This window comes from Streptomyces sp. NPDC046909 (assembly GCF_040644695.1).
Taxonomy (GTDB): Bacteria; Actinomycetota; Actinomycetes; order Streptomycetales; family Streptomycetaceae; genus Streptomyces.
Genome location: NZ_JBEYXC010000005.1, coordinates 55,300 through 111,647 on the forward strand (window position 1 = coordinate 55,300; position 56,348 = coordinate 111,647).

Annotated in this window: 52 protein-coding genes (2 of these 52 only partly in view); 24 read left to right on the plus strand and 28 right to left on the minus strand. The window is 71.1% G+C overall.

Annotated elements, in window-relative coordinates; translation table 11 throughout:
- The 3 genes in view from ABZ928_RS17290 to ABZ928_RS17300 are tightly spaced (at most 16 nt apart) and all read right to left on the minus strand, a layout consistent with a single transcriptional unit that may run on beyond the window.
- On the minus strand, positions 1-597 hold the 5' portion of the coding sequence (locus ABZ928_RS17290; protein ID WP_361519039.1) for a carbohydrate ABC transporter permease. It extends 258 nt beyond the left edge of the window; the window shows 597 of its 855 coding nt (coding positions 1-597); the start codon lies at positions 595-597; the stop codon falls past the left edge of the window.
- A gap of 16 nt (positions 598-613) precedes the next feature.
- Complete coding sequence (locus ABZ928_RS17295; protein WP_361519040.1) at positions 614-1,561, minus strand: sugar ABC transporter permease; 948 nt, start codon at positions 1,559-1,561, stop codon at positions 614-616.
- Complete coding sequence (locus ABZ928_RS17300; RefSeq protein WP_361519042.1) at positions 1,558-2,967, minus strand: extracellular solute-binding protein; 1,410 nt, start codon at positions 2,965-2,967, stop codon at positions 1,558-1,560. The genes ABZ928_RS17295 and ABZ928_RS17300 overlap by 4 nt, the downstream gene beginning before the upstream one ends.
- Positions 2,968-3,163: 196 nt before the next feature.
- On the opposite strand from ABZ928_RS17300, the gene ABZ928_RS17305 reads away from it, so the two are divergent.
- From ABZ928_RS17305 to ABZ928_RS17320, 4 genes are all read left to right on the plus strand, one after another.
- Positions 3,164-4,720, plus strand: coding sequence for a glycoside hydrolase family 32 protein (locus tag ABZ928_RS17305; protein ID WP_361519044.1), 1,557 nt, complete (start codon positions 3,164-3,166; stop codon positions 4,718-4,720).
- A 65-nt stretch (positions 4,721-4,785) separates the two neighbouring features.
- Complete coding sequence (locus tag ABZ928_RS17310; protein WP_361519046.1) at positions 4,786-5,346, plus strand: HEAT repeat domain-containing protein; 561 nt, start codon at positions 4,786-4,788, stop codon at positions 5,344-5,346.
- 1 nt (position 5,347) lies between these two features.
- Positions 5,348-5,932, plus strand: a complete 585-nt coding sequence (locus tag ABZ928_RS17315; protein ID WP_361519048.1) for a hypothetical protein — start codon at positions 5,348-5,350, stop codon at positions 5,930-5,932.
- 64 nt (positions 5,933-5,996) lie between these two features.
- Entirely contained in the window at positions 5,997-6,968 is a 972-nt protein-coding gene (locus ABZ928_RS17320) for a TauD/TfdA family dioxygenase (RefSeq protein ID WP_361519050.1), read from the plus strand.
- Positions 6,969-6,970: 2 nt separating this feature from the next.
- Here the strand turns inward: ABZ928_RS17320 and ABZ928_RS17325 are convergent, their stop codons facing one another.
- The 3 genes from ABZ928_RS17325 to ABZ928_RS17335 all read right to left on the minus strand — a co-directional run bounded on the left by ABZ928_RS17325 (position 6,971) and on the right by ABZ928_RS17335 (position 10,613).
- A complete protein-coding gene (locus ABZ928_RS17325) occupies positions 6,971-7,999 on the minus strand; it encodes an LLM class flavin-dependent oxidoreductase (protein WP_361519052.1) in 1,029 nt (342 codons plus the stop codon).
- A gap of 137 nt (positions 8,000-8,136) precedes the next feature.
- Positions 8,137-9,636 (minus strand): metallophosphoesterase, encoded by a 1,500-nt coding sequence (locus ABZ928_RS17330; RefSeq protein WP_361519054.1) that lies wholly within the window; start codon positions 9,634-9,636, stop codon positions 8,137-8,139.
- Between the two features lie 83 nt (positions 9,637-9,719).
- A complete protein-coding gene (locus ABZ928_RS17335; protein WP_361519056.1) occupies positions 9,720-10,613 on the minus strand; it encodes an MHYT domain-containing protein in 894 nt (297 codons plus the stop codon).
- A 240-nt stretch (positions 10,614-10,853) separates the two neighbouring features.
- On the opposite strand from ABZ928_RS17335, the gene ABZ928_RS17340 reads away from it, so the two are divergent.
- Complete coding sequence (locus ABZ928_RS17340) at positions 10,854-11,381, plus strand: FABP family protein (RefSeq protein ID WP_361519057.1); 528 nt, start codon at positions 10,854-10,856, stop codon at positions 11,379-11,381.
- Positions 11,382-11,411: 30 nt separating this feature from the next.
- Here ABZ928_RS17340 and ABZ928_RS17345 read toward each other — a convergent pair whose 3' ends face one another.
- Complete coding sequence (locus ABZ928_RS17345; protein ID WP_361519059.1) at positions 11,412-12,191, minus strand: SDR family oxidoreductase; 780 nt, start codon at positions 12,189-12,191, stop codon at positions 11,412-11,414.
- Positions 12,192-12,265: 74 nt separating this feature from the next.
- On the opposite strand from ABZ928_RS17345, the gene ABZ928_RS17350 reads away from it, so the two are divergent.
- On the plus strand, positions 12,266-14,233 hold the full coding sequence (locus ABZ928_RS17350; RefSeq protein WP_361519061.1) for a prolyl oligopeptidase family serine peptidase: 1,968 nt from the start codon (positions 12,266-12,268) through the stop codon (positions 14,231-14,233).
- Here the strand turns inward: ABZ928_RS17350 and ABZ928_RS17355 are convergent.
- The 3 genes from ABZ928_RS17355 to ABZ928_RS17365 all read right to left on the minus strand — a co-directional run bounded on the left by ABZ928_RS17355 (position 14,226) and on the right by ABZ928_RS17365 (position 17,109).
- Positions 14,226-15,425, minus strand: a complete 1,200-nt coding sequence (locus tag ABZ928_RS17355) for a glycoside hydrolase family 64 protein (protein WP_361519063.1) — start codon at positions 15,423-15,425, stop codon at positions 14,226-14,228. The two genes, ABZ928_RS17350 and ABZ928_RS17355, sit on opposite strands and share 8 nt — an antisense overlap.
- 165 nt (positions 15,426-15,590) lie before the next feature.
- Positions 15,591-16,346 carry a dienelactone hydrolase family protein gene (locus tag ABZ928_RS17360; protein ID WP_361519065.1) on the minus strand — a complete coding sequence of 252 codons (756 nt, stop codon included), beginning with the start codon at positions 16,344-16,346 and terminating at the stop codon, positions 15,591-15,593.
- A 142-nt stretch (positions 16,347-16,488) separates the two neighbouring features.
- A complete protein-coding gene (locus tag ABZ928_RS17365) occupies positions 16,489-17,109 on the minus strand; it encodes an L-threonylcarbamoyladenylate synthase (RefSeq protein WP_361519067.1) in 621 nt (206 codons plus the stop codon).
- A gap of 156 nt (positions 17,110-17,265) precedes the next feature.
- Here ABZ928_RS17365 and ABZ928_RS17370 point away from each other — a divergent pair, with 156 nt between their 5' ends.
- From ABZ928_RS17370 to ABZ928_RS17405, 8 genes are all read left to right on the plus strand, one after another.
- Complete coding sequence (locus ABZ928_RS17370; RefSeq protein WP_361519069.1) at positions 17,266-18,744, plus strand: helix-turn-helix domain-containing protein; 1,479 nt, start codon at positions 17,266-17,268, stop codon at positions 18,742-18,744.
- 254 nt (positions 18,745-18,998) lie between these two features.
- Positions 18,999-19,235: a hypothetical protein gene (locus tag ABZ928_RS17375; RefSeq protein ID WP_361519071.1), complete on the plus strand. Its 237-nt coding sequence runs from the start codon at positions 18,999-19,001 to the stop codon at positions 19,233-19,235.
- 296 nt (positions 19,236-19,531) lie between these two features.
- Positions 19,532-20,806: a bifunctional glycosyltransferase family 2/GtrA family protein gene (locus ABZ928_RS17380; RefSeq protein ID WP_361519073.1), complete on the plus strand. Its 1,275-nt coding sequence runs from the start codon at positions 19,532-19,534 to the stop codon at positions 20,804-20,806.
- 26 nt (positions 20,807-20,832) lie between these two features.
- Positions 20,833-23,055, plus strand: coding sequence for a glycosyltransferase family 39 protein (locus ABZ928_RS17385; protein ID WP_361519075.1), 2,223 nt, complete (start codon positions 20,833-20,835; stop codon positions 23,053-23,055).
- 28 nt (positions 23,056-23,083) lie between these two features.
- Positions 23,084-23,833, plus strand: a complete 750-nt coding sequence (locus ABZ928_RS17390) for a response regulator transcription factor (RefSeq protein WP_361519077.1) — start codon at positions 23,084-23,086, stop codon at positions 23,831-23,833.
- Complete coding sequence (locus ABZ928_RS17395) at positions 23,830-25,377, plus strand: HAMP domain-containing sensor histidine kinase (RefSeq protein ID WP_361519078.1); 1,548 nt, start codon at positions 23,830-23,832, stop codon at positions 25,375-25,377. Before ABZ928_RS17390 ends, ABZ928_RS17395 begins: the two co-directional genes overlap by 4 nt.
- A 54-nt stretch (positions 25,378-25,431) precedes the next feature.
- Positions 25,432-25,953 carry a hypothetical protein gene (locus ABZ928_RS17400; RefSeq protein ID WP_361519080.1) on the plus strand — a complete coding sequence of 174 codons (522 nt, stop codon included), beginning with the start codon at positions 25,432-25,434 and terminating at the stop codon, positions 25,951-25,953.
- Between the two features lie 217 nt (positions 25,954-26,170).
- Positions 26,171-27,598: an alkaline phosphatase family protein gene (locus tag ABZ928_RS17405; protein WP_361519082.1), complete on the plus strand. Its 1,428-nt coding sequence runs from the start codon at positions 26,171-26,173 to the stop codon at positions 27,596-27,598.
- A gap of 41 nt (positions 27,599-27,639) precedes the next feature.
- Here ABZ928_RS17405 and ABZ928_RS17410 read toward each other — a convergent pair whose 3' ends face one another.
- Positions 27,640-28,209 carry a hypothetical protein gene (locus tag ABZ928_RS17410; protein WP_361519084.1) on the minus strand — a complete coding sequence of 190 codons (570 nt, stop codon included), beginning with the start codon at positions 28,207-28,209 and terminating at the stop codon, positions 27,640-27,642.
- A gap of 119 nt (positions 28,210-28,328) precedes the next feature.
- Positions 28,329-28,946 (minus strand): lipoprotein, encoded by a 618-nt coding sequence (locus ABZ928_RS17415; protein WP_361519086.1) that lies wholly within the window; start codon positions 28,944-28,946, stop codon positions 28,329-28,331.
- A gap of 173 nt (positions 28,947-29,119) precedes the next feature.
- Here ABZ928_RS17415 and ABZ928_RS17420 point away from each other — a divergent pair, with 173 nt between their 5' ends.
- Positions 29,120-29,830, plus strand: a complete 711-nt coding sequence (locus ABZ928_RS17420; protein ID WP_361519088.1) for a nucleotidyltransferase domain-containing protein — start codon at positions 29,120-29,122, stop codon at positions 29,828-29,830.
- Positions 29,831-30,011: 181 nt separating this feature from the next.
- Positions 30,012-31,529, plus strand: coding sequence for a methionine--tRNA ligase (locus ABZ928_RS17425; RefSeq protein ID WP_361519090.1), 1,518 nt, complete (start codon positions 30,012-30,014; stop codon positions 31,527-31,529).
- On the opposite strand, the gene ABZ928_RS17430 is transcribed toward ABZ928_RS17425, so the two are convergent.
- The 5 genes from ABZ928_RS17430 to ABZ928_RS17450 form a co-directional block, all read right to left on the minus strand.
- A complete protein-coding gene (locus ABZ928_RS17430; protein WP_361519092.1) occupies positions 31,500-32,372 on the minus strand; it encodes a hypothetical protein in 873 nt (290 codons plus the stop codon). The genes ABZ928_RS17425 and ABZ928_RS17430 overlap by 30 nt on opposite strands.
- Positions 32,373-32,603: 231 nt before the next feature.
- Positions 32,604-33,167 (minus strand): hemerythrin domain-containing protein, encoded by a 564-nt coding sequence (locus ABZ928_RS17435; RefSeq protein WP_361519094.1) that lies wholly within the window; start codon positions 33,165-33,167, stop codon positions 32,604-32,606.
- Between the two features lie 130 nt (positions 33,168-33,297).
- The gene (locus tag ABZ928_RS17440) at positions 33,298-34,470 is read right to left on the minus strand and encodes an alanine--tRNA ligase-related protein (RefSeq protein WP_361519096.1); all 1,173 of its coding nucleotides are present in this window, start codon (positions 34,468-34,470) and stop codon (positions 33,298-33,300) included.
- Positions 34,471-34,755: 285 nt separating this feature from the next.
- On the minus strand, positions 34,756-35,439 hold the full coding sequence (locus ABZ928_RS17445; protein ID WP_361519098.1) for a response regulator transcription factor: 684 nt from the start codon (positions 35,437-35,439) through the stop codon (positions 34,756-34,758).
- Positions 35,436-36,716: a histidine kinase gene (locus tag ABZ928_RS17450; protein ID WP_361519100.1), complete on the minus strand. Its 1,281-nt coding sequence runs from the start codon at positions 36,714-36,716 to the stop codon at positions 35,436-35,438. The genes ABZ928_RS17445 and ABZ928_RS17450 overlap by 4 nt, the downstream gene beginning before the upstream one ends.
- 218 nt (positions 36,717-36,934) lie before the next feature.
- On the opposite strand from ABZ928_RS17450, the gene ABZ928_RS17455 reads away from it, so the two are divergent.
- The 5 genes from ABZ928_RS17455 (at position 36,935) to ABZ928_RS17475 (ending at position 42,376) form a co-directional block, all read left to right on the plus strand.
- A complete protein-coding gene (locus ABZ928_RS17455) occupies positions 36,935-37,627 on the plus strand; it encodes an ABC transporter ATP-binding protein (RefSeq protein ID WP_361519102.1) in 693 nt (230 codons plus the stop codon).
- Entirely contained in the window at positions 37,624-39,981 is a 2,358-nt protein-coding gene (locus ABZ928_RS17460) for an FtsX-like permease family protein (protein WP_361519104.1), read from the plus strand. The genes ABZ928_RS17455 and ABZ928_RS17460 overlap by 4 nt, the downstream gene beginning before the upstream one ends.
- Positions 39,982-40,089: 108 nt before the next feature.
- On the plus strand, positions 40,090-40,797 hold the full coding sequence (locus ABZ928_RS17465) for a hypothetical protein (protein ID WP_361519106.1): 708 nt from the start codon (positions 40,090-40,092) through the stop codon (positions 40,795-40,797).
- 65 nt (positions 40,798-40,862) lie between these two features.
- Positions 40,863-41,315, plus strand: coding sequence for an NAD(P)H-dependent oxidoreductase (locus ABZ928_RS17470; protein WP_361519108.1), 453 nt, complete (start codon positions 40,863-40,865; stop codon positions 41,313-41,315).
- Between the two features lie 104 nt (positions 41,316-41,419).
- Positions 41,420-42,376, plus strand: coding sequence for a LysR family transcriptional regulator (locus tag ABZ928_RS17475; RefSeq protein WP_361519110.1), 957 nt, complete (start codon positions 41,420-41,422; stop codon positions 42,374-42,376).
- Here ABZ928_RS17475 and ABZ928_RS17480 read toward each other — a convergent pair.
- From ABZ928_RS17480 to ABZ928_RS17510, 7 genes are read right to left on the minus strand one after another with little or no spacing between them, the layout of a single operon-like run.
- Positions 42,373-42,819, minus strand: coding sequence for a hypothetical protein (locus tag ABZ928_RS17480; RefSeq protein ID WP_361519112.1), 447 nt, complete (start codon positions 42,817-42,819; stop codon positions 42,373-42,375). The genes ABZ928_RS17475 and ABZ928_RS17480 overlap by 4 nt on opposite strands.
- Positions 42,820-42,832: 13 nt before the next feature.
- Entirely contained in the window at positions 42,833-44,029 is a 1,197-nt protein-coding gene (locus ABZ928_RS17485) for a VWA domain-containing protein (RefSeq protein ID WP_361519114.1), read from the minus strand.
- The gene (locus ABZ928_RS17490) at positions 44,026-44,919 is read right to left on the minus strand and encodes a MoxR family ATPase (protein ID WP_361519116.1); all 894 of its coding nucleotides are present in this window, start codon (positions 44,917-44,919) and stop codon (positions 44,026-44,028) included. Before ABZ928_RS17490 ends, ABZ928_RS17485 begins: the two co-directional genes overlap by 4 nt.
- Positions 44,916-45,647, minus strand: coding sequence for an XdhC family protein (locus tag ABZ928_RS17495; protein WP_361519118.1), 732 nt, complete (start codon positions 45,645-45,647; stop codon positions 44,916-44,918). Before ABZ928_RS17495 ends, ABZ928_RS17490 begins: the two co-directional genes overlap by 4 nt.
- Before the next feature lie 11 nt (positions 45,648-45,658).
- Positions 45,659-48,055, minus strand: coding sequence for an aerobic carbon-monoxide dehydrogenase large subunit (locus ABZ928_RS17500; protein ID WP_361519120.1), 2,397 nt, complete (start codon positions 48,053-48,055; stop codon positions 45,659-45,661).
- The gene (locus ABZ928_RS17505; RefSeq protein ID WP_361519122.1) at positions 48,052-48,588 is read right to left on the minus strand and encodes a (2Fe-2S)-binding protein; all 537 of its coding nucleotides are present in this window, start codon (positions 48,586-48,588) and stop codon (positions 48,052-48,054) included. Before ABZ928_RS17505 ends, ABZ928_RS17500 begins: the two co-directional genes overlap by 4 nt.
- Before the next feature lie 6 nt (positions 48,589-48,594).
- The gene (locus ABZ928_RS17510; protein WP_361519124.1) at positions 48,595-49,473 is read right to left on the minus strand and encodes a xanthine dehydrogenase family protein subunit M; all 879 of its coding nucleotides are present in this window, start codon (positions 49,471-49,473) and stop codon (positions 48,595-48,597) included.
- Between the two features lie 143 nt (positions 49,474-49,616).
- Between ABZ928_RS17510 and ABZ928_RS17515 the strand changes: the two genes are divergently transcribed.
- The gene (locus tag ABZ928_RS17515) at positions 49,617-50,270 is read left to right on the plus strand and encodes a class I SAM-dependent methyltransferase (protein ID WP_361519125.1); all 654 of its coding nucleotides are present in this window, start codon (positions 49,617-49,619) and stop codon (positions 50,268-50,270) included.
- Here ABZ928_RS17515 and ABZ928_RS17520 read toward each other — a convergent pair.
- Both ABZ928_RS17520 and ABZ928_RS17525 read right to left on the minus strand, forming a co-directional pair.
- Positions 50,234-51,010 (minus strand): class I SAM-dependent methyltransferase, encoded by a 777-nt coding sequence (locus ABZ928_RS17520; protein WP_361519127.1) that lies wholly within the window; start codon positions 51,008-51,010, stop codon positions 50,234-50,236. The genes ABZ928_RS17515 and ABZ928_RS17520 overlap by 37 nt on opposite strands.
- A 35-nt stretch (positions 51,011-51,045) precedes the next feature.
- Complete coding sequence (locus tag ABZ928_RS17525) at positions 51,046-51,975, minus strand: GNAT family N-acetyltransferase (RefSeq protein ID WP_361519129.1); 930 nt, start codon at positions 51,973-51,975, stop codon at positions 51,046-51,048.
- A gap of 71 nt (positions 51,976-52,046) precedes the next feature.
- On the opposite strand from ABZ928_RS17525, the gene ABZ928_RS17530 reads away from it, so the two are divergent.
- Positions 52,047-52,538: a hypothetical protein gene (locus ABZ928_RS17530; protein WP_361519131.1), complete on the plus strand. Its 492-nt coding sequence runs from the start codon at positions 52,047-52,049 to the stop codon at positions 52,536-52,538.
- Here the strand turns inward: ABZ928_RS17530 and ABZ928_RS17535 are convergent, their stop codons facing one another.
- Entirely contained in the window at positions 52,539-53,390 is an 852-nt protein-coding gene (locus ABZ928_RS17535; RefSeq protein ID WP_361519132.1) for an aminoglycoside phosphotransferase family protein, read from the minus strand.
- A 173-nt stretch (positions 53,391-53,563) separates the two neighbouring features.
- On the opposite strand from ABZ928_RS17535, the gene ABZ928_RS17540 reads away from it, so the two are divergent.
- Entirely contained in the window at positions 53,564-55,255 is a 1,692-nt protein-coding gene (locus tag ABZ928_RS17540; protein WP_361519134.1) for a hypothetical protein, read from the plus strand.
- Here the strand turns inward: ABZ928_RS17540 and ABZ928_RS17545 are convergent.
- On the minus strand, positions 55,244-56,348 hold the 3' portion of the coding sequence (locus tag ABZ928_RS17545; RefSeq protein WP_361519136.1) for a hypothetical protein. It continues 230 nt past the right edge of the window; the window shows 1,105 of its 1,335 coding nt (coding positions 231-1,335); the start codon falls outside the window, past its right edge; it ends in the stop codon at positions 55,244-55,246. The genes ABZ928_RS17540 and ABZ928_RS17545 overlap by 12 nt on opposite strands.

Below are 56,348 nucleotides of genomic sequence, written 5' to 3' on the forward strand. Positions count from 1 at the left end.
CGCGGCCAGCGGCGCGTACACGGACCGGAAGATCCGCCAGGGGCCGCAGCCGTCCAGCATCGCCGCCTCACCGAGGTCCTTGGGCATGCCCAGGAAGTACTGGCGCATCAGGAAGGTGCCGAAGGCGGTCGGGAAGGCCGGGATGATCAGACCGAGCAGGGTGTCGGTCAGCCCCATCGACTTGAGCACCAGGAACACCGGCACGATCGTGACCTGCAAGGGGACCATCATGGTCGCCAGGACCAGTCCGAACAGCGGCTTCTTGAAGCGGAACTCGAGACGGGCGAAGGCGTAGCCGGCGAGGCCCGCGGTGATCATCTGGCCGACCGCGATCAGGGCGGTCACCAGGGTGGAGTTCAGGGCGAGCAGCCACACGTCGATCTGGTCGAAGACCCCGCGGTACGACTCCACGGTCGGACTCGTCGGAATGATCTTCGGTGGCAGATCGAAGGACTCCGCCGGGGTGCGCAGCGAGGTGGAGACGGTCCAGATGACCGGTCCCAGGGTCAGCAGGGCGCACACCGCCAGTGCGGCGATCCGCGCCCAGGGCGCGAGCTGGTGGCGCGCTCGGCTCACGGTCATAGTCGCTTGGCTCATGGAGGACTCACCCGGCTCACTGGTAGTGGACGAAACGCCGGCTGAGCCGGAACTGGAGGGCGGTGACCGCCATGATCAGCACGAACAGCAGCACACCCACCGCGGAGGCCTCACCGAAGCGGAGCTGTTCGAAGGCGCTCTCGTAGATGACCATCACCACGGTCCGGGTGGAGTCACCGGGCCCGCCGTTGGTGAGGACGTACGGCTGCTCGAAGACCTGGAGCGCGTTGATGATCCCGACCACCGACGCGACCAGCAGGGTGGGGGAGAGGAGCGGCAGGGTGATGCTGAGGTGCTTGCGCAGACCGGTCGCCCCGTCGAGGGAGGAGGCCTCGTGGATCTCCTTGGGGATGTTGTTGAGGCCGCCGACGAAGAGGAGGAACGAGAAGCCGAACTGCTGCCAGACGTAGACCAGGACGACCGTCGCCATCGCCGCGTTCTCGGACGTCAGCCAGGGCACCGGAGCGATCCCGACCGTGCCGAGGAGCCAGTTCACGACCCCGAAGTCCTGGTTGAACAGGTACTTCATCACCACCGAGATCGACGCGGCGGACAGCACCAGCGGGAAGAAGAACGCCGAACGGAACACCGAGCGCAGCCACATCGGCATCCGCCCGTTCACGGCGAGCGCCAGGACCAGGGCGATCAGCAGTTGCAGCGCGACCGCGAACACCATGAACACGAGCGTGTTGCGGAAGGAGACCAGTACGGTCGAATCGCCGAACACCTCACGGTAGTTGGCGGTCCCGGCGAAGCTCGGGTCGTCGATGACGTTCCAGTGGAAGAGGCTCAGCACCACCGAGCCGATGATCGGCACGACGGTGAAGACGACGATGCCGACGATCGTGGGCGCGAGGAAGAGGGTGGCGAGGAGCCGGGTGCCGCGGTCGCGGGCGGACCGGCGGGGGACGCTCGCCGGGGCCGTGAACGTCCTTACGGGTGTAGCTATCTGAGTGTTCGTCATACGTCACGCTCCATGGCCTTCTCCAGGTCGCCCTGCATCCGGCGCAGCGCGGGGGCCACCGAACGCCGGGAGGCCAGCGCGGTGCCGGTGTGCTTGAGGAGCACCTGCTCGACCTCGGCCACCTGGGGCGGGGCGGGGATCGGGCCGGTGTCGGGGAACTTGTCGAGGGTGTCGTAGAAGACCTGCCAGTGCTTCGGGCCGATCTCCGCGTAACGGTCGGCGGTGAGCATCGAACGGCGGGCCGGGGTGGTCTGGTTGGTCTCGAACAGCCGCATCAGGGTGTCCCGGCGGGCGGCGTACTTGATGAACTCCCAGGCCTCGTCCTGCCGCTTCGAGGTGCGCAGCAGCGCGTAGCCGGCGGCGCCGAACTGCATGCGCTGGGTGCGCCAGCGCGGGAAGTACTGCACGTCGAAGCTGTCGGCCTCCATGCCGGCCAGATGCAGACCGCCCGCCCAGAAGCCGCCCGCCGGGGTGACGCCGACCCGGCCGGTGGAGAACACGCCGATGAGGTTCTGGCCGTTGCCGCCCTCGGGCCGGGTGCACAGGTCCTCCTGGATGAGGGAGGCGAGATAGTCGTACGCCTCCTCCACCCGCTCATGGGTGGCCTGCGGGGTCGTCCACCGGAACCCGCCGCCGCGTCCCTGCCGGTCGGCGGCGGGGTAGAAGGAGTCCCACAGCCACGTGCCGCCGGGCGCCTTGGACTCGCTGAGCAGATTGGTGCCGTTGGCGAACAGCCACGGGACCACGCCGCCCCACAGCCGGTTGGTCCAGAAGTACGGGGTGAACTGGGCGCCGCTGGACTTCTTCATGTCCCGCAGCAGCGTGGTGAAGTCGTCGCGGGTCCAGTCGGCGGCCGGGAAGTCCGCGCCCGCGCGCTTCAGCACCTGGTGGTTGAGGTACATGTCGGCCGCGTTGAACTCGACCGGCAGCTGGTAGAGGCTCCCCTCGTACATCATCGACTCCACCAGCGAGGGGTGGACGTCGGCGAAGTACTCGCGCAGCTCCCCGGCGTCCCGCTTGACCCAGTCGTCCAGCGGGACCCCGAGGCGCTGCGCGAACAACTGGACGCCCTCGGTGGCGACATACACGAGATCGGGGGCCGTGCCCGCCGCGATCTGCGTGAGGATCTTCGCGAAGAAGTCCGACCAGTCGACGGCCTGCACGGCGTTGATCCGGAGCTTGATGTCCGGGTGGACCTTCTTGAAGCCCTCGGTGAGGGTGCGGACGGCCTCCGGTCCGTAGGCGGGGCCGAGGGTCGCCACGACGAGCGAGCCGTCGTCACGGCCGGGGATGTCGGCTCCGGTGAGCCGGTCCCAGCTGGCGGCCGTACCGGCGAGGGCGGCGGCGCCCGCGCCGTAGGCGCCGTACCGCAGCAGTGTGCGGCGGGAGAGGTGCGAGTCGGTCATCCATCGGGCCTAACTCGTGTTAGTTCAGGGTTGATGCCCCAGATGATGGGAAGCCCGCCACGGCGCTGTCAAGAGTCGTGCACCCCTTGACCTTTAACGAGTTAGGTCGCAGAGTCCTGGACCGATGAGCCGCCCTTTCTGACGTCTCTGATGTCTCTGACGTCTCCGACGTGTTCGGCGAGAGGAACGATGTGTGATGCGTGGGTTGTCCAGAAGAGCACTGTTCGCGGGTTCGACGGCCGGCGCGGCCGCCGTACTGCTGCCGGTGGCCGCGGGACCGGCCGAGGCGAAGCCCAAGTCGGCCGCCGCGTGCGCGAGTTACCGGGCCGCGTACCACTTCACGGTCCCCGACCAGTGGAAGAACGATCCGCAGCGACCGGTCTGGATCGACGGCGAGTACCACTACTACTACCTGTACAACCCGGACTATTTGACGGGCGGCACCGAGGCGGGAACCGCCTGGCGGCTGGCCACCAGCCGGGACCTGGTCTCCTTCACCGACCGGGGGATCGCGGTGCCCAAGGACACCACCGTCAACGGCGACGTCTGGTCGGGTTCGGCGGTGGTCGACACCGGCAACACCGCGGGCTTCGGCGCGGGCGCGGTGATCGTCCTGGTCACGATGTCACCGGGTGGCGGCACCGACCGGCAGGCGCAGTTCCTGTACTACTCGACTGACGGTGGACGGACCTTCAGCCCGTACGGCACCGCCCCGGTGCTGCCCAGCCCCGGCGTGCGCGACTTCCGTGACCCCAAGGTGATCCGCGACGAGGAACGCGGCCGCTGGGTGATGGCGCTGGCGGAGAACAACAAGGTCGGCTTCTATCACTCGGCGAACCTGAAGTCCTGGACCTACGTCGGTGGATTCATCAAGGACGGCATCGGCGTCCTGGAGTGCCCCGACCTGTTCCGGATCACGGCGGACGACGGCACGGCGAAGTGGGTGCTGGGCGTGAGCGCCAACGCCAAGGGGGCGGGGCTGCCCAACACCTACGCCTACTGGACCGGCTCCTTCGACGGGACGACATTCACGGCCGACGCGGGCGCCCCGCAGTGGCTCGACCACGGCTGGGACTGGTACGGCGCCGTCACCTTCGAGAAGCGGGCCGCCGACGGCACGCTCGACGCGAGCACCCGGTACGCGATCGGCTGGCTCAACAACTGGGACTACGCCAACACCGCGCCCACGATCGACACCGACGGCTTCAACGGCACCGACTCGATCGTCCGCGAGGTCACCCTGAAGCGCGCGTCCTCCGGCGGCTACCACCTCGCCTCCCGCCCGGTCGCCGCGCTGGACTCCTACGTCTCGCGGACGGTGAGCCTCGGCGACCTGGAGGTGAGCGGCACCCGCCTCCTGGACTACACGGGGACGGCGTACGAACTCACCTGCGAGATCACCTGGGACCAACTCACCGGCGCGGGCCTCCAGTTGCGCCGCTCACCCGACGGAGGCCGTCACATCGACGCCGGCGTCTACGGCGACTACGCGTTCCTCAACCGCCGCAACACCGTCAACCCCGACGCCTCAGGCCGCTGGCAGGAGAGCCACAGCCCCTTCGACCGGGCCGCCCGCGCCGTGCAGCTGCGGATCCTGGTCGACCGTACGTCCGTCGAGATGTTCGTGGACGACGGCCGGTACGTGCACACGTCGGAGGTCTTCCCCTATCTGATCGACACCGGACTCGCCCTCTTCACGATCGACGGGACGGCGGTCTTCCGGGACGTGGTGATACGGGAGTTCACCGTGTGAGGTGCTGAACCCACCCGCTCCGAAAAGGAGTTGGGCCGCCGCGCGCGGACGCGCACACTCGGCTCGTGACGGTCGAAGACAGCGTTCTCGTCGAAGACAGTGTTCTCATCGACGCGCTGGGCAGCGAGCCGCGCCGCCCGGACGCCTTCCGCGCGCTGCTGCGGCGTGGCCCGGCGGCCCTCCCCGCCATTCGGCGAGGGCTGGTCCATGCGGAGCCCCGGGTGCGCGAGCAGTGCTGCCTCCTGCTGGACGAACTCCTGGTGCCGGAGGCCTCGGACGAGCTGGCCGCACGGCTCGACGACCCCGATGCCAGGGTGCGGGTGGCCGCCCTGCACGCCCTGTCCTGCCTGCGCTGCAAGCCGGACGCGGACAGCTGCCGTCCCGACCGGGGCCGGCTGCTGCCGCGTGCGGTCCGGCTGCTCCACGAGGACGAGGACCCGCAGGTCAGGATGAGGGCGGCGGAACTGCTGGGGCTGTGGGTGCACGAGGACGCGGACGCCGTCGGCGCGTTGGTCCGCGCCCGCGACGAGGACCCCTCCCCGGCCGTGCGCAAGAAGGCCGGCTGGTACGCGCCCGGCGGCCCCATACACCGCCGTACCGCACCCAAGGGTGTCTATCGTCGGTGACATGCGCGTAGTACTGATCGGCGGAACCTCCCACACCGGCAAGTCCACCGTGGCCCGGGCGGTCGCGGACCGGCTCGGCTTCGCGTACCGCCCCACGGACCTGCTGGCCCGGCACCCCGGCCGGCCCTGGCGGACACCGGAGCGCGAGGTGCCGCCGCATGTCGCCGAGCACTACGGAACCCTCGCCGTCGACGAGCTGATCACCTCGGTCCTCGACCACTACGACCGCCTGTGGCCGCGTATCGAGGAGCTGATCACCGAGCACGCGAAGGGCGAGGGGCCGGGGCTGGTGCTGGAGGGCTCCGCCCTCTGGCCCGACCGGGTGGCCGGACTGACCGTCCCGCACACGAAGACGGTCTGGTTCACGGCGGACGACACGGTGCTGGCCGCGCGCATACGGCACTCCGCGCGGGGCGAGGAGCGGTCGCGACTCGTGGAGAAGTTCCTTGCCCGCAGCGTGCGTTACCAGCAGCTGATGGTGGAGTCCGTGGACGCGCACGGCCTGTGCCGCCTCGACACGAGCGGTCGTTCCGTGGCCGAACTGGTGGCGGCGGTCCTGTCCGGGCCCTGTCGCCAGGAGCCGTGATCGCTGACACGATCTTCCTTCAGCGATCTTCCTTCAGCGGCCGCGGACGAGCAACGGAGCACGGATGACGACGAACACGGGCACGGCGCAGGCGGAGCACCTCCCGCGGATCGAGGTGAAGCCGGTCGCCGGGCACATCGGGGCGGAGATCACGGGCGTCGATCTGGCCGGGGACCTCGACGACGCCGTGGTCGCCGCGATCAGGGCGGCGGTGCTGCGCTGGAAGGTGGTCTTCTTCCGGGACCAGCGCCTCGACCACACCGGGCATGTCGCGTTCGCGCGCCGGTTCGGGGAACCGGTCGTGCTGCGCAAGCGCGGCAGCGCCTCACCGCCGGACCACCCCGAGGTCGAGACGACCGCCGACCGGCTGGAGCTGGGCGGGAAGTTCGGCATGGAGCACGACGAGTGGCTCCAGCGGCGCCGGCACACCCTGCTGCGCGGCTGGCACTGCGACCACGGCGCCCGGATCGACCCGCCGGCCGCGACGATCCTGCGCGCCGAGACCGTACCGCCGTACGGCGGCGACACCACCTGGTCCAACCTGGCCGCCGCGTACGCCGGACTCTCCGCCCCCGTACGGGAGTTCGTGGACGGACTGCGGGCCGAGCACCGGCTGGGCGTCGGCTATCAGTCCCGCCCGGGCGACGACTCGTACGTCCGCCACCTGCTGGACCACCAGGTCGCCTCGCTGCACCCGCTGGTCCGCGTCCACCCGGAGACGGGGGAGCGGATCCTCTACGTCAACGGCTACTACGTCGAGCGCGTCGCCGACCTCTCCCGCCCCGAGAGCACGGCGATCCTGGACCTTCTCCTGGAACAGGCGGTCCGCCCCGAATACACGGTCCGCTTCCGCTGGGAACCGGGCAGCGTGGCCTTCTGGGACAACCGCGCCACCATCCACCTGGCCCCCAGCGACAACGCCCACCTCGGCTTCCCGCGGACCATGCACCGGGTGATGCTCACCGGGGACGTCCCGGTCGGCGTGGACGGCAAACCGTCGGAGCCGATCACCGGTACCGCCCCCGGCCGCTGGTGACCTCAGGCGGTAGGCCGCCAGCCGAGTGCGGGGCCGAGCTTCGTCGCCATGTCCGTGAGGATCTGGACGTAGTCGTCGTGCTCGAAGGTGAACGGCAGGGCGAACGCCACCTCGTCGACCTCGCGGAACGCGGCTTGCGCGTGGAGCTGTTCGGCGATCCGGTCCGAGGTGCCGACGATGTCCGGGGCGAACAACAGGCGCGCCGGGCCCTGGGGCGAGGTGGTGCGGGGAGCGCGCTTGGCGGCGAACTCCTCGTACCGGGCGCGCTGTTCGGGCGTGGCGGAGTCGGTGGGGATGACGACCAGGCCCTGGGAGACACGGGCCGTTTCGCCGTCCGGGTGCGCGGCGCGGAAGGCGCGGATGTGGGAGAGCTGGATCTTGGCGAAGTCCGTCGTCTCCTCCGGATGCTCCGCCTTGACGACACTGCTGGTCAGGAAGTTCATACCGTGCTCGCCCGCCCAGCGCGCCGAGCTCAGGCTGCCGCCGCCGTACCAGAGCCGACGCCCCAGACCGGGGGAGTGCGGCTGCACCCGGTCGGAGAACACCTCGAAGCCCTCGACCCCGCTGAAGTCGGTGGCCGGCTTGCCGCGCACGAGGTCGAGGAGCCGCCGCACCCGCTCGTACGAGAAGTCCTCCACCTCGGCGGTGCCCGGGTAGAGGGCCTCCTTGACCTGGTCGTAGTGCATCGGCGGGCCCACGCTCACGCCCGGGTTGATCCGGCCGCCGGACAGGATGTCGACGGTCGCCAGGTCCTCGGCCAGCCGCAGCGGGTTCTCCCAGCCGAGCGGGATCACCGCGGTGCCGAGCTCGATACGGCTCGTGCGCTGCGAGGCCGCCGCCATGACCGCGACCGGGGAGGAGATGCCGTACTGGAGATGCCGGTGGCGCAGCCAGGCGCTGTCGAAGCCGAGCCGCTCACCGAGCTCGATGATCTCCAGCGTCGACTCGTGGCCGCGCCGCGGGTCGGCCTCGTCGAAGAGGCCGATGGTCAGGAAGCCCAGCTTGCGCAGGGGGCGTGGGGTGGGCGGCACGGGCTCCTCCAGAAGTGTTTGACCTATCAAGTAGTACGGCAGTGCCAACCGGGTCGGCCCGTGATGTGTTCCCCACCCCGGTCAAGATCAGGTCAGGTCACGTGAGGTCAGGTCAGGTCAGGTCAGGTCAGGTCAGGTCAGGTCAGCGGGATGGTCACCTCGTCCTCGACCGGCGGGTCGAGCTCCTGGGCGAGGTTGCCCGTGGCCGCGTAGCAGCGCAGCCGGACGGCGTCCGGGGTGACGTCGAGGCGCAGGAAGCACTTGAAGAACGGCGGGCTGTAGGTCGCCGAGCTCGGCGAGAACAGTTGCGTGTAGATCTTGCGCACCGGCAGCCGGAACCGGGAGGTACGGGTCCCTGCGCCCAGCAGGCTCGCGACCAGCCGGGTGCGGAAGGTGACCCGGGCCTGCTCGCCCGGCGTACGGGTCAGCGGGATGCCGAGGCGCTCGGCGATGACCGCCGCCGCCTCGGCCTCGGTCAGGGTGAAGAAGCGGCGCAGCCGCAGCCGGCGGCCGTAGAGCCTGCTGTAGAAGGCCAGGGAGTCGCCGCGCAGGGGATAGCAGCGGAAGTCCCGCTCCGTGACGTTCGCGACGGACACCTGCGGGATGGTGTGCGTGGCGTGCATGAAGGCACCGCCGCCGCCCGCGACCACGTACTGGATCGTGCGGCCTTCCACGTCCACCGGGTAGCGCTGGTAGTTGTGGATGTCGCCGCCTATCGCCGCGACGTAGTGGTGCTCCGGGTCGCGCACGATGTCGTCGACCGTGCCGCCGCCGTCGATACGGCAGGGGTGGTGCTCCCCGTCGACGTACAGGGGCGAGCCGGTGACGAGGATCTTCGGGCGCGGCCCCTGCGACACCTCGCGCAGCCACGCGCCCTGCTCGGCGTCGATCGTGCCCAGCAATCCGGTGTCGATGCCTATGATCCGCACCGGTCCGGCGTCGATCGCCCAGTACGGGCCCGGCTGGGCGGCCTGTTGGACCGGGTCGGACCGCAACTGCCGTGCCGTGTCGAGGTGCTGTCCGTCGCGCGGGTTCGGGCGGTGCCACAGGAGGTGGCGCAGCCAGGCGCGGGTGAGGGGGCGCGGCCGGGGCTCGGGCGGCAGCGGCGGGGTGTCCGCGCAGAAGACCCGCATGAAGGCACCGAGGTCCTCGTACCAGTCGTGGTTGCCCGGTATCGCGTAGATCGGCGCCCGGTAGTCCTGGTACGGGCGGAAGAACTTCGTGCCGTAGTCGTCCGCGCTGCCGACGGGATAGATCACATCGCTGGCGATCACCGAGAAGCGGGTGTCCTGACTGACCTTCAGAAAGCCCGGTACGACGGCGTATTGGGGCGCGTCGCCCTCGCCGGTGTCGCCGATCACCATGAAGGAGAACCGGTCCGGGTCGTCGCGCCGGATCACCTTGCCGGTCGGCGCGTCCGCGTCCGCCGCCGCGCGCTGGGCCACCCAACGGCTGCGGGTACGGCCGGTGGGATCCCCGAACCAGGAGGCGAGGACGCCGTTGCGGGCCGCCCACAGGGTCTTCGGGTTCAGCCACGAGATCTTCTCGACCTCGGCCGGCATCAGCCGTTCGTACTCGCCGCGTTGAGCGGCACCCCAGCCGGCGCCCTCGGCGGTATCGCGTGAAGAGTCAGACACCGGTGCACCGTAACAATGATCTAGCAGGCGCGTTCGAGCAGGGGGAAGGTGAACGAACCCCGGTCAGGCGGGCCGCCGTTGTCCTACCACTCGCCGGTGCGCTGGGACGCCTCGTACGGATGCGGCCGGGCGCGCGGAGGCGCCGCCGGGGAGTCGAAGACCGAGCTGTGCCGCGGGGCGGGCGGCTCCTCGGCGGGGAGTGCCTTGGGGCGCCGGTGCGCGGTGGGGCGGTCCCAGTCGCCGTCGCCCAGGACCAGCAGCGGGTCGAACATCACGACCACACCGGCCAGGACGAGGAAGATGACCGGCCCGATCAGCATCGGCAGCAGCAGCGAGGTGGCCGAGTCGCCGTCCCAGGTGCCGCCGGTCGTGCCGTGCACATGGACACTGACGGCGGCCATCGCCGTGTAGTGCATGCCGGACACGGCCACACCCATCACGAGACTGGCCCCGAGGCTCGTCAGGAACCCGCGGATGGTGACGGCCGCCCACAGGGCCGCGGTGGCCGCGACGATCGCGATCACGATGGACAGTCCGACGGTCAACACGTCATAGTCGATCGCGCCGTTGAGGCGCATGGCGTACATGCCCAGGTAGTGCATGGCGGCGACACCGAGTCCGGTGACGGTGCCCGCCAGCGCCAGATTGCCGGTGCCGGAACCGCGGTAGCCGACGATGAAGACGCCGACGCCGACCACGGCGACCGCCACACCGAGGCTGAGCAGGGTGAGGCCCGCGTCATAACGGACCCGGGTCTCCTCGACCTGAAAGCCGATCATCGCGATGAAGTGCATCGTCCAGATGCCGCAGCCGATCGACGCGGCGCCGAGCGCCAGCCAACCGGGCTTCCACGACTGATCGTTGAGCAGGGACCGGACGATGCAGCGCAGTCCCAGCGCCCCTCCCAGGCAGGCCATGAGATAGGCCGCCACCGGTGTCACCGGGCCATAACGGAACCCGTCAACCGTGCCTTCCATCTAGCCAACTCCCCCCAGAGTCACGGCTGCTGTGAAGGAATTGTCTACGGGGTATGAGTCGCATAAAGCAAGCATTTACCGCCAGTAACCAGTGAACTCTGAATTACCAGCACTTCACTTCGGTCACCGGGCGATCGGTTTCGGCCATGAACGACTCCGGTCACCCCGGTGTCGCCACCCCAGCCGCACGACACCGGCCCCTAGGCTTCTCCCGGCACCCGCACGACCCGAGGAGCACCCATGGAACCCCCGTACCCCGACACCCACGGGCCCGACGAGCAGCCCGCACCGCACGCACTGCTCGCGCCCGTGCTCGGTCTCCTGGGGACGTGGCACGGCCGGGGAGAGGGCGAGTACCCGACACTCGCCGACGACTTCACCTACGCCCAGCACGTGACCTTCAGCCACGACGGGCGGCCCTTCCTGCGGTACGAGGCCCGGGCCTGGCTGCTCGACGGCGACGGGGCCCCGTTGCGCCCGGCGGCCCGGGAGAGCGGCTGGTGGCGTCTGCAACCGGACGGCCGGGTGGAGGCGCTGATCACCCAGCCGACCGGGATCGCCGAGATCGCGGTCGGACACGCGGCGGACGGCACCGTCGACCTCGCCACCCACGACGTGGCCCTGACCCCCACCGCCAAGGACGTCACCGCCACCCGCCGCCGCTACACCCTGACCGACGCCGACACCCTCACCTTCGTCCACGACCTGGCAGCCGTCGGCCAGCCGCTCCAGCACCACCTCTCGGCGACCCTGCGCCGCGAACGCTGAGATCCGGCGAGGCGGCGTCCCATGGTCAGGTCAGTGCACCGAGAGACCGCCGTCGACGAAGATCGACTGCCCGGTGACATAAGCCGAGGCGCCGCTCGCCAGGAACACGGCCGCACCCGCGAAGTCCTCGGCCAGACCGTTGCGCCCGACCATCGTGCGCGCCGCGAGCGCCGCGACCTTCTCGGGGTCGGACGCCAGCCGCTCGTTCAACGGCGTCATCACGAAACCCGGCACCAGGGTGTTGCAGGTGACGCCGTACGGCGACCACGCCTCGGCCTGTGAGCGCGCGAGGGACTCGAGCCCGCCCTTGGACACCCCGTAGGCGCCGCTCTGCACGAACGCCCGGTGCGCCTGCTGCGAGGTGACGTGGATGATCCGCCCGAACCCCCGCTCGGCCATGCCCGGCCCGAACCGCTGCCCCAGCAGGAAGGGCGCCTCCAGGTTCACGGCCATCGTGGTGTCCCAGACCTCCTCGCCCAGCTCGCCCATCGGCGGCCGCAGATTGATCCCGGCGCTGTTGACGAGGATGTCGGGCTCACCGAACACCCCGGCCGCCCGCTCCGCCGCCGTACGCACCCCGTCACGGCTGCTCAGATCACCGCTCATCCAGGCCGCCCGGCAGCCCTCCGCCGTCAACTCCTCGACGGTGGCCACCAGTTCGGCCTCCTTCCGCGCGACGACCACGACACCCGCCCCGGCCCGGGCCAGCGCCCCGGCGATCGCCCGGCCGATACCGGAACTGCCACCGGTCACCACGGCGACCCGGCCGTCGAGAGAGAACATGTCGGAGAGATAGGTCTGGGTGCTCATGCCTCGAACCCTAGACGCAGCGATCTATTCGAACAAACGTTTGCCATCGTGGGCGGAGTGGAAAGCGACCGTACGTGTCCTCTCTCCCCGAACAGCTCGTCCGCACCGACCGCTTCAGCCATGGCGTGCCCCGGCGGTTCACGCTCACCCCCGACGGCTCGACGCTCCTGTTCCTGCGGAGCCGGGCGGGCGACGACCCGGCCGCCTGCCTCTGGGTGCTGGACCTCGACACACGGTCCGAACGGCTGCTCGCCAGCGGCGGAACAACGGGCATCGAGACGTACGCCACCGACCGCACCGCGGGCTTGGCCGCCTTCCCCCTCGCGGGCGCCCTCTGGACGGTCGCTGTCCGCCGGGGCGAGCCCCGGCGCCTGCCCGCCGTCGGCCCGGTCACCGATCCGCGCCCCGATCCGACCGGCCGCCGTATCGCCTACGTCTCCCGGGGCGCGCTGCGGGTCATCGACGCGGAGGGAACAGCTGACCGGGCGATAGCCGAACCTCCGGGCCCCGATGTCGAGTTCGGTGCCGCCGAGCACACCGGCGCCACCTCGCCCGAGGGAGCGCGCGGCCACTGGTGGTCGCCGGACGGCGAGCGGCTGCTGATCGCCCGTACGGACTCCTCGGCCGTACCGCACTGGCCCGACGACCGGCCGCCCGGGCTGCGGCTCGCGGCCGCCGGCGCCGCGAATCCCGACGTGACGCTGTGGATCGCCGATCTCGACGGGGCGTCGACCCGGGTCGAGTGGGACCGCGGCGCCTTCGAGTACGTGGTCGGGGCGGGCTGGGACAGCCACGGTCCCTTCGCCCTCGTGCAGTCCCGCGATCAGCGCACCGTCCGCTTCCTCGCCGTCGATCCGGCCGGCGGCACGACGAGCCTCGTGGACGAGCGGCGCGACGACCACTGGGTGCACCTCGTCCCGGGCCTGCCCGCGCGCACCGACACGGGTGCCCTGCTCTCCCACGCCGATCTGCACGGCACCCGGCACCTCACCACGGACGGCGTCCCCATCACGCCCGCTGGGCTCCAACTGCGGGCCGTGCTGGGCGTGGAGGGCGAGGAGGTGCTGTTCACCGCGTCCGAGGAGCCGACCGAGACGCACCTGTGGAGTTACCGCGTCCGGGAGAAGCCGCGAAGGCTGACCTCCGGTGCCGCGGTGTACTCCGGTGCGCGGCGAGGCGGCACGCTCGTGTGCGTCGCGGACCGCGCCGAGGTGCTGCGGGACGGTGAACCGGCCGTGTCCGTCACGTCGTACGCCGAAACGCCGGTACTGGACGTGCACGCGATCCCGCTCGTGCTCGGCCCGCGCGAACTGCGCGCCCGGCTGTATCTCCCGTCATGGCATCACCGTCCTCAGGGTCGACTGCCCGTGCTGCTCGACCCGTACGGCGGCGCCGGGCATCAGCGGGTCACCGCCGAGCGGGACTGGAAGTCGCTGGTGTCGCAGTGGTTCGCCGAGCACGGGTTCGCGGTCCTGGTCGCCGACGGGCGCGGCACTCCCGGACGCGGCCCCGACTGGGAACGCGAGGTCCACGGCGACCTGTTCGGAGTCGCCCTCGACGATCAGGTGACCGCCCTGCGCGAGGCCGCCCGCCGCCACCCCGAACTCGACCTGGGCCGGGTCGGCATCCGGGGCTGGTCCTACGGGGCCGGGCTCGCCGCGATGGCCGTGCTGCGCCGACCGGATGTCTTCCATGCCGCGGTGGCCGGAGCGGGGGTGGCCGATCAGCGGCTCTTCAACGCCCATTGGCGTGAACGCTTCCTCGGTCACCCCGACGAGTTCCCGCAGCGCTACGAGGACTCCTCGTCGCTGCGGTACGCGCCGGCCCTGAGCCGCCCCCTCCTGCTGATGCACGGCTCGGCGGACGCCCGCGTCCCGGTCGCCAACACCGTACGGCTGTCCGCCGCACTGCACGCGGCCGGGCGCCCGCACGAGGTGTACCTCATGCCGGGCGCCGGCCATCAGCCGTGGGGGACCCCCGTCGCCGTGACGCTGCTGGAGCGTCAAGTGCGGTTCCTGCGGCGCCACTTGGGGGTCAGCTGAACGGGTCGAGCGTCAGATACGCCCGCTGCGGGTTTCCGTCGTGCACCAGGGACTCGTGGTTGCCCACGTCGTCGAAGGCGAACGCGTAGGCCTTGCCGTCGGCCATCTGGGCGTGGATGGCGCGGGCGTAGTGGTTGGTCACCGCGTCCTGGTAGAAGCCGGCCGATGAACTGTCGGGCTGGTTGGGGTTGGTGAGGAGCGTGGAGCGGTTGAAGCCCGCGCAGAGGGTGCGGGAGATCGGGCCGCGCACCGCGTCGTTGGGGGCGTCGAGGAGCTTGTGGCAGCCGAAGACGCTGGAGGCGTCCGGCTTCTGGAAGCTGGTGACGACCGCGCCGGAGGTGTTGGTGAAGTTCATGACGCCCCCGGAGACCCGGCCGTAGTACTTGGTGTTCGGCTGGTCGGTGAACGGGGTCACCGTGAGGGTCGAGGTGGCGTACTTCTGCCAGACGCGGTTGATGTAGTCGTCCAGGACGGAGGCCGGCAGTGCTCCGGTCTCCAGGCCGTAGGCGGGGGAGAGGGCGCGCAGTACCGTGCCGTCCGAGCGGGTCTGGATCAGGCCCGCCCAGCCTCCGGACTGTGCGCGCAGGGAGTTGAGGACCGCGTTGTAGCCGCCGGACTTGAGGTGGCCGGTGCCGGCGGTGCTGCCGTCGGCGCGCTGGACGCCCACCGCGTAGGGGGCGGAGAACATGTCGACCTGGGTGCTGTTGAGCCACAGGCCCGAGTCGTTGAGCGTGTACTCCGACCAGTTGAAGAGGATGTCCCGGTTGGGGTCGCTCGGGTTCTGCACGGCCGGCTGCACCAGGCCGCCGGTGGTCAGCCGGAAGTCGAGCTTACGGCCGTACGAGAAGTAGATGCGGCCGGAGAACTTGGGGATCCGTATCGTCGTGGACTGCCCGGCGGCCGGGCCCGCGATGGCGGCGTCCGGGGCGGGGGTGGGCGGGTTGCCGCCCGCGGGCCACGCATGGAAGGTGCCGTTCGCGTCGGCCCAACCCTGCTGGCCCGTCGCGAGGTCGGTGCCGAGGTTGTAGACGTAGACCGCGTCACCGCGGCCGGAGTTGTTGGTCAGTTGCAGGGGGATCGTGGCGGGCACCGCGCCGCTGGCCGGCTGCGATGTGCCGAGTGTGAACAGGCCGCCGAGCAGCGTGGCTGCCGCGACTGTGGCAAGGAGTTGATGCCTGAGTCGTCCGAGCACTCTCCACCTCCGTATGTGGGGGGATGGGGGGAGGGATTGGTCCGTACCTGCCTTGAGAGCGCTCTCAGCGTTGCGCCGCGACGCGGGCATGTCAATGAACTCGACGGAATTGACGTAAGGGTGGGGAGAGCGGAGAGCCGGCACCCTCCGGTGCCGGCCCCTGACTCAGAACGTGCGCTTGAGCAGGTCCAGCAGCGCCGCCCAGTGCCGCTCGGCGCCCTCGCGGTGGTACGCGGCGGTGTCGGCCTGGGTGAAACCGTGGTGCGCTCCCGGGTAGACCTCGCAGCGGTGCCGTACGCCCGCCGCGGTCAGCGTGTCCTCCAGGAGCTTGATCTGCTCGGGCGGCAGCGAGGGGTCCTCGTCGGCGTGGCCGAAGTACACCTCGGCCGTGATGTGTTCCGCCACCAGGTGCGGGCTGTCCGGGGCGTCGGTCGCCAGCCGGCCGCCGTGGAAGCCGGCCGCGGCCGCGACCCGGTCCGGGTAGGTGCCCGCGGTCAGCAGCGAGAGCCGGGCGCCCATGCAGTAACCGGTCAGCGCGACCGGGCCCTCGGCGACGAGCGGGCTCTCGGCCAGCCACCCCAGATAGGCGCCGGCGTCGCGCATCGCGAGCTCGGGGGTCAGGGACTGCATGACCGGGCCGATCGCCCCCCACAGGTCGGGCCGGGAGTCGGTGTCGATGAACTCGGGCAGGTCGAAGACCGGCGTACGGCCGTGGCGGTAGAAGACGTTGGGGACGAGGACCGTGTAACCGGCCTCCGCGAGCCGGTCGGCCATCGACCTCAGGTGCGGGCGCAGGCCGAAGGCGTCCTGGAAGAGCAGGACGCCGGGGTGGGGCAGGCCGTCCCCGGGGTGGGCGAGGTAGGCGTCGGCCACGCCGTCCTCGGTGGGGATGTCCACGGCTGTGCCCTGTACGGAGGTCATGGGGGTGCCTCTCTGTGCGGTAGACGGCGAGCGGGTCGCCGGCCCGGCGGGGCCGGGACCGCGAATATGCTTTCACGCACCATCCAACCGGGGCGCGACGGCCCCCTCGGAGCCGCCCGAACCGGGCCTGCGTGAACCGGGCCTACTCGAACCGGCTCGTGTCGCCCGCTCCGTGCCGGATGATCTCCGCCTCGCCGTTGGAGAAGTCGATGACCGTCGTCGGCTCGGTGCCGCACTCGCCGGAGTCGACCACCGCGTCCAGCACATGGTCGAGACGGTCCTTGATCTCCCAGCCCTGGGTCATCGGCTCGTCCTCGTCGGGCAGCAGCAGGGTGCTGGACAGCAGCGGCTCGCCGAGCTCGGTGAGGAGGGCGTGGGTGACGACGTGGTCGGGGATGCGCACACCGACCGTCTTCTTCTTCGGGTGCTGGAGCATGCGCGGCACCTCCCTCGTCGCCGGGAGGATGAAGGTATAGCTGCCCGGCGTCGACGCCTTGATCGCCCGGAACACGTCGTTGTCGACCCGTACGAACTGGCCGAGCTGCGCGAAGTCCTGGCAGACGAGGGTGAAGTGGTGCCGGTCGTCCAGGCGGCGGATCGTCCGGATGCGGTCGATGCCGTCACGGCTGCCCAGCCGGCAGCCGAGCGCGTAGCAGGAGTCCGTCGGATACGCGATGAGCGCCCCGTCCCGGACGCTGTCGGCGACCTGGGAGATGGTGCGCGGCTGGGGGTTGTCGGGGTGCACGTCGAAGTACTTCGCCATCCGCCGAGCTTATGCCGTTCCGGGGCGGCGGCAGCGCAGGCCGGGGCCGTTCGGGCACCCGTCCCGCGGCCGCGCGGGGAGACCGCCGGCGACGGGTGGGGTAACGTCCCGGACCACTGTGCCGAGGTCGGGACGAGGGACGAGGAGAAGGGCGCTGTGGCGGGCAGAGAGGACGGGACCCCTCGGGCGAAGGGCACCGACGCGTTGTGGGCGGAGGAGCTGCTCGACCATCTGCGGCCCAACGGGCGGGACGTCCGCCGGATCGTCGCCTGGCTCGCGGACGGAGTGGACGGGAAGGCGGCACTGCGGGACGCCTCCGGCACCCTTCTCGCCGGCGCCCGCTTTCCGGTCGACGAGGACCTGGTCGCCGACATCGTCGCTGGCCGCATAGCCTCCGCCGCCTGGGAGGGCGAGGGCCGGCACCAGCGCCTGGTCAGGGTGGAGCAGCCGTACACGGCCGAGGTGGGCGTGCTGGCCGTGTGCCGCGAGGCGCCCTTCGACCGGCGGACCGCCGACATGGTCACGCACACTGCCCAAGTGATCGAACTCCTGCTCAGGGCACGGGAGACGGCCGCCGCCGGGCGGCGTCTGGAGCGCGCCACGGCGGATCTGCGGCTGGCGATCCTGCAACTGCTGATGGTCGAGGACATCGTCTCGGCGCGCCGGGTCGCGGCCGGCCTGTGGCCCGGACTGCTCGACACGGACTCCGCCTGCGTCTACGTCGTCGAGGGCAGCGCCGGGGAACGCGACCGGCTGGCCGACGCGTGCCTGGACGCCACCCGCGAGCAGGCCCTGGTCGTGCGCTGCCCGGCCGTGGACCAGCACGTGATCGTCGTCGCCCCCGAGGAGACCGCGGCCCGGGAGCTGCGGTCGCTGATCGAAGGCCGCCCCGGCACCTTCATGGGCGGCAGCGCCCGGCAGAGCCTCGCCCGCACGGCCACCGCGTACGGACAGGCCGTCAGCGCCCTCGCCGTCGCCCACTTCCGCCCCGACAACGCGGCCGTCTACGCCGAACGCACCCACCCCGAACGCCTCATGGACCCCGCCCGGCTGCACGACTGGACGACCCGCCTGCTGAGCCCGCTCGATGTGCTGGCCCACCACACCCACGCCGAACTCCTCGCCACGACACGGCTGGGCCTGGAGTTCACCGCCGTCAGCGCCGCCAAGGTCCTGGGCGTCAGCCGCAACACCGTCCGCGCCCGCATGGAACGCGTGGAGGGGCTGCTGGGCACCGACTTCTCCGATCTCACCGTCCGCGCCCTGGTCCACCTGGCCCTGAACACCCAGGTCGGCATGGAACAGGGGCCCGGCGCGCGGCAGACGGCGCCCGTGCAGCTGTGGGAACTGCTCTCCGGTCCCGCGCTGCGCACCTGGGCCCAGGAACTCCTCGGGCGCCTCGACACGGACACCCGCGACCTGCGCCGCACCGTGCGCACCTGGATCGCCGCGGGCGGGAACGCCGAGCGGGCCGCACAGACCCTCGGCGTCCACGCGCAGACCGTCCGCGACCATGTGCGCAGCGCGGAACCCGTTCTGGAGCGGCAACTTCTGGCCGCGAGCAGTGACCTGTACGAGGTCGTTCTGGCCCATCTCGCCACCGGAGAGCTGGAATTGCCCCGGCTCGAAGCTTAGAAAACGCGCCATTCGGACTCACTTGTGCACAGGTGAGTCCTCCGACGTGGGCACCGGGCATCAACACGGTTCACAACCGCGCTGCCATTCACGTAAGTTCAACGAGCCGCAGGGGCACGACCGGAACGGGGGACCGGTCAGTGCCCCTGTTCGCGTGGTCGGCCCCTCAGCCGCTCCTGCGGCGTCGGCTGATTGGCCTGCGCGGAACGGGTACCCGGGCTGCTCCGGAACGACAACCGCTGGAGGAGGCCCGCATGACCAGCAGCACGGAGACCGGCGGAGTGACCGGTACGCCGGACAAGGACTACAACCTCATCTGGTACGTGGAAGCGTGCCTGAACAACGCGCTGCGCCTGGAGACGTACATCCAGGACGCCGAGCGGAGCAAGGAGACCCAGGTCGCGGACCTGTTCCGCAAGGCCCAGGCGGACAGCCGCAAGGGCGCCGAGATCGGCAAGGGACTCCTGCGCGCGCGACTGAACGGCGGCTGACCCCGAGACCCCAGCGCCCGGCCGGACTCACCGGCCGGGCGCTTTGTCGTGCGGGCCCACAGCGATCTCTCGGCCGGTTCCCGGGCCGCTTACCTCGTCCTCCCATTTTTCCTCGCAAGGATCGTCGGTGTTCCCCGCCGCCCGCCGGCGGATGGATCGACAGCGGACTCCCCGTCAGTTCCCAGCTTTCTCCCCGCGTTTCCCCTGCCGCACCGGTCAGAGTCGACCAGTGCGCCGCCAGGACGCGGGTGCGCACGGGAGCCGCCCCCCACCGACCCCCATCGCTCGAGGAACCCATGACGCAGACAATCAGTGGCTTGCGTACGACCGGGAGTTTCCAGGCCCCGACACCGGCCGACGCCACGGACACGGCCGGGACACGGGCGCCGACCGTCGAGATCGTCATCCCGGTCTACAACGAGGAACGGGCGCTGCCCGGCTGCATCCGCACCCTGTACGCCCGGCTGCGGGACGAGCTGCCGTACCCCTGGCGGATCACCGTGGCGGACAACGCCAGCGTCGACGGGACGCTCGCGGCGGCCCGGGAGCTCTGCGAGGAACTGCCCGGCGTGGGCGTGGTCCATCTCGACCGCAAGGGGCGTGGTCTGGCGCTGCGCACCGTGTGGGGTGCCAGTGACGCCGAGATCGTGGTCTACATGGACGTCGACCTGTCCACCGGCCTCGACGGACTGCTCCCGCTGATCGCCCCGCTCGCCAGCGGCCACTCCGACCTCGCCATCGGCAGCCGCCTGGCCTCCGGCGCCCGTACCGTGCGCGGCCCGCGCCGCGAACTGATCTCCCGTTGCTACAACGGCCTGATCCGGCTCACCCACGGCGCCCGCTTCAGCGACGCCCAGTGCGGATTCAAGGCCGCCCGCACCGAGGTGCTGCGCCCGCTGCTGGCGAAGACGGAGGACGACGCCTGGTTCTTCGACACCGAACTGCTGCTGCTCGCCGAGCACAACGGGCTGCGGATCCACGAAGTCCCCGTCGACTGGGTGGAGGACGTCGACACCCGCGTCGACGTCGTCGGCACCGCCACCGACGATCTGCGCGGGCTGTGGCGGATGGCCCGGCTCAAGGCGTCCGGCGCCGCCCGCGTCCCGGTCCCGGCACGTCCGCAACCCGCCGCCGAGCACCCCGACGCCGTCCTCGCCCCCGACACGGCACGTTCCCAACTCGCCTGGCAGATCGGCTGCTTCGTCGCCATCGGCATCGCCTCGACCGCCGGACAGGCCCTGCTGTACTGGCTGTTGCGCGGCTGGTGGCAGCCCGCCCTGGCCAACTTCGTCTCCCTGCTGGTGCTGACGCTCCTCAACACCGAGGCGAATCGCCGCCTCACCTTCCGCTACGCCGCCGACGGCATCGGCGCCGGACGCGCCCACCTGGGCGCGGGCGCCCTGTTCGTCATCGGCTACCTCATCACCTCGGCGGCCGTCCTGCTCTTCCGCGACGCCGTACCGGACGCCTCGGCCGCCGCCGAGACCCTCGTACTGGCCGTCTCCTCGGTCCTGGTGACCGGCATCCGCTTCCTGGTGCTGCGGCTCGCCGTCTTCCGCCGCGCCTCCTGACCCCCACCCCGAGAGCGAATCTCCCCGTGACCCACACCACCGAGGCGCCGTCGGGCACCGTGCCGCGCCTCCCCGTAAACGGCCGCGCCCTGCCAAGCTGGGCGGCCCCCGCCGCGCTCGGCGCGATCCTGCTCCTGTCCGCCCTGCTGTACGGCTGGGCGCTCGGCTCGCTCGGCTGGGGCAACAGCTACTACTCGGCCGCCGTGAAGTCGATGGGCCAGAGCTGGACCAACTTCCTCTTCGGCTCCTTCGACCCGGCCGGCGTCGTCACGGTCGACAAGCCCCCGGCCGCGCTCTGGCCGCAGGTGCTCAGCAGCAAGATCTTCGGCCTGCACGGCTGGGCGCTGATCCTGCCCCAGCTGCTGGAGGGCGTCGCCGGGGTCTTCGTCCTGCACCGCACGGTCCGCCGCTGGGCGGGCGAGGGCACGGCGCTGCTCGCCGCGCTGGTGATGACGCTGACCCCGATCACCGTGGCGATCAACCGGGACAACAACCCCGACACCCTGCTCGTGCTGTTCCTGGTCTCCGCGGCCTACGCCCTGACCCGCGCCTTGCAGTCCTCGGGCCGCCCGTCGACGTGGTGGCTGTGCGCGAGCGGCTTCCTGATCGGCTGCGGCTTCCTCACGAAGATGATGGCGGCCTGGATGGTGCTGCCGGCCCTCACCGCGGCCTGGCTGGTCGGCGCGACCGGCACCTGGCTCACGCGGGTCGTGCGGCTGCTGATCGCCGGTGCCGTGTGTGCCGTCTCCTCGCTGTGGTGGGTGGCGATGGTCGCCTGGTGGCCGGGTGACGACCGCCCGTACATCGGCGGCAGCACCGACGGCGGCGCCTGGGACCTGGTCACGGGCTACAACGGGCTCGGCCGGATCTTCGGCGAGAGCGCGAGCAGCGGCGGCACGGGGAACATCGGCGGTGCCTTCGGCGGTGAGTCCGGTCTGCTGCGGCTGTTCAACGACCAGGTGGCCGGGCAGATCAGCTGGCTGCTGCCGGTGAGCGCGGTCGCGGTGATCGTCGCCGCCGTCGGGGCGGTGCTGCGGCGGCGCGGCCACGGCTCGGCGGGCGAGGCGCTGCCGGGCTCCGGGTGGGCGCTGTGGGGGACCTGGCTGGGGGTGTGCGGGCTGGTGTTCTCCACGCAGGAGGGCACGTTCCACCCGTACTACACGACCCAACTCGCCCCCGCCGTCGCCGCGTTGGCCGCGGGCCTGGTGACGGCCCTGGCACGCGCGCACCGGGCCGGGGCGCGCTGGGCGGTGCCGGTGGGTGCGGGGACCGTGCTGGTGACGGTGGTATGGGCCGTGGTCGTGATCCGGCGGGTGCCGTCCTGGCACGGGTGGCTCGCCTGGGCCGTCGCGGTGCTGGGGCTGGTCGCGGTGGGGCTGCTGGCCGTGGCGACGCTGAAGCCGCGGCTGACGGTGGCCGCCCTCGGCGGCGCGGTGTGCGCGGTGCTGCTCGCGCCCGGCGCGTGGGCCGTGAGCGTGCCGGCCGGATCCGGCTCGGCGATGGGCGGAGTGAACCCCACGGCCGGGCCGACGTCCCTCTCTTTCGGCGGCGGGCGGATGCCGGGCGGGAGCGGGGGCTTCGAGCTTCCGGAGGGCTTCGAGATGCCGGGCGGCAACGGGAACGGCGAGCTGCCGGAAGGCTTCGAGATGCCGCAGGGGAACGGGAGCGGCGAGTTGCCGGAAGGCTTCGAGATGCCGCAAGGCGGTGCCGGCGGTGACCTGCCCGAAGGCTTCGACCTGCCCGAAGGCACCGGCACCGGCACCGACACCGGCACCGGCGGTCTGCGGGGCGGCTTCGGCGGCGCGGGCGGCGGCGCCACCCTCACCTCCGAGCAGCGCAAGATCCTCGACTACGCCACGCGGCACTCCGACGGCGCCCGCATCACCCTCGCCGTCGAAGGCGGCGCCACCGGCGCGGCCACGTACATCCTGGACAGCGACGCCACGGTGATCGGCATGGGCGGCTTCAGCGGCACCGACAACGCTCCGTCCGTCCAGCAGCTGGAGAAGTGGACCAAGAGCCGGGAGCTGCGTTACGTACTCGGCTCGGGCGGCGGCATGGCGGCCCGGATGGGCGGCGAGGACGGCGCGGCCACCCAGCGGTCCGACTGGATCGGCGAGAACTGCACCGAGGTCCCCGCCAAGGAGTACGGGGGCAGCACCGAGAGCGGCGGTTCCGGCACGGGCGGCATGATGGGCGGTATGAGTACGACCTTGTACGACTGCGCCGCCCAGGCCCGGACCCAGTAGCCCCCGGCAGAACGGACCCCACCGCACCATGCCCGACCTGGCCGCCGCGCCCGCTCCGCCCCGCCTCCTGGTGGTCGAGGACGATCCGAGCATCCGCATGCTGCTGGAGTCGGCGCTGCGGCTGTCCGGGTACGAGGTCTTCGGCGCCGCCACCGGCCAGGACGCCCTGCGGGACGTGGCGGACCGGCGCCCGGACCTCGTGCTCCTCGACATCATGCTGCCCGACCTGGACGGCCTGGAGGTCACCCGCAGACTGCGGGCGAGCGGGGTCCGGACACCGGTGCTGTTCCTCACGGCCCGCGGTGAGCTCGCCGACCGCATCGCGGGCCTGAGCGCGGGCGGCGACGACTACGTGACCAAGCCGTTCAGCATCGAGGAGGTGCTGCTGCGCATCCGCGCCATCCTGCGCCGCACCTCCCCGGACCACCTCTCCGGCCCCGACGGCGACGACAGCGGCATCCTGCGCTTCGCCGACCTGCGACTGGACGAGCACGCGCATGAAGTGCACCGCGCCGGCGAGTACATCGCGCTGTCCCCCACCGAGTTCAACCTCCTGACCTACTTCATGGAGAACACCAACCGCGTGCTCAGCCGGACCAAGATCCTCAACCAGGTGTGGGGGTACGACTTCGCGGGCGACGGACGCATCGTGGAGACGTACGTCAAATACCTGCGCCGCAAGATCGACCGCTTCGATCCGCCGCTGCTGCACACCGTGCGCGGCGTCGGCTACTGCCTGCGGCTGCCTCCCGGCCACACGCCGGGAGCCGATCGGTGAGCCGCCGCCGCTGGACGCCGCGTCCGCGTTCACTGCGCGGCCGGCTGGTGTGGGGTGTCACGCTGCTGGCGGCGGCCGTGGTCCTGACCGCCCAGGCCATCGCGGTCGCGGGAATGAACTCCTGGCTGCTGAACCGGGTCGACCAGCAGCTGGCCGGCTTCGCGCTGCCGGACCGGGCCGCCTCCCGCCCCGCCGAGCCGCCCGTGAAACCCGCGCCGGACTCGGTCTCCCTCCCCTCGGACTTCCGGGTCACCTTCTACAGCGCCGCGGGCCACGAGCAGAGCGCTCTCGGCGGCGGAAGCAAGCCGGGCCCGAAGCTCGCGCGGACCACCGACGCCCTGGATCTGACGCCGGGACACGAGTCCACCGTCCCCGCCGAGTCCGGGGACGGCCAGTGGCGCGTGCTGTGGCGGGAGGTCCCGGCGACGGGCACCTCGTACGTGGTCGCCCTGCCCCTCGACACGGTGGAGGGTGCCCTGTCGAAGCAGCTCGCCCTCAACGCCGCCGTCCTCGCCGCGGCCGTGGTCGGTCTGATCGCCGTCGGCCGTACGGTGGTCCGCCTCGGCCTGCTGCCGCTGACCCGTATGGAGCAGACCGCCCAGCGCATCACCGACGGGGACCTCAGCCTGCGGCTGCCGGACACCGACCCGCGCACCGAGACGGGCCGCCTGGGCACCGTGCTCAACGACATGCTCGACCGTCTCCAACAGGCCCTGCGGGAAAGGGAGTTCTCCGAGGCGCGGCTGCGCCGCTTCGTCGCCGACGCCGGGCACGAACTCCGTACGCCCCTCACCACCGTCCAGGGCTTCGCCCAGCTCGCCCTGCGCCACCCGGACCGGCCCGCCGCACAACGCCGGGAGGCCGACGAACAGATCGCCCGCAACGCCGAGCGCATGAACCTCCTTGTCGACGACCTCCTCCTGCTCGCCCAGCTCGACCAGCAGCCCGCCTACCGCCGCGACCCCGTCGACCTCCTGTCCCTCGCGGCGGACGCGGTGAGCGCGGCGGCCGTCCGCGCGCACGGTGAGCACCGTGTGACCCTCAGCCCGCTCGGCGCGCACACCGAGGACGCCGAACTGGACGTCGTGGAGACCGTGGGCGACCCCGACCGTCTGCTCCAGGTCGTCAACAACCTCCTGTCGAACGCCCTCGTCCACACCCCGCCGGGCACCCCGGTGGACGTGCGGGTCGGCGTCGCCCGGGCAGGGGCGGACAGCGGCGGCACCGACCGGCCGGGCCGCACCAGCGCCTCCCCGCCGCTGGCCGAGTCCGTGCCGATCGGCGTGATCGAGGTCGTCGACCAGGGACCCGGACTCGCGCCGGAGGAGGCCGAGCGGGTCTTCGAGCGCTTCTACCGGGTCGACCCCTCCCGTTCCCGCGACCGAGGCGGCAGCGGCCTGGGCCTCGCCATCGCGTCGGCGATCGCCCAGGGGCACGGCGGCCGCGTGGAACTGGACAGTGTGGCGGGCGAGGGCTGTACGTTCCGGCTGGTCCTCCCCTTGGGCGATGCCGCCCGGCCCGGAGCCATAACGCCTCCGGCGTGAATCACGGACCCGCCCGGTGTCTCTCCTCTAGGGGACAACGGGGGGATCGCGCCGATGGTTTGGGGAGACACGGCCGCGCGGCGTCGGCGGCGTGAGCTTCGTGCACGCAGGGCCCGGCTGGAGGCCGCGCGCCGATCGAGGCGGCATGCGGAACGGCGCCGCACCGAGGGGCTGACGTACCAGGAGATCGAACGGCGCCGCAGGGCGCGGTGGCGGCGGATCTACGGATCGGCGGCCGCGCTGCTGGGCGTCTTCGTGGTGCTGACGGGGGCGCTCCAGCTGGCGACCGCCCATGAGAGCGCGGACGACGCTGAGTTCACCGCGGCCGTCGCCCTCGCCGAACTCGCCGCGGGACTCTACGGTATCGCCGCCGGGATCACCGTCGTACGCCGGGCGCGACGGGAGTTGCCGGGCTCCTTCTCCCTGTGGTTCCTGGCGGCCTGGACCGCGATGATCGTCGCGATCCCGGCGTACGGCTACGGCGATCTGATCGGCGGACCGGTCGCCGTGACAGCGCTGTGGCTGGCCGCGGTTGCCGTGATCGTCTGGTTCCTGCGCCGCGAGTCCCGCGACTGAACCTCCAACGCCGGTCCACGACACGGTCAGACGTTCTCCAAGCGACGGCAACGCGCCGCTGTTGCGGGTCATGGCTTGGCCAACCCCTTCCCGCACGTTGTCCGCATGTTCATCAGCCGCCCCTGATGCCCCGTCCCGAGTCGGGCGGAGAGTGATCGGCGGACCGGTTCCGACACCGGGGCCGGCCGTCGGTTCTTTCGCTCAAGAAGGGGCAATCATGGCCGAGTTGACCCGTCGTAGACTCCTGGGCTCGGCCGCGGGCGCACTGGGCGGCGCCGCGGCACTCTCCCTCCTCCCGCCGAGCGTGCAGAAGGCCGTCGCCGCCGAACCGCCGAAGCACGGTTCGCTGCGCGACATCGAGCACGTCGTGATGCTGATGCAGGAGAACCGGTCGTTCGACCACTACTTCGGCACCCTGTCCGGCGTTCGCGGCTTCGCCGACCCGGATGCGCTGCGGCTCGACACCGGCCGTTCCGTCTTCTACCAGCCGGACGCCGAGAACCCCAAGGGCTATCTCCTGCCCTTCCATCTCGACACCCGTACCACGAGCGCACAGGCCATCCCGTCCACCTCGCACGCCTGGTCCGTGCAGCACGAGGCGTGGAACGGCGGCGGGATGGACCGCTGGCTGCCGGCCCACCGCAAGGCCGACGGTGTCAACGGCCCCTACGTCATGGGCTATTACACCCGCGAGGACATCCCCTTCCAGTTCGCGCTCGCCGAGACCTTCACCGTCTGCGACCACTATTTCTGCTCGGTCTTCGGCCCGACCTGGCCGAACCGCCTGATGTGGATGACCGGCACCATCGACCCGGCCGGCACCCGGGGTGGTCCGATCCTCAGCAACGTCGCGCCGACGCCGTACCGCTGGACGACGTACGCGGAACGCCTCCAGGCGGCCGGGATCAGCTGGAAGGTCTACCAGCAGGACGACGACTACGGCTGCAACATGCTGGAGCAGTTCGCCAACTTCAGGAACGCGCAGCCCGGTTCGGACCTGTACGAGCGGGGCGTACGTCCGCAGCCGGAGGGCACCTTCGAGGACGACGCCCGCAACGACCGGCTCCCCGCCGTCTCCTGGATCATGCCGACGAGCTACCAGTCGGAGCACCCGGACTATCTGCCCGCCGCGGGCGCCGACTTCGTGGCGTCGAAGATCGAGGCCATCGCCTCGAACCCGAAGGTGTGGCGCAAGACGGCGTTCATCCTCAACTACGACGAGAACGACGGCCTGTTCGACCACGTGCCTCCGCCGACCCCGCCCGCCGATACCCCCGACGAGTTCGTCCGGGGCCTGCCCATCGGGGGCGGCTTCCGGGTGCCCGCCATCATCATCTCGCCCTGGACCGTGGGCGGTTGGGTGGCCTCGGAGGCCTTCGACCACACCTCCGCGCTGCGGTTCCTGGAGCGATTCACCGGCGTCGAGGAGCCGAACATCAGCGACTGGCGGCGCGGCGCCTTCGGCGACTTCACCTCAGCCTTCCGCTTCCCGTCCGCCCGGCCGCGCCCGCCCCGGCTGCCCGACGACACCGCGGAGCAGCTGGAGAAGGCGAAGGAAGAGGTCGAGACCCTGCCGAAGCCAACACTGCCGGGAGCGGACCAGACGTTCCCGCACCAGGAACGGGGGCGCAGGCCGCACGTCTGAGCGGCCCCGTCCGAGCGGACCCGGAGGCCGGGATCACCCGGTCAGGGCTTGGCGCCCCATGAGTGGGCGACGTCCACCACGACCCGGTCGTCCGCCCGGAGCACCCGGAACGGCAGCCGGGCGCGCACTCCGAGGCCCAGCTGGGTGTCTCCTTCGAAGCTGCCCGCGAAGCGGGTGTCCCGGAAGGTGCGGTATCCGTCGAGGTCGACGCCCGGGAGGGGGCGGTTCACCCGCGCGGGATACGTGGGGGCGCCGGTCTCCGGGTCGTAGGCGGGGGCGGCCACCCGTATCTCGAGGACGGCGCCGCCGCCGACCGGTATGAGCCGGCCCGAGCCGTCCTGGTGGAGCCGGTCGACGTACTGGACGTGATAGCCGAGCTCGCCCTTGGCGGCGCCGGGGACGTCCACGACCAGCCGGTCGTAGCAGGTGTGCCGGCCGGTCCTGACGTTCGTCACCGAGTCCGTCGTGCCGGCGGAGCGGCTCTTGGCGAGGCTGCCCCAGCCGGTGGGGCAGGTGGTCGTGGCCGTGGTCGCCTGCGCGGGCACGGCGGCCACGACCAGCGTCGCCCCCATGAGAGCGACGGTGGCCCATGTGGTTCTGTTGCGTCGCATGATGTCCCCCGGGGAGTTCATGTGCCTGATATCTGGTGAGACAACCGGGATGAATAAATGGTTGCACCTTGTCCGGATATCGAGGCATGTGAAGCGTGGAAGGGCGAGGGCGCGGCGACTCAGCCTTCCCGGAGCGTGCTCTTCGCGAGTTCGAACGCCGGCAGCATGTCGCGGTGCTCCTCGGTGTCCATGCCGCCGAGGTGGAGTACGACCGGACCGTCCGTGGTGATCACGGCCAGCGCGCTCTCCTCCTTGGGCTCGTCCAGGATCTCGTTCGTGTCGATGTACGTCACCTGCGCGCCCGTGAGATCCCCGGTCTTGAACGTGCTGTACCGCTCCTCGCTCACGGTCGCGCCCTCCACGGCCGCCAGGAACCCCTCCAGCACGGAGCGCGCGTCGGCGTCGCCGGGCTTTCCGGTCCACGCGCGCAGAAAGCCGACGCTGCCCGCGGGCTTGGCGTCGATCTCGCACCGGAGGGTGACCGGGCCCTGGGTGAGTTCCGCCTGGACGGACTCGGCCGTCCACTCGGCGGCGGTGTCGAAGGTGACGGGCAACTCGCACGCCGACCCGGCAGCCCCGATGGAACCGCCGGGCTCGGCGGTCTTCGAGACCGTCGCGGAGGCACTGGCCGTCGCCGTCGCCTTCGCCGTGGCCTTCACGGGCGACTTCGCGTCCCCGTCCTCCGCGGACCCGGAGCAGCCCGCCAGCACCCCCGCCAGCAAGGCCACGTAAGCCATCCGACGCCCTGCGTTCCCCACCCTGACCGGCACGGCCGTGTCTCCCCTCGATCGAGGCGGCACACATTAGCGGAGGTCCGCGCGGCGGAGAAAAACCTGGTGACCGCGTCACCCCTGGTCAGCACAATGGACCGGCGCGGACCGAACCCCCGCCGCGAGAAAGGTGGCCGACCGTGACCGTCCCCAACGTCCTGCTGTCCGGCGTCGTCGGCTCCACCGCCTACGGCCTCGCCCACGAGGGCTCCGACATCGACCGCCTCGGCATGTTCGCCGCCCCCACCGAGACCCTGCACGGCCTCCACCGGCCGAAGGAGTCCCACGTCACCACCGCCCCGGACAGCACCCTGCACGAGGCCGCGAAGTGGTGCCGGCTCGCCCTGGGCGGCAACCCGACCGCGATGGAACTCGCCTGGCTGCCCGCGGAGTTGTACGAAGTGCGCACCCCGCTCGGCGACGAACTCATCGGCCTGCGTACGTCGTTCCTGAGCGCCAAGCGGGTCCGGGACGCCTATCTCGGTTACGCCACCCAGCAGTTCCGCCGGCTCGAGAACCGCGACGACGGCAGCTTCTCCGCGGACACCCGCAAACGCACCGCGAAGCATGCCCGGCATCTCAAGCGGCTGTGCCACCAGGGCCTGGAGCTGTACGCCACGGGCCGCCTGACCATCCGTCTCGAAAACCCCCAGGAATTCCGGGACTTCGGGGAGCAGGTCGCCGCCGACGCGGCGGCGGCCCGCCCCGTGATGGCCCACTACGAGAAGGCCTTCGACGAGACCCGCACCGCCCTGCCGGACCAGCCCGACGAGGCGGCGGTGGAGGCCTGGCTGCTGCGCGTCCGCGCGCACTTCTACGCATCGGCACCGGCGAGCTCCGACGCCCGATAAACCAGGTGTCCGGCCGCCCCGCCCGTTGCTACCCTCGGCCTCATGATCACGCCTTCGCCTCAGCATCGAATGATGGCCCCGCACAGGGGCTGCTGAGCGCGCACGCGCACCGACACCGAAGCCCCGGGACGGGGCTTCGACGCGTGGTGCGGACGGGGTCCCGTCACCGGTAGGAGGACCGATGACCGGATCACGCCACTACATCACCACGACCATTCCGTACGTCAACGCCCGCCCGCACCTGGGATTCGCCCTGGAGCTGGTGCAGGCCGACACCCTCGCCAGACACCGGCGCCAACGCGGCGACCGCGTACGCCTGTTGAGCGGCACGGACGACAACTCCCTGAAGAACGTGCTCGCCGCAGAGGCCGCGGGCGTCGATGTGCGGGAGTTCGTCGACCGCAACGCCGACGCCTTCGCCGCCCTGCGCGATCCGCTGGCGCTCTCGCTGGACGACTTCATCCGCACCAGCAGCGACCCCCGGCACCGGGCCGGGGTGGAGCGGCTGTGGCGCCGGTGCGCGGCCGCCGGTGACCTGTACCGCAAGGAGTACGAGGGGCTGTACTGCGTCGGCTGCGAGCAGTTCTACCCGCCGGAGGAGCTGGTCGACGGCCGATGCGCCGAGCACGGGACCGAGCCCCAGCTCGTCGCGGAGGAGAACTGGTTCTTCCGGCTGTCCCGGTACGCCGACCGGCTCCACCGTCTGATCTCCGACGGCACCCTGCGCATCGAGCCCGCCGCCCGCCGCAACGAGGTCCTCGCCCTCATCGCCGGCGGACTGCACGACTTCTCCGTCTCCCGCTCCCACACCCGCGCCAGAGGCTGGGGCATCCCCGTGCCCGACGACCCCGACCAGGTCGTCTACGTGTGGTGGGACGCCCTGGGCAACTACGTCACCAGCCTCGGCCACGGCACCGACGACCCCGCGTACGACGAGTGGTGGGCGGCGGACGGAGGCCGCCGGGTCCATCTCGTCGGCAAGGGCGTGGTCCGGTTCCACGCCGTCTACTGGCCCGCCATGCTGCTCTCGGCGGGTCTGCCGCTGCCCACGGACATCCTCGTCCACGACTATCTGACGGTCGGAGGACGCAAGATCAGCAAGTCCGACGACGAAACGGCCGTCGACCCCGTCGCCCTGACCACCGCGTACGGCACGGACCCCGTCCGCTGGTGGCTGCTGCGCGAGGTGCCCCGGGTCGGGGACGCCGACTTCACCACCGAGCGGCTGGTCGCCCGCGCCGACGCGGACTTCGCCGGCGGCCTGGGCAACCTCGTCCACCGGATCGTGACGATGGTCCACCGCTACCGGGGCGGGGCCGTACCCGCGCTCGGTACCGACCGGTTCGCCGTGGCGCCGCTGCTCGACGCGTGCCGGACGGCACCGGCGCGCATCGACGCGGCCCTGGCCGACTTCGACTTCCGCCGGGCCCTCGATGCCGCCTGGACCATCGTGGAGGAGGCCAACCGCTGCATCGACGCCACCCGCCCCTGGGAACTGGCCCGAGCGGAACGCCAGGGCAACACCAGCGCGGCCGAACGCCTCGACGCGGTCCTCGCCGCCCTGGTCACGGCGTGCCGGGTCCTCGGCGACGAACTGCGGCCCTTCGTACCGGAGTCGGCCGCACGGATCTCACGGCAGGTGACCGCGATCGAGGGCGTCCTCCCGGAGTCAGTGCCGCTCTTCCTCCGGAGTGCGTAGACCGTAGTTCCACAATTCGGAGGTCTGAATGACCCAGAAGACCGCGAACAACAGGATCATGCTCGCTTCGAGCAGGAGAGTGCCGTGCTCGCCGAACCGGGGCCATCCCTTGGTGAGAGCCAGGGAAAGCCCCATGAGGAGTGCGATCAGGAGGTACCAGTTGAAGCGCTTCGCGGGCGTGCCCGTGGTTTCCGCATTCCTCTTCTGGGTGAAGTGGAAGTTGATCGCGTTGTTCAGTACGGCGAGGAAGATGGACGCGAACATCGTGATCGCGGCAGTCCAGTGCGCATGCTCGTCGAACCAGTCACGGTCGGTCCAGAAGACGATGGCCGTCGCAATGTAGAACGCCAGTGCCAGTGCGAAACCGATCGCCGTGATCCGGCGCGCCCACTCCTCGTCGGCCGGTGTCTTCCGTGCCACCTGTGCCGGGACGCCGGTCACGGGTTTCTTCACGAGGAACTTCAGCACCAGGAGAAAGAGGAAGGTGACGCCGGCCATGACGAGCAGGGCCAGTACGTTGTTGTCGATGTTGGTCTTCCGGTTGGTCGTGTCGCTGAGGACAGACCCGCACCGACCGACATTCGGCGTCGGTACGAAAGCGACGATCGGCGCGAGGATTCCCGCGAAGTTCAGGAACACGTCCTCGAGTTCGGTGCTGCCCTTCAGTGCGATGAGGCTGATGCCGATCGCGACCAGGCCGCCGACGAACATCAACTGCACCGGGGTGTAGTAGTAGGCGCTGATCGATGTCTGCCAACAGTGTCCGCTGGTGCGGCCCGTCAGATGGGACTTCGAGTACTCGTGGAGAATCGCGGTGGCCAAGCCGATCACCAGGGCGATCATCAGCAACCGCAGATACCGTGTGGTCTTGACGACCACGGCGTCAGGACTCTCGGTGGCCCCGACACTGTTTTCGGCCCACTCGCGCAGGCGACTGAGAATCGGCATGACGTTTTCCCCCGTGCCACCGGTCTTCGGCGATCCGCCTTTCTGAATTTACTGCGGTGGCATCACTTCGCCTATCCGGCCGACGTGAAAAGGCGAGTACTTGGTGCACGCGTGGATTCGGGGCGGTCAGTCGTGCTTGCCGCGCCCCGTCAGCGCGTCGCGCACCCGGTCGATGAGGCCGACGCCGGGCGCGAGGAGCTTGTTGGCCGGCGGCTCGCTCGGGGTGGACGGGTGTGGCCGGGTCGGGGCCACCTTCTTCGCCCTGCGGACCTTCTCGCCCAGCTCGTCCAGCGTCTCCGGGGGACAGGCCGCCCGCAGCTGGGGGAAGAGGTTCTGCTCCTCGTCGGCGATGTGCGAGCGCACCTCGTCCATCAGCTCGCCGACGATCCGGTCGAACTCCGGGTCCCCGGCCTCGCAGGACTCCAGGTCCTTCATGAGCTGCTCGGCGCGCGCGTGGTCCTCGATCTCCCGGTCGGCGACGGTGTTCCCGTTCACCAGATGCTCCCGCACCGCCGGGTACAGATACGCCTCCTCGGCCACCGAGTGCCGTACCAGCTCGATGGCCGCTTCGTCGGCGTGGACCTTGCGGTCCTTGTCGCCTGCGGGCAGTGCCTCGATGCGACCGAAGAACTCCTCCACCTCGCGGTGATCGGTCACCAGCTCGTCGATGACGTTTCCGCCGTGCCCCATGCTCTCCACCTCCGACCGGTCCGGGCGCCCCGGAAGGGGTGCCGCCACGGGGGCCGAGTGCCCAGGCCGCATGAGGGGTAACGCGGCCCGGGGCATGTCGGCTGACGTGGTCATGTTCGTGGAGAGGGGCTCATCGGCGCAGGCTCTGAAGGCCCACGACGAGATCGCGGGGCAGGCCGTGGGTGTCGTGGAGGTAGTGGTAGTCCTCCTCGCTCAGCCGTCCTTGGTAGCGCGGCCGGGAGAGGATCTGGCGGCCCCGGTCGAGGAGCCTGCCGAAGCGGTGCTCCTCGTCGAGGAGGAGGCCGAGGACCTGGTCGGTGCCGCCCGGCAGACGGAAGTGGTTCAGGGTGTGCTCGACCAGCTCCGGCGGCAGATCGGACAGGGTGCGGGTGGGGTCGTGCTGCCAGAGGGTGGTCAGGACGCGGCGGACGAGGCGGCGCAGGACATAGCCGCGGCCGGTGTTCGACGGCCGTACGCCCTCGCCGATGACGACGACACCGGAGCGCAGATGGTCGCAGACCAGGCGCAGCGACGGCTCGTCCAGGTCCCACAGGGGAGGGAGCAGGCGCGTCCAGGGTTCGAAGAGGTCGGTGTCGTAGACCGAGTCGCGGCCCTGGAGGACGGTCAGCAGGCGTTCCAGGCCCATGCCCGTGTCGATGGAGGGCCGGGACAGCGGGGAGAGGCTGCCGTCCTCGTGGCGGCGGTAGCGCATGCTGACGTGGTTCCAGACCTCGACCCAGCGGGGGTCGGTGGTGGGGGTGCCCTGGGGCGGGGTGTCGCCGGTCCAGACGAAGATCTCCGAGTCCGGGCCGCACGGTCCGACGGGGCCGTTGGACCACCAGTTGTCCTCCCGGGTCGACTCCACGGGGACCCCCAACTCCCGCCAGGTGTCCAGGGATTCGGTGTCGGGGCCGACCTGGTCGTCGCCGCCGAAGACAGTGACGTACAACTGCCCGTCCGGGATGCCGAATCCGTCGCGCAGGAGTTCATGTCCCCAGCGCAGGCTGCGCGAGTGGCCGTAGTCGCCCAGTGACCACGAGCCGAGCATCTCGAAGACGGTCAGGTGGGTGGGGTCACCGACCTCGTCGAGGTCGGTGGTGCGCAGACAGCGCTGGACGTTGACCAGGCGGCGGCCGTGCGGGTGCGGGCGGCCCTCCAGGTACGGGGTGAGGGGGTGCATGCCGGAGGTGGTGAACAGCACCGGGTCCGAGGGCGGCGGCAGCAGGGTGCCGCCGGTGATCAGGTGGTGGCCGCGCTCGACGTAGAAGTCGGTGAAGGTGCGCAGGGTCCGGTCGGTGTCCATGGTCGTGTTCCTTCGGGTCGGGGGACCGGAAAGAACCGCGGAGGCGGGCAGGAAGGCGTGGCGCGCTGCGTCGGCGGTCCGTTTCCGGCCGCCGGGGGAGAGGTGAGGTGAGGTCAGGCGTCGGCAGCCGGGGAGCTGGTCGCTCGCGCGGCTGCGGTGTGGGTGTGCTCTCTGGCCTCCATGGATCAACCGTAACCGGAGGACGCCGGGGACGTCCCCCGGTTTTCGGTACGCCGGTTTCCGGTACGCCGGTTTCCGGTCCGCCGGTTCTCAGGCCGCCGGTGGTCAGTCCGCCCCTCCCGGGGTGATCAGCCCGGACTCGTAGGCGAGGACGACCGCCTGGACCCGGTCGCGCAGCTCCAGCTTCGAGAGGATGCGGCCGATGTGGGTCTTGACCGTGGTCTGGCTGAGGAAGAGCCGGTCGGCGAGCTCCGCGTTGCTCAGCCCGGTCCCGAGCAGCCGCAGCACCTCCAGCTCGCGCGGGGTCAGCCCGGACAGGTCGTGGTGGCGGGAGGCCGCCGGGCGGGCCTCCTCGCGCTGCGCGAAGCGCTCGATGAGCCGGCGCGTGATCGCCGGGGCGAGCAGGGCGTCGCCGGAGCGCACCAGGTGCACGGCGGCCACGAGATGCTCGGGGGTGACGTCCTTGAGCAGGAAGCCGCTGGCCCCGGCGGTGAGCGCCGCGTACACGTAGTGGTCGAGGTCGTACGTGGTCAGGATGATGACCCGAGTGCCCTCCGCGCCCTCCTCGGTGAGGATGCGCCGGGTGGCCTCGATGCCGTCCATCCCCGGCATCCGGATGTCCATGAGGACCACGTCGGGCCGGGTCCGCCGGACCGCGGCGACCGCCTCCGCGCCGTCGGCCGCCTCGGCCGTCACCTCGATGCCGTCCGCGGCGAGGATCATCCCGAACCCGGTGCGGACGAGCGCCTGGTCGTCGGCGATGACCGCGCGCAGCCGGGGCCCGTTCATGCCGTCCGCCAGGGGATGAGCGCCTTGACGCGATAGCCGCCGGCGAGCGTGGGAGCGGCCGTCAACTCGCCGCCGTAGACCGCGATGCGCTCGCGCAGACCGATGAGCCCCCGGCCGTTTCCGTCCCCCGGCGCCGCGTCGCGGACGGCGCCCGTGTCGGTGACCTCGATCTGAAGGATGTCGTCGGTGTAGCCGATCGTGACGGTGGCCTCGGCGCCCGGCGCGTGCTTGATGGTGTTGGTCAGCGCCTCCTGCACCACGCGGTACGCCGTCAGATCGACGCCCGGCGGCAGCGGGTCCGGGGGCAGGGACACCGCGATGCCGACCGGGGTCCCGGCGGCGCGGACCCGTGCGATGAGCGCGCCCAACTGCCCAAGCCCCGGCTGGGGTTCGAGGGCCTCGGGGTGATCCGCGTCCGGGGCCGCCAACAGGCCCATCACATGGCGCAGTTCCGCCATCGCGGCCCGCCCTCCCGCCTCGACCGCGAGCAGCGCCTGCTTCGATCGCTCCGGCGCCACGTCCATCACCTTGCGCGCCGCCCCTGCCTGGATGACCATCACGCTCACATTGTGGGTGACGACATCGTGCAACTCGGCGGCGATACGGGCCCGTTCCTCCTCCACGGCCCGCCGCGTCGCCTCCTCCTGGTCCTGTTCGAGGCGTGCGAGCCGTTCGCGGTCGTCCTTGAGGCGCCGCCTCCAGTAGCGGACGAGACCGGCCAGCACCCCGGCGATCAGGAGCACCACCGCGGGGCTCGACCAGCCCGGCAGGATGGGCTCGGTCTCCCGGAACGCGAAGCCGAACAGGACGGCCGCGAAGACCATCGTGGACATCGCCACCGCCCGGTGCCTGCTGTACATGACGGCGCTGTACGCGGCGATCACACAGGTCAGCACATTGATCCAGGAGGCGTTGTCGCCGATGCCCAGCACCGCGGTCATCAGTACCGCGAACGCGGCGAGCGGGAACCGGCGCCGGACGGCCAGCGGCAGCGCCGACATCACGACCAGCGGCCAGGGCGGGGAGTACGGCTCGTCCGTCATGAACCGCGGTCCCACGACGGGAGGACGGGGCGCCTCCGGCGGCATCGGCTCGACCTTGGAGATGTCGACCGGCCCGTCGCCGGGATAGCGCACCGCCACGATCAGCGCGACCGCGGTCAGCACCAGCGCCAGGACGATGTCGACACGGACGGCGCGCCGCGACAACGGGGCACGCCTCGGCTCCGGCCGCAGCGCCGCGCGCACGTGACGAAGCAGGCGGTTCACGGTCTCCATCGGCACATTGTGGGCTCGACGTCGCCGAACTGGCGTCCGTCTGTACGGCCGACGCCCTGTCCTCCAGGCGTACTTCGCAGGGATGACCCCGCCCACGGATCCTCCGCGCGAAGGGCCGCATCTCGGTGCCCCGGGCGACGCGGGGCAGCGGGCCGCGCCCCTACCTTCGCTGGGCCTGAACCTCTCAGGAATCTCTCAGACGCGAGGACGGACTCCCAATGACCCATCTGATCGAACTGGCGGGCGTGGCCAAGCGCTACGACAGTGCCGGGGCGCCCGCGCTCGGACCGCTCGACCTCGGTGTCGCCCAGGGGGAGGCCCTCGCCGTCACCGGCCCTTCCGGCAGCGGCAAGTCCACCCTGCTGAACCTCGTCGCGGGCCTCGACAAGCCGACCACCGGCACCGTGACCGTGGCCGGACTGCGCGTCGACCAGCTCGGCGAGCACGCCCTGGCCCGCTTCCGCCGCGAACAGATCGGCATGGTCTTCCAGTTCTTCAACCTGCTCGACGACCTCACCGTCGCCGACAACATCCAGCTCCCCGCCCAACTGACCGGCACCGCCCGGCGCAAGGCGGCCTCCCGCGCCGCCGAGCTCATGGATATGCTCGGCATCCAGAAGCACGCCCGCGCCTACCCGGGCCGCCTCTCCGGCGGCGAGCGGCAACGCGTCGCGGTGGCACGGGCGTTGGTCAACCGGCCCGCGCTGCTGCTCGCCGACGAACCGACCGGTGCCCTCGACAGCGCCTCCGGCCAGGACGTCCGTGAACTCCTCGTAGACCTGCACCGCGGCGGCCAGACCATCGTGCTCGTCACCCACGACCCGGCCCTCGCCGAGGCGTGCGCGAGCCGCACGATCCACCTCGTCGACGGCCATCTCGCCCTCGACACCCAGGCGGAGGCCGTGCGATGAGCGCCCTCACCCGGGTCGTACGGTCCGGAGTGGGCCGCCGGCGGGTGCAGACCGTGGTGATCGCGCTGGCCACGATGATGGCCGTGGCCTCGGCGGTCGTCGCCGGATCGCTGATGGTCGCCACGAGCGCGCCCTTCGACCACGCCTTCGCCCGGCAGAACGGGGCCCATGTCACCGCGGAGTTCGACCCCGCGAAGGTCAGCACGGCCCAGCTGAAGGCCACCGGCGAGCTGGCCGGCGTCACCGGCAGCGCGGGACCCTACCCGGCCACGACGGTCGACGCGGTGGACGACGAGGGGCGGCACATGCCGCCGATGACACTGGTCGGCCGCACCGACCCCGACACCGACGTGGACCGACTGGAGCTGAAGTCGGGCCGCTGGGCGACGAAACCCGGCGAGATCGTGCTCTCGGCGTCGTTCGAGGGGCCCGCGCTCCAACTGGGCTCCGAGCTCAGGACGTCGGACGCCTCGGACAGCCCGACGCTCACGGTCGTCGGCTTCGCCCTCTCCGTCGGCAAGACCGCCGACGCCTGGGCAACGCCCGCCCAGGTGACGGCACTTGAGGCTGAGGACACCCCGGTCACCAGCCAGATGCTCTACCGCTTCCGCTCCGCGGACACGAAGGCGGACATCGCCGCCGACCGCGAGAAACTCACCGCCGCCGTCCCTTCCGGCGCGCTCCTCGGCTCCCAGTCCTACCTGGACACCAAGCGCTCCGCCGACGCGAACGCGGCGCCGACCATCCCGTTCCTCATGGCGTTCGGCGTGCTCGGCATCGTCATGTCGGTGATCATCGTCGGCAGCGTCATCAGCGGCGCTGTCGGCACCAGCCTGCGCAGGATCGGCATCCTCAAGGCCATCGGCTTCACCCCGCGCGAGGTCGTCCGCGCCTACGTGGCCCAGGCGCTCCTGCCGGCCACGGCGGGCATCGCCCTCGGCGTCGTCCTGGGAAACCTCATGGCTCTGCCGCTCCTGGAGGACTCCGAGACGATCTACGGCGCGCCCTCGCTGTCGGTCGCCTGGTGGGTGGACGTCCTCGTCGCGGTGGCCGCCCTGCTCGTCGTCGGGATCGCCGCACTGGTCCCCGCGCTCCGGGCCGGACGGCTGCGGACCGTCGAGGCCATCGCCGTCGGCCGGGCACCCCGCACCGGCCGCGGCCAGTGGGCGCACCGGGCGGCGGGACGGCTGCCGCTGCCCCGCTCGGTCACCTACGGCCTCGCGAGCCCCTTCGCCCACCCCGTGCGCACCCTCGCGATGCTCCTCGCCGTGGCCTTCGGCACGATCGCCGCGACGTTCGCGCTCGGCCTGACGTCGTCACTGAACGCGGTGTCGGAGGCGGGGGACCCCGAGAGCCGCAACGACGTCAGCGTCATGGCGGGCGGCCCGACCGTCGGAAGGGGCCAGCACGTCCCGGTCGACAACAGCCCCGCCCCCGCGCCCGCCGACCCCGCGAAAGTGAAGGCCGCCATCGAGGCACAGCCGGGAACCGCCGCGTACTACGGCGTGGCCCAGGAGGACGCCACCGTCACCGGCGTCTCCGGCACGTCCCGCATCACTCTCTACGACGGCGACTCGACCTCGGGCAGTTACGCGCTGATCTCCGGCCACTGGGTCACCGGACCTGGCCAGATCGTCGTGTCCTCCCGCTTCCTGGACACCACCGGCACCGAGATCGGCGACACCGTGCGGGTGACCGTCGGCAAGGTCACGACCACCCTGAAGATCGTCGGCGAGGACTTCGACACCGCCGACGACGTCCTGGAAGTCCACGCGGACATGGCCGACTTCCCGGCCGTGCGACCCGCCGAGTTCCGGGTCGACGTGAAAGAGGGCGTCTCACCGACGCGGTACGCCACGGCACTCGCCGAGGCCGTACGGCCCCTCGGTGGCGACGCGATGGCCAACGCCCCCTCCGAACAGGACAACCTCCTCATCCTCATCGACGCGATGGCCGTGATGCTCACCCTCATGCTCGTCTCCGTGGCCGGCCTCGGGGTCCTCAACTCCGTTGTCCTGGACACCCGGGAGCGCGTCCACGACCTCGGCGTGTGCAAGGCGATCGGGATGTCCCCGCGGCAGACCGTGGGCCTCGTGCTCGCCTCCGTGGCCGGGATCGGAGTGCTCGGCGGACTCGTCGGGGTACCGGTCGGCTTCGCGGTGCACGGCTACGTCCTGCCCAAGATGGCGGAGGCCGCGGGTACCGGGCTGCCGCCGTCCGTCCTCGAGGTGTACGACGCCCCGGAGTTGATCCTGCTGGGACTGGGCGGGCTCGTGATCGCCGTACTGGGGGCGACACTGCCCGCGGGCTGGGCGGCGAAGGTGCGCACGGCGACGGCGTTGCGCACGGAGTAGCCGCTTCATCAGCACCTTCTCATCAGCACGTTTTCATTACGGCACCTCCACAACCGGCGCCCCAGGGGTGATGATTGATCGCGCAACAGCACCATCCCTGGGGGGACCATGAGCCACGACAGCACTCCGCCGCCGATGCCCGACAACATCCCGCCGGCCATGCCGGGTTACGGGCCGCCGACCATGCCCGGCTATCTGCCGCCGCAGCCGCCGCCCGGGCAGAAGAGGACCAACACGATCCTCATAGCCGCCGGCGCGGCGCTGGTCGCGGCCGTCCTCGCCGCCGTCGTCACCGCGGGCGTCAGCGGCGACGGCGAGGCCGAGGCGGCACCGACCGTCACCGTCACGAAGACGGTGCCGGCCGAGTCCGGTGACACCACGGCGGCGGACAGCGAGACCGAGACGCCCACCGAGGAGGCCGGCGACGACTCCTACGGCTTGGACGACACGATCGTCTACGACAACGACGTCGAGATCAGCCTCTCCAAGTTCTCGCGCGCCGTCTCCAGCGACTACGCGTCCCCGGAGAACACCCCCTACGCCAAGTTCACCATCAAGATCGTCAACAAGTCCGGCAAGAAGTTCGACGCCAGCCAGATGACGGTCAACTGCGCCTACGGCGACGAAGGACAGGAGAGCGAGGCCATCTTCGACGACGGACTCGACGGCCTGCCCGACACCAGCATTCTCGCCGGGCGCTCGCTCTCCGTGGCCTGGGGCTGCGAACTCCCCAAGGCGGAGACGTTCCTTCAGATCGAGGTGGCGCCCGACTACGAGTCGGAGACGTCCATCTTCGCGGGCGAGCTGAAGAAGTAACCGACGGGCGGGAAACGGCGGGACCGCGTTTGCGCGGGACGCGGGACCGACGGCAGGGTTCGGGTGTGCCTACCTTGCTGATCGTGCATCACACCCCCTCGCCCAACTGCCAGGCGATGCTGGAAGCCGTCGTCTCCGGTGCCACCGCGCCGGAGATCGAGGGCGTCCAGGTCGTGCGGCGGGCCGCGCTGGCGGCCACCGCGTCCGACGTCCTGGCCGCCGACGCCTACCTGCTGGGCACCCCGGCGAACCTCGGCTACATCTCCGGCGCCCTCAAGCACTTCTTCGACCAGGTCTACTACCCGTGCCTGGACGAGACCCGGGGCCGGCCCTTCGGGTACTACGTCCACGGCGGCAGCGACGTCACCGGAGCGGTACGGGCCATCGAGTCGATCACCACGGGCCTCGGCTGGCGCCGCGCGGCCGACGCCGTGACGGTCACCGGGGAGCCGGGCAAGTCCGACACCGAGGCCTGCTGGGAACTGGGCGCCACGCTCGCGGCCGGGCTCATGGAGTGACTCCGCACAAGCCGCGCGACCGTAGCCCTCGGCGAACTGGTGCGCTAATTTGAGCTCCAGGTCACAGGTGGTCGGTCACCCGTGGTGAGCGCGGGAGGTTCTCGTTGACCCCGGCACAACTGCGGGCCTTCACGGCGACCGTACGCCTCGGGTCGGTGAAGGCCGCCGCGGCCGATCTCGCGGTCACCGAGGCCGCGATCTCGATCCACATCGCCCATCTGCGCAAGGAACTCGGCGACCGCCTCTTCACCCGCACGGCGGGCGGACTCACCTTCACCCCCGGCGGTTTACGCCTGGCCAGCCGCGCCGCCGAACTGCTGGGCCTTCAGCACCGCACCATCCTGGAGGTGCGCCGCGCGGGCACCGGCCGCCGCCTCCTGCGCATCGCCGCGTCCAGCCTGTTCGCCGAGCACGCGGCACCGGGCCTCATCGAACTCTTCGCCGGCCGCGCCGCCGACCTCGACGTCGAACTCAGCGTCCAGGACCCCCAGCGCTTCGACACGCTCCTGACGACCCGCGCGGTCGACGTTGCCATCGGCCCGCCACCCGCCACCGTCGAGCCCACGACGACCTGCACCCCCTTCCTCAACTACCAGGTGATCGCCGTGGTCGGCACCGACCACCCGCTCGCCGGCTGCACCGCGGGCGCCACCGAACTCCGCGACCAGACCTGGCTGTTGGGCCCCTCCGCGGTGGGCCGCATCGGCATGCTCCCCTCCGTGCTCCGCCGCCTGAGCGTCCCGGACCACAACCAGCGCATCTTCCAGAGTCAGGCCGCCAGCGTGGACGAGGCCAAACACGGCAAGGGAGTCGCCCTGGCGGTCGCCTTCGCCGTGGCCAAGGACATCGCCGCCGGCGACCTCGTCCAACTGGGCGGCCCCCACCTCCCCGCCCGCGGCTCCTGGAACCTCCTCACCCTCACCGACCGCGAGTCCCCCCAAGCCGCCGCCGAACTCCGCCGCTTCGTCACGACGCCCCGTGCGACCCAGGCGATGCTGCGCGGCTCAGGCGTGACGGCGGGGCGATTCCGGCCGGCTGTTCATGTGACGTTGTGGAGCTAGAGGCCCAGGGCGTCGACGAAGGAGGAGAAGGTGGGCGCGGCTTCTCGCCAGGCACACTGACGGGGGTTCGTCCAGAAATCGCTGCCCACGACACGGGGGTCGGCGGGGCAGGTGCGGTAGTCGAGGGCCAGGGCCACGTCATCGCCGGGCCTGCGGTTGACCGCGATGAGGACCGCCTGTTCGACGTCCAGCCAAGGGAGTTCCACGGGCCCCGGGTGGCTGCTGCCGCGCACTTCCCGGAACAGCTCGGCGGAAGGGGGGTCGTCGGCGAACATGTCGAGCGACCGGGACTCCCGTTCCATCTCCTGTGGAGTACGCAGGAAGTCGATCGGGTCCTCGAACCACGGGAGCAGTCCCGCCAGCGCCGCGTCGCCCGGATGACGCCACCGGCCCTCCAGGATCGGCGCGGGCAGCGCGAGGGCACGGACCTTCACCTGTTCCATGGCCGACAGAGTCTCACGGGCACCCGAGCCGCCTTCCTCGCCCCGCGATCTCACCCGGTACGCGCGACAGCTCACCGAAGTTCCCGGCCGGCAACAACAGGTCCACATACGGCAGCGCCGCCGTCATCGTCGTCGTACGTGGGGCGAACCCCGCGACCCCCGCCCGCGGATTGAGCCACACCACCCGGTGCGCCCGGCGCCGCAGCCGGGCCATGGCCGCAGCGAGGCGGTCCGGAGGGTCGCCGTCCCAGCCGTCGGAGGCGATGAGGGCGACCGCGCCGCGGAGGGCGCCGCCGTGGTGGGAGGCGAGGAGGGTGGTGAGGGAGTGGGCGATGCGGGTGCCGCCGAAGCGGTCGGTGACACGGTCGGTCGCCTCGGCGAGGGCCTGGCGGGCGGAGCGGTGGGCGAGGGCCGGGGTGAGGCGGGTCAGGGAGGTGGCGAAGGCGAAGGCCTCGGCGTGGGTGGCCAGGGTGAGCGCGCGCATCAGGTGGAGGTACGCCTGGGCCTGCGCCTGCATCGAGCGGCTCACGTCGCACAGCACCACCACCCGCCGCGGCCGGTCGACCGGCCCCGTGCGGACCAGCCGGACCGGTTCCCAGCCGGTACGCCGCGCCCTCGCCGCCGTCTCGCGCAGCGCCACCCGGTGCCCACCGGGCCGCACCCGCTGCCGGCGCGAGCGGCGCACCGGCCACTCCCGCAGGGCCCCCTCCAGCCACCGTCCGAGCAACTCCGCCTCCCTCGCCTCCAGTTGCTCGAACGGCGTGTCCACCAGGCCTGCCAGCTCGCTGGGCAGCCGCTCCGGGACCGTCCTCTCGGGCGGATCGACGTGGTGGTCGGTGTGCGTGACAGCGGGCGCCAACGTCACCCAGGGAAGGCCGCCTTGAGGATCGGTGTGCGTGTCGACGGGCGCCGTCGTGCGTGCGTCGCGGCCGGGGGGCGTGTTCGGGTTGCGTCGGGCCGGTGCGGGGAGCGCGGCCTCGCCGAAGGCCCAGTCGAAGACCTCGTCGAAGCGTGCGAGGTCGGCGTGATCGCGTACGAGGGTGATGCGGGCCGTCCAGTACAGGGCCGTCCGTGTTGTCGGCGGGACGGCCTCCAGTGCGCGGACGAAGTCCTGCGGCGCAGTGAGGCCGACCGTCACGCCCCGTCCCCTGAGCCGGTCGGCGAGCGCGACGGCGAAAGCCGCCCGGTCGATCGCGGGCAGCAACGTCATGGTCGGGTCGCCTGTTCCGGGTAGCCCAGCTCCTCCAGGGCCCCGATGACGGCGGTGCGGTCGTCGGGGCTCTTCGCGACCGCGCTGAGCGTGCCGAGGATGTCCGGTCGGGCCGGCCGGGAGACCCGTAGCGCGGCCAGGGCGGCGACCCAGTCGATGGCTTCCGCCATGCCGGGCGCCTTGTCGAGGTCCAGTCGGCGGACCCGGCCGATGAACTGCGTGGCGGAGGCGATGAGCGGCTCGTTCGCGGCCGGGATCGAGCGGCGCAGGATCTGCGCGGCGCGCTCCGGGCCCGGGAAGTCGATCCAGTGGTAGAGACAGCGACGGCGCAGGGCGTCGTGGAGCTCGCGGCTGCGGTTGGAGGTAAGGATCACCAGGGGCGGCCGTACGGCGGCGAAGGTGCCCAACTCCGGGACGGTGATGGCCCATTCGCCGAGGAACTCGAAGAGCAGCGCCTCGAACTCGTCGTCGGCCCGGTCGATTTCGTCGATCAACAGCACCGGCGGCACGGGACCTTGGTGGCGTACCGCGCGCAGCAGCGGCCGGTCGTGCAGATACTCCTCGGTGAACAGATCGGCGTCGGCGAGCCGCGCGCCGCGTGCCTCGGTGAGCCGGATGGCGAGCAGTTGACGCTGGTGGTTCCACTCGTAGAGGGCCTCGGAGGCGGTGAGGCCCTCGTAGCACTGCAACCGGATCAGCGGGGTGTCCAGCACCTCGGCGAGCGCCTTCGCCAGGCTCGTCTTGCCGACCCCGGGCTCGCCCTCGACCAGCAGCGGGCGGTCGAGGACCGTGGCGAGGTACAGCGCGGTCGCGGTGCCCTCGTCGACCAAGTGGCCGACCACGTCGAGGCGTTGGCGTACCTCGTCGGCGTCCGTGAACAGGTCGCTCACCGTCCCGGGGTGTCCTCGGCCAGCGGCAGCCGGGTGCGCGGCGACCGTACGGCGCGCACCACCTCCGCCAGGATGGACAGGGCGATCTCGGGTGCCGTGCGGGCGCCGATGTCCAGGCCTGCCGGGGTGTGGACGCGGGCCCGCTGCCGTGCGTCCAGGGCGAGTTCGTCGAGGAGCGCGGAGCCGCGCCGCCGGCTGGCGACCAGCGCGATGTGCGGGACACCGGCGTCCAGCGCGGCGCGCAGGGCCTCGTCGTCCCCGTGGCCCTGACCGGCGACGACCGCCGCCGTCGCGTGCTCGTCGGACAGGGCGCGGGTCGTGGCGTACCCGAGTACGTCGGCCAGGGCGAGGAAGGCCTTGGCGATCGGCGTGTTCCCGGCGACCACGACGAGCGGCGGCGGCAGCACCGGCTCCAGGAAGATCTCCAACGCGCCCCCGGACAGGCAGGGGTTGACGACGACCTGTGCGCCGGGCGTCTCCGGGAAGGACGCCTCGCCTTCCGGAAGTACCCGCAGCAGCAGCGGAGTTCCCCCGACCAGGGCGCCCAGCGCGGCCGTACGCACCGATCCCTCCGCGCAGTGCCCGCCGACGAACCCGTCGATGGTGCCGTCCCCGTGCACGATCGCCTCGTCGCCCGGATGCGCGGACGCGGGCGCCTGGGCGCGCACCACGCGCGCGTGCACGAACGGCACCCGCCGCTCGGTGAGTTCGAGCGCTCGCGCGCTCACGTCGCCGCCCATCAGATCGGCGGGGTCGGCCGGCCGCGCATCGCCTCCCACACCCGGGAGGGCGTGAGCGGCATGTCGGCGTGCCGGACCCCGAAGGGCTTCAGCGCGTCCACGACGGCGTTGACGATCGCGGGTGGCGAGCCGACCGTCGCGGACTCGCCGACACCCTTCGCGCCGATGGGATGGTGAGGCGACGGTGTGACCGTGAACCCGGTCTCCCAGTCCGGCACTTCGAGCGCGGTCGGGATGAGGTAGTCCATCAGGGAGCCGCTCAGACAGTTGCCGTCCTCGTCGAAGGCGATCATCTCCATCAGAGCCATGCCGACCCCGTCGGTGAGGCCGCCGTGCACCTGCCCCTCGATGATCATCGGGTTGATGCGGGTACCGCAGTCGTCGACGGCGACGAACCGCCGTACCGTCACCTTCGCCGTCCCAGGATCGATGTCGACCACGCAGATGTAGGCGCCGTGCGGATAGGTGAGGTTCTCCGGGTTGTAGCAGATCTGCGCCTCCAGACCGCCCTCCACCCCGTCGGGCAGATCGCCCGCCCCGTGCGCCCGCATCGCGATGTCCTGGATGGTCACCGCCGCCTCGGGGTCGCCCGCGACCTGGAAGGAGCCCTTCACCCACTCCAGGTCGGCGACCGACACCTCCAGCATCGACGAGGCGATCAGCCTGGCCTTGTCGCGCACCCTCCGGGCGACCAGCGCGGCGGCGGCCCCCGAGACGGGCGTGGAGCGGCTGCCGTACGTACCGAGCCCGAAGGGCGTCTGGTCGGTGTCCCCGTGCACGACCTCGATGTCCTGCGGCGGGATGCCGAGTTCCTCGGCGACGATCTGCGCGAACGTCGTCTCGTGTCCCTGCCCCTGCGACTGCACCGACAGCCGCACGACCGCCTTCCCGGTCGGATGCACCCGCAGTTCGCAGCCGTCGGCCATGCCGAGCCCGAGGATGTCCATGTCCTTGCGCGGCCCCGCGCCGACCGCCTCGGTGAAGAACGACACCCCGATGCCCATGAGTTCGCCGCGCGCCCGCTTCTCGGCCTGCTCGGCCCGCAACCCGGCGTATCCGGCGAGCTGCCCCGCCAGCTCCATGGTGGGCGCGTAGTTCCCGGAGTCGTACACCCAGCCGGTCTTGGTGCGGTACGGGAACTGCTCGGGCCGGATGACGTTCCGCATCCGCAGCTCGACCGGGTCCATGTCCAGCTCGTACGCCAGACAGTCCACGATCCGTTCGACCAGGTACACGGCCTCGGTGATCCGGAACGAGCAGGCGTACGCCACTCCGCCGGGCGCCTTGTTGGTGTAGACGGCCGTCATCTTGCAGTAGGCGGCCTCGATGTCGTAACTGCCGGTGAAGACACCGAAGAACCCGGCCGGATACTTCACGGGCGCGGCCGTGCCGTTGAACGCGCCGTGGTCGGCGAGCACATGGGTGCGGACGGCGAGGATCCTTCCGTCCCGCGTGGCGGCGATCTCGCCGCGCATGATGTAGTCGCGGGCGAAACCGGTGCTGATGAGATTCTCGGAGCGGTCCTCCATCCACTTCACGGGCTTGCCGGTGAGCAGCGAGCCGACGATCGCGCACACATAACCGGGGTAGATCGGCACCTTGTTGCCGAAGCCGCCGCCGATGTCGGGGGAGACGACCCGGATCTTGTGCTCGGGCAGCCCGGCGACCAGCGCGTACAGGGTGCGATGGGCGTGCGGGGCCTGGGTGGTGGACCACAGGGTGAGCTTGCCGTCGACCGCGTCGTAGTCGGCGACCGCACCGCAGGTCTCCATCGGCGCCGGATGCACCCGGGGGTAGACGATGTCCTCGCTCACCACGACATCGGCCCGCGCGAAGGCCGCCTCGGTCTCCGCCGCGTCGCCGGTCTCCCAGTCGAAGCAGTGGTTGTCGGCCTTGCCCTCCAGGTCGTCGCGGATGACGGGCGCGTCGGGGGAGAGGGCGGTGCGTACGTCGATCACCGGGTCCAGCGGCTCGTACTCGACGTCGATCAGCTCCAGGGCGTCCCGCGCCGCGTAGCGGTCCTCGGCGACGACGAAGGCGACCTCCTGCCCCTGGAAGCGGACCTTGCCGGTGGCGAGCACGGCCTGGACGTCACCGGACAGGGTCGGCATCCAGGCCAGGCCCTTCTCGTCGAGCATCGCGCCGGTGACCACCAGGCGGACCTTCGGGTGGGCCTCGGCCAGGCTCGTGTCGACGGAGACCACGCGCGCGTGGGCGAGCGGGGAGCGCAGGATCGCCAGGTGGAGCATGCCGGGCAGTTGCAGGTCGTCGACGTAGCGGCCCTTGCCGCGGACGAAGCGCGGGTCCTCCTTGCGGAGCATCCGGCCGTGCCCGCAGGGCTTCTGGTCGTTGTCGACGAACGCCGTGCGGTGGCCGTTGGGGGAGACGGTCGTCATGACGAGACCTCCTCCACGGCCGCCGTGCCGGTCCGGGACCCGGCCTCCTCGGCCGCCGTCGTGGTGCGGATCCCGGCCTCCTCGGCCGCCGCCCACCGCACCGAGCGCACGATCGTGGCGTAGCCGGTGCAGCGGCAGATCTGCCCGGAGATCGCCTCCCTGATCTCCTGCTCGGAAGGATCGGGATTGCGGTCGAGCAGCGCCCGCGCGGTCATCATCATCCCCGGCGTGCAGAAGCCGCACTGAAGACCGTGGCACTCGATGAACCCCTGCTGGACCGGGTCGAGTTGCCCGTTCCGCTCCAGCCCCTCCACCGTGCGCACTTCGTGCCCGCCCGCCATCGCGGCCAGTACCGTGCAGGACTTGACCGGCTCGCCGTCCAGCCACACCACGCACGTACCGCAGTTGCTGGTGTCGCAGCCCCAGTGGGTGCCCGTCAGCCGCAGATGGTCACGGAGGAAGTGGACGAGCAGCAGTCGTCCCTCGATCTCCCGGGTGACCTCTTCCCCGTTGACGGTCATGGTGACCTGCACGATGGATCACACCTCCTGTCCGGTGGCCCGGGCAACGGCCCGGCGCAGTACGCGCACGGTCAGCTCGCGCGCGAGATGGCGCTTGTACTCGGCGCTGCCCCGACGGTCGGTGACCGGCGAACAGGCCTGGGCCGCCATGTTCCCGGCCAGCGCGTACAGTTCCTCGCCGGGCTGCCGTCCGCGCAGCGCCTCGGCGATACCGGGGATCCCGGCGGTGTTGGGGCCGACGGCGGCGAGCCCGACCCGGGCGTCGGTGACCATGCCGCCCTCCAGCCACACCGCGGCCCCGGCCGAGACCACCGCCCAGTCCCCGGCCCGCCGCTCGACCTTCTCGTACGCGCTCGACCCGCCCGGGCGGACGGGGAAGCGCACCTCGGTGAGGATCTCCGCGTCGCCGACCGCCGTCTCGTACGGCCCCCGGTGGAAGTCCCCCATGGGCACGAGCCGTTCACCGTCGCGCCCCCGGATCACACAGACGGCGTCGAGCGTCGTGCACACCGCCGACAGGTCCTCCGACGGATCCGCCTGACACAGCGAACCACCCAGCGTGCCCCGGTTCCGTACGACCGGATCGGCGATGACCCGCTCGGCGTCCCGGACGATGGGGAAGGCGGCGGCGAGTTCGTCCGACTCCAGCAGTTCGCGGTGGCGGGTCATGGCGCCGATCCGGATCCACTCGGGCCCGACACGGACGTAACCCAGTTCGCCGTGCAGCTCGTTGATGTCGATCAGGTACTCGAACTCGGCCAGCCGCAGCTTCATCATCGGAATCAGGCTGTGCCCGCCGGCCACCAGCCGGGCCGTGTCCCCGAGCCGGTCGAGGAGTGCGATGGCCTCGTCGACGCTGTGCACCCGCTGGTACTCGAACGGAGCGGGAACCTGCATGGCCGCAATCCCCCTGTCCCGCCCGGGACTTGGCCGGACGCCGTGTGCGGCCCATTGGGGCCCTCGGGGCCCACGGGTGTCAACGGCTGGTTAACCGTTCACTTAACTCGGTCAAAGGTCGCCGTCATGGCATGCTGGACGGCATGGGTGATCACGCGCACCACGACTCCACACGCCGCAGCTACGACACCGTGGCCCCGGAGTACGCGACCCGCCTCGCCGCGGAACTCGACGACAAGCCCCTCGACAAGGCGCTGCTCGCCGCCCTGCTGGAACAGACGGAACCGGGCACCACCATCGGCGACCTGGGATGCGGTCCCGGACATGTGGCGGCGCTGCTCGCCGGCAAGGGCGCGCACACGGTCGGGATCGACCTGTCCCCGGGCATGGTCGCGGAGGGCGGACGCCGCTTCCCGCAGGTCGAGTTCCGCGAGGGCGACCTGCTGGAACTGCCCGCCAAGGACGCCGAGTTCGGTTCCGTGGTCGCCTTCTACACGATCCTCCACCTCGACCCCGGCGAACTGCCCCGCGCCTTCGAGGAGATGGCACGCGTCCTGCGCCCCTCGGGCCTGCTCCTCCTCTCCTTCCACATCGGCGAGGAGATCCGGCACGTGGACGAGTGGTGGGGCCACGACGTGGACGTCGACTTCCGCTTCCTCGACCCGACGCGGATCGCCGAACAGCTGGAGGCGGCCGGTTTCACCGTGGAGATGCGCCTGGAACGCACCCACTACCCCCACGAGGTGGAGACCCGACGGGCCTACCTGCTGGCCCGCCGCGCGGTCAGCACCGGCTGATAGAACCCGGTGGAGTCCGGCGTGTGCCAGACGACATCGGTGAACCCGGCCTCGGCGACGAAGCCGGTCAACTGGGCACGGGTCAGCGCCCAAGAGGTGGTATGCCGGGTCCGGACCGACCACGTGTCGCCCGCCGGGACGAGCTGGAAGTGCTCCAAGTCGTAGTGTTCGCCGTCCTCGTGCCAGTGCCACAGCTGAAAGGTGATGACCCGGCCCTCGGGAGTCGCCGTGGCCCGGGGCGGCGGCGCGGTGGGCCGGGAGGCACGGATCTCGTCGTATCCGCGCACGGTGAGCACCAGTAGTCCGTCGGGTCGAAGCACACGGCCCATGTCCCGCAGTCCCGCGATGACGTCCTGCTCGGACAGCAGATGAGCGAGCGAGTTGTCGGCACAGACGACGACATCGAACACGGAGGCCGCGAAGGGCAGTTGGCGCATATCGGCGGCGGCCACCGGAAGCCGGAGCCCCCGCGAGGCCGCCTCGACCGCGGCGCGCGCGGCGGCACGGGGACTCAGATCACTGCCGACGACCTGGTGCCCGGCCCCGGCCAGCCCGATCGCCTGGGTACCGATCCCACAGGAGCAGTCCAGCACACGCCGCGGACCGGCTCCCAAGTGCCCCTGGATGAGCGGGTCCAGCACCGACGCCTGACGCGCGATGCTCGTGTCCCAGTCCGGGAAGATGAGGTGGTACTCGGTGGCCATGTCGTCGTAGAAGCGCCGCACGGAGGGATCCGACATACGATCACGCTAGGCGAAGTACCGTCGCCACGCGATCAGTTATGAGTGACTTCCCAGGTGTCGACCGCGTAGTGAAGCGTCATTCCGTTACGGCGGTACAGCTGGGGCGCGCCGGTCGCATTGGCCGTGTCGACCCCGAGCCCCACGGTCTCCCGCCCGCGCCCGGCGAACACGGCGAAGGCGTGCCGCAGCAACAGCCCGCCGAGTCCCCGCCCCCGGCCTTCGCGCAGCACCCCGATGCTACGGATCCACCCCATGGCCTCACGATCGTCCCGGGAGATCAGGAACCCCACATCCCCGAGCTCCTCCGTCCCGACGATCCACACCAACGACCAGTCGAGCGCCCCGGCGGCGTACACATCGTTCAGCCACTGCTCATAGCTGCGCGGCTGGAAGTCGAAGTGCTCGGCGAACGAAGCCTGGTACAGCCGATACACGCACTCCCGGTCCGCGTCCGTCGCACAAGGACGGATCCGTACCCCGTCCGGAAGCCCGGGCGCGAGGTCCGTCGCCGGGTCCAGGGCTCGCTCCAGCACGTGATACCGCCGTACGACACTCCACCCACGTCGCTCGATCAGTGAAGTGTCCAGCGTGGGCTCGGCATTGAGATGCAGATGCACGACCGCCCGCCCGGCCCCGTTGGCGCGTGCCTGCTCAAGGGCCCGGACCCGCATCGTCTCCAGAATCAACTCCCCGCCCGCCTGATGCTCGGGCAGCACGTAATGATCGACATCGATCCGCTCGTCCCCCGAGTCGTCCCACAGCAGCCCATAGGCCACCAGCAGGTCCCCGTCGAAGACCAGCCAGGAGTCGCGGGCCAGATCGATGTCCGGCCGCTTCAAATCGGCTTCCACAGTGTGAAGATCGGTCTCTCGCCGACCGATCTCGATCTCGTCCACGGTGTTGAGGAGCTCGGTGACCGCGGGCGCGTCGGTCAGGAGGGCGGGGCGCAGGAGGTACGGCATAGAGGTCAGGGTGTTGGGGGAGCGAGGATGGTCGCAACGGGTTTTCGGCGGGGGACATGGGGGGCGGGGCAGTGGTGGACACCGAGTGGGTCGATGAGTGGCACCGGGTGATGACGGGACACCTGGCCGGGCTCGTGGAGACCTTCGAGGAGACGCACGGCTACCCGCCCGGAGAGAACACCGTCGTGCCGGCGCATCGCGACACTCGAGCCGCTGCCGCCAGGCTTGCCAAGCAATGGCCCGCCTTCGAGCCGCTCCTGCCGCTGTACGAAGTGGTCGGCAGCGCCAGCCTGGAGGATGTCGACCACGCGTACTTCATCCACTCGCCCGCCACCGTGACCCAGCACCTCTCCGAGTACGGCCACGTCGACCTCGCAGACGGCCGGACCGGCATCGTCTTCGCCAGCGACGGCGGCGGTCACCTCTACGCGCTCGCCGACGACGGCCGCGTCGAGAAGTCCCGGACCGCCTCGTGGAGCGACGACTTCGCCGAGGTCAGCGAGGACATCGGCGACTTCCTCGGGCAACTTCTGCATGTGGTCCGGCAGTTCGCAGGCCCATGATCAGCCACGGAGGTCGGAGCTGTTGCGATCGACCGTCTCTCGGAGCTGGGCGAGCCACTCCGCGGCCAGACGGCGTCCGTTCGGGAGGTGGTCGTCCCGGTCCCAGCGCCATGTCGTGATCATCGCGAGCATGAGGGTCCGGCAGGTGCGCAGGAGGTCTTGATCGACACTTGGACAGTGCTCGGCGACTTCTTCGGGGGCATGCGCGAGGTCGAATTCGACAGGGCCGCGGCAGCACGTCTCGAAGTCGATGAACAGCGGGCCGTTCTTTGTGGCGAGCAGGTTGCCGGGATGGGGCTCGCCGTGCAGGAGTTGCTCGGCTCCGCCGCGCTCGCCGATCACTCGCCGCGTGTCGCGCAACGTGTCGGCGAGCAGCGCGCGGTCCGCGTCTGTGAGCGCCGGGGTGCGTTCGTGGTGCGCCAGGAGGTGCTGAGCCTGCTTGACGCGGTCCGTGAAGTGCGGCGTCGGGACATCCAGGCCGCGCATGCCGGCGTGGAGTCGGTGGAGTGCGGTGGCGTAGTCGGCTGGTGAGACCTCTTGCGGCCCCGTGGGTTCGTAGTAGGTCCACAGGGTGATGTCGAAGCCGTCGCGCTGGTGGACGAGTGGGTCCACTCGTGGCTCCGGAGCGGCTACCGGGCACCCGGACGCGGCGAGTCGCTGCGCGAGGTCGAGTTCGAACCGCGCGACCTGATGATCTACGGGCGCCACCCGGGCCAGCACGTCACAGGGCAGCAGACGCAGCGTGAGCTTGTTCGAGTCATGGAGAACGATCACCTCGGCGGCCGTCAGGCCAAGTGACGAGGCTATCGACATGGCCGCGGTCACCGCACGCCGGGCCTCTGGCACCTGCATCGTCGTCCGGTCCCTCTTCCCGCGACCCGTCCACCGGCGAACCCGCGCACGCTACCAAGCGAGCGCCGCGCGGGCGCTTCATTTGATCGCGCATGGCCCTGACGTACCGGCGCGTCGGGCACAAAACACCCTGTAACGTCGCCGACCTGAGCGCGCGCAGTCAGGGGAATCGCATGGAGTACTACGACCTCGGCACCCACACCCGCACGGTCACGACCACGTCCCCCGAGGCCCAGCTGTGGTTCGACCGGGGGCTGGTGTGGACGTACGCCTTCAACCACGAGGAGGCCGTCGTCTGCTTCGAGGCGGCCGCCGCGGCCGATCCGGAGTGCGCGATGGCGTACTGGGGCATCGCCTACGCCCTCGGCCCCAACTACAACAAGCCGTGGGAGTTCTTCGACGGGGACGACCTCGTACGGACCGTCGAGCGCACCCATGCCGCGGTGGAGCTGGCCCACGAGAAGGCGCAGGCCGCCGGTACGCCCGTCGAGCGGGCGTTGATCGGCGCCCTGCGGGCCCGCTACCCGCAGGCGAAGGCGGTCGAGGACTGCTCGGTGTGGAACGCGCCGTACGCCGACAGCATGCGCGCCGTCCACGACCTCGCCCCCGACGACCTGGACATCGCCACGCTGTACGCCGACGCGCTGATGAACCTGACCCCTTGGCAGCTGTGGAACCTCAGGACCGGTGAGCCGGCGCAGGGCTCGCGCGCCCTGGAGGCCAAGGTGGTACTCGACGGCGCGCTCGCGACGGACTCCGGCGCCCGCCACCCGGGGCTGCTGCACCTGTACATCCACCTGATGGAGATGTCCCGGGAGCCCGAGACCGCCCTGCCCGTCGCCGACCGGCTGCGCGGCCTGGTGCCCGACGCGGGGCATCTCCAGCACATGCCGACCCACCTGGACGTCCTGTGCGGTGACTACCGCCGTGTCGTCGCCGACAACAGCGCCGCCATCGTCGCCGACGAGAAGTTCCACGCCCGGGCGGGGGCGATGAACTTTTACACCCTCTACCGCTCGCACAACCTCCACTTCAAGATCTACGGCGCCATGTTCCTCGGCCAGTCCCGGACCGCCCTCGACACCGCCGCCGCACTGGAGGCGTCCGTCCCGGAGGAACTGCTGCGCGTCCAGAGCCCGCCCATGGCCGACTGGCTGGAGGGCTTCCTCGCCATGCGGGTGCATGTGCTGATCCGCTTCGGCCGCTGGCCCGACATCCTCCGACTGCCGCTGCCCGCCGACCCCGAGCTGTACAGCGTGACCACCGCGATGCTGCGCTACGCCCGCGGCGTCGCCCTGTCGGCTACCGGGAGGGTGGAGGAGGCCGAGGCCGAACGCGGGCTGTTCCACGCGGCCGTGACCCGCGTACCCGAGACGCGCATGCTGTTCAACAACACCTGCGCCGACATCCTCGCCATCGCCTCGGCGATGCTCGACGGTGAACTCGAGTACCGCAAAGGCAACTTCGACGCCGCCTTCGCCGCCCTGGAGCGGTCGATCGAGCTCGACGACACCCTGCCCTACGACGAGCCCTGGGGCTGGATGCAGCCCACCCGGCACGCCTACGGCGCCCTCCTCCTGGAACAGGGGCGGGTCGCGGAGGCCGAGGCCGTCTACCGTGCCGACCTGGGACTCGACGACACACTCCCGCGCGCCGTCCAGCACCCGGGCAACGTCTGGGCCCTGCACGGCTTCCACGAATGCCTGGTCCGGCTCGGCAGGACGGGAGAGGCGCGGATCGTGGCCCAGCAACTGAAGATCGCCGTCGCGCTGGCGGACGTACCGATCGAGGCGTCCTGCTTCTGCCGGACCAACACCGGATCCGAGAGCGGTACGGGCACCGACTGCTGCTCCTCAGGACCCTGACCGCACCCCCGACGCCAACTCCACCAACTCCTCGTCCGTCAGCAGCCGCCCCCGCTCCGCCATCGACTCCCGTGCCCGGACCAGCACTTGGTCCACCTCCGCGTGGGTCAGCTCCACCCCCGCCCGTGCCAGCTTGTCGGCGAGCGTGTACGGCCCGCTGTCCGGAGTGAACGGCACCGTGCGCTCGTTGCCGACGAGCGTCGGCTCCAGGCAGTTGTGCAGGAGCGGATCGACCTCGGTCTCCTGAGTGATGAGGTCCATGCCGCCCCAGCAGAAGGCGTGAGTGCCGGTGACCGGGTGGTTCCAGGCGGGGTGATAGCCCGTCAGGGCCTCGGCGGTGCGGGCGAGTTCGGTCAGCCGCTCGGTCCTGATGCCCGTGTGCACCCCGTACAGCGCCTCGAAGGCGAGGGCGGTCGCCGCGAGGTCCGCGTTGCCGGGGCCGCCGCAGTAGCCGTTGACCGACAGCTCGACGGCCGTGGCCCCGGCGCGGACGGCGGCCACCGCGCAACCCACCGCCAGGCCGAAGGTGTTGTGGGGGTGCAGCCCCACCTCGACTCCGGGCGCGAGCGTCCGGGTGAGCCGTACGAGATGGCCGTACGCCTCCGGGCTCATCGCCCCGGGGCCGTCGAAGAGGGTGAGTTCCGTGGCCCCGGCCTCGGCCAGCACGGTGACGGACTCCGCGTGGGTCTCCTCGGTGGCGTAGGAGACCATCAGCAGCGGGACCACGACGTCCAGGCCGCGTTCCCTTGCGTACGAGATCAGGCGGGCGGCGCGGGTCAGTACGGCGGACCGGTCGCGCGGTGTCGTGTCGGTGCGCCACTCCTCGCCGCGCCAGGCCTGGGCGTAGACCGGAGCCTGGTAGATCAGCGCGGTCTCGCCGAAGCCCTGTACCCACACCTGGACGGCGTCGTAGCCCGCGGCCGCGGCCCGGTCGATGTCCTCGGGGGAGCGCATCAACGGGCACACGATCCGGCACTCCGCGTTCTCGCCCTTGACCAGCTCCACCTCGGCCTTGAGCGCCGTGGCCTCCCGTCCGCCGAGGCCCGCCGTCACCACCTCGGGCACCCCGCTCGCCACCAGCCGGCGCAGGAAC

Bases quoted from the DNA above. Each gene is read 5' to 3' on its own strand.
- ABZ928_RS17500 (WP_361519120.1), bottom strand. From the start codon at position 48,055: ATGACGACCGTCTCCCCCAACGGCCACCGCACGGCGTTCGTCGACAAC.
- ABZ928_RS17390 (WP_361519077.1), top strand. From the start codon at position 23,084: ATGCCCGACCTGGCCGCCGCGCCCGCTCCGCCCCGCCTCCTGGTGGTC.
- ABZ928_RS17480 (WP_361519112.1), bottom strand. From the start codon at position 42,819: ATGGAACAGGTGAAGGTCCGTGCCCTCGCGCTGCCCGCGCCGATCCTG.
- ABZ928_RS17455 (WP_361519102.1), top strand. From the start codon at position 36,935: ATGACCCATCTGATCGAACTGGCGGGCGTGGCCAAGCGCTACGACAGT.
- ABZ928_RS17375 (WP_361519071.1), top strand. From the start codon at position 18,999: ATGACCAGCAGCACGGAGACCGGCGGAGTGACCGGTACGCCGGACAAG.
- ABZ928_RS17400 (WP_361519080.1), top strand. From the start codon at position 25,432: ATGGTTTGGGGAGACACGGCCGCGCGGCGTCGGCGGCGTGAGCTTCGT.
- ABZ928_RS17435 (WP_361519094.1), bottom strand. From the start codon at position 33,167: ATGGGGCACGGCGGAAACGTCATCGACGAGCTGGTGACCGATCACCGC.
- ABZ928_RS17295 (WP_361519040.1), bottom strand. From the start codon at position 1,561: ATGACGAACACTCAGATAGCTACACCCGTAAGGACGTTCACGGCCCCG.
- ABZ928_RS17445 (WP_361519098.1), bottom strand. From the start codon at position 35,439: ATGAACGGGCCCCGGCTGCGCGCGGTCATCGCCGACGACCAGGCGCTC.
- ABZ928_RS17440 (WP_361519096.1), bottom strand. From the start codon at position 34,470: ATGGACACCGACCGGACCCTGCGCACCTTCACCGACTTCTACGTCGAG.
- ABZ928_RS17465 (WP_361519106.1), top strand. From the start codon at position 40,090: ATGAGCCACGACAGCACTCCGCCGCCGATGCCCGACAACATCCCGCCG.
- ABZ928_RS17345 (WP_361519059.1), bottom strand. From the start codon at position 12,191: ATGAGCACCCAGACCTATCTCTCCGACATGTTCTCTCTCGACGGCCGG.
- ABZ928_RS17365 (WP_361519067.1), bottom strand. From the start codon at position 17,109: ATGGCGAAGTACTTCGACGTGCACCCCGACAACCCCCAGCCGCGCACC.
- ABZ928_RS17540 (WP_361519134.1), top strand. From the start codon at position 53,564: ATGGAGTACTACGACCTCGGCACCCACACCCGCACGGTCACGACCACG.
- ABZ928_RS17405 (WP_361519082.1), top strand. From the start codon at position 26,171: ATGGCCGAGTTGACCCGTCGTAGACTCCTGGGCTCGGCCGCGGGCGCA.
- ABZ928_RS17305 (WP_361519044.1), top strand. From the start codon at position 3,164: ATGCGTGGGTTGTCCAGAAGAGCACTGTTCGCGGGTTCGACGGCCGGC.
- ABZ928_RS17515 (WP_361519125.1), top strand. From the start codon at position 49,617: ATGGGTGATCACGCGCACCACGACTCCACACGCCGCAGCTACGACACC.
- ABZ928_RS17525 (WP_361519129.1), bottom strand. From the start codon at position 51,975: ATGCCGTACCTCCTGCGCCCCGCCCTCCTGACCGACGCGCCCGCGGTC.
- ABZ928_RS17320 (WP_361519050.1), top strand. From the start codon at position 5,997: ATGACGACGAACACGGGCACGGCGCAGGCGGAGCACCTCCCGCGGATC.
- ABZ928_RS17425 (WP_361519090.1), top strand. From the start codon at position 30,012: ATGACCGGATCACGCCACTACATCACCACGACCATTCCGTACGTCAAC.
- ABZ928_RS17335 (WP_361519056.1), bottom strand. From the start codon at position 10,613: ATGGAAGGCACGGTTGACGGGTTCCGTTATGGCCCGGTGACACCGGTG.
- ABZ928_RS17510 (WP_361519124.1), bottom strand. From the start codon at position 49,473: ATGCAGGTTCCCGCTCCGTTCGAGTACCAGCGGGTGCACAGCGTCGAC.
- ABZ928_RS17340 (WP_361519057.1), top strand. From the start codon at position 10,854: ATGGAACCCCCGTACCCCGACACCCACGGGCCCGACGAGCAGCCCGCA.
- ABZ928_RS17485 (WP_361519114.1), bottom strand. From the start codon at position 44,029: ATGACGTTGCTGCCCGCGATCGACCGGGCGGCTTTCGCCGTCGCGCTC.
- ABZ928_RS17415 (WP_361519086.1), bottom strand. From the start codon at position 28,946: ATGGCTTACGTGGCCTTGCTGGCGGGGGTGCTGGCGGGCTGCTCCGGG.
- ABZ928_RS17520 (WP_361519127.1), bottom strand. From the start codon at position 51,010: ATGTCGGATCCCTCCGTGCGGCGCTTCTACGACGACATGGCCACCGAG.
- ABZ928_RS17380 (WP_361519073.1), top strand. From the start codon at position 19,532: ATGACGCAGACAATCAGTGGCTTGCGTACGACCGGGAGTTTCCAGGCC.
- ABZ928_RS17315 (WP_361519048.1), top strand. From the start codon at position 5,348: ATGCGCGTAGTACTGATCGGCGGAACCTCCCACACCGGCAAGTCCACC.
- ABZ928_RS17430 (WP_361519092.1), bottom strand. From the start codon at position 32,372: ATGATCGCCCTGGTGATCGGCTTGGCCACCGCGATTCTCCACGAGTAC.
- ABZ928_RS17460 (WP_361519104.1), top strand. From the start codon at position 37,624: ATGAGCGCCCTCACCCGGGTCGTACGGTCCGGAGTGGGCCGCCGGCGG.
- ABZ928_RS17300 (WP_361519042.1), bottom strand. From the start codon at position 2,967: ATGACCGACTCGCACCTCTCCCGCCGCACACTGCTGCGGTACGGCGCC.
- ABZ928_RS17360 (WP_361519065.1), bottom strand. From the start codon at position 16,346: ATGACCTCCGTACAGGGCACAGCCGTGGACATCCCCACCGAGGACGGC.
- ABZ928_RS17450 (WP_361519100.1), bottom strand. From the start codon at position 36,716: ATGGAGACCGTGAACCGCCTGCTTCGTCACGTGCGCGCGGCGCTGCGG.
- ABZ928_RS17410 (WP_361519084.1), bottom strand. From the start codon at position 28,209: ATGCGACGCAACAGAACCACATGGGCCACCGTCGCTCTCATGGGGGCG.
- ABZ928_RS17535 (WP_361519132.1), bottom strand. From the start codon at position 53,390: ATGCAGGTGCCAGAGGCCCGGCGTGCGGTGACCGCGGCCATGTCGATA.